The sequence below is a fragment of the Streptomyces sp. WAC03905 genome (genome assembly GCF_057371075.1).
This window is the reverse complement of the sequence record NZ_JBXYDZ010000003.1, coordinates 3,879,505-3,935,717: the sequence shown is the minus strand read 5'-3', so window position 1 is coordinate 3,935,717 and position 56,213 is coordinate 3,879,505. Positions and strand designations below refer to the sequence as shown.

The 56,213-nt window shown below is 73.3% G+C and carries 48 protein-coding genes, 1 tRNA gene and 4 pseudogenes (2 of these 53 only partly in view); 27 read left to right on the top strand and 26 right to left on the bottom strand.

Annotated elements, in window-relative coordinates; translation table 11 throughout:
* The 3 genes from AC2RP6_RS20275 to AC2RP6_RS20265 form a co-directional block, all read left to right on the top strand.
* A protein-coding gene (locus AC2RP6_RS20275) for a methyltransferase (protein ID WP_486447474.1) crosses the window boundary here: on the top strand, window positions 1–975 show its 3' portion. The gene continues 129 nt to the left of window position 1, outside the view; 975 of the gene's 1,104 nt are visible here — the last part of the coding sequence; its start codon lies beyond the left edge, outside the window; its stop codon occupies window positions 973–975.
* 27 nt (window positions 976–1,002) lie between these two features.
* Window positions 1,003–2,442, top strand: coding sequence for an FAD-dependent monooxygenase (locus AC2RP6_RS20270; protein ID WP_486447473.1), 1,440 nt, complete (start codon window positions 1,003–1,005; stop codon window positions 2,440–2,442).
* A 140-nt stretch (window positions 2,443–2,582) separates the two neighbouring features.
* Entirely contained in the window at window positions 2,583–3,674 is a 1,092-nt protein-coding gene (locus AC2RP6_RS20265; RefSeq protein WP_486447472.1) for an NAD(P)/FAD-dependent oxidoreductase, read from the top strand.
* Here the strand turns inward: AC2RP6_RS20265 and AC2RP6_RS20260 are convergent.
* The gene (locus tag AC2RP6_RS20260) at window positions 3,671–5,113 is read right to left on the bottom strand and encodes an NB-ARC domain-containing protein (RefSeq protein WP_486447471.1); all 1,443 of its coding nucleotides are present in this window, start codon (window positions 5,111–5,113) and stop codon (window positions 3,671–3,673) included. The genes AC2RP6_RS20265 and AC2RP6_RS20260 overlap by 4 nt on opposite strands.
* 169 nt (window positions 5,114–5,282) lie before the next feature.
* On the opposite strand from AC2RP6_RS20260, the gene AC2RP6_RS20255 reads away from it, so the two are divergent.
* A complete protein-coding gene (locus AC2RP6_RS20255; RefSeq protein WP_486447470.1) occupies window positions 5,283–8,570 on the top strand; it encodes an AfsR/SARP family transcriptional regulator in 3,288 nt (1,095 codons plus the stop codon).
* Between the two features lie 85 nt (window positions 8,571–8,655).
* Here the strand turns inward: AC2RP6_RS20255 and AC2RP6_RS20250 are convergent, their stop codons facing one another.
* On the bottom strand, window positions 8,656–8,817 hold the full coding sequence (locus AC2RP6_RS20250; protein WP_486447469.1) for a hypothetical protein: 162 nt from the start codon (window positions 8,815–8,817) through the stop codon (window positions 8,656–8,658).
* A gap of 86 nt (window positions 8,818–8,903) precedes the next feature.
* Window positions 8,904–9,809: an ATP-grasp domain-containing protein gene (locus AC2RP6_RS20245; RefSeq protein WP_486447468.1), complete on the bottom strand. Its 906-nt coding sequence runs from the start codon at window positions 9,807–9,809 to the stop codon at window positions 8,904–8,906.
* Window positions 9,810–9,995: 186 nt separating this feature from the next.
* Here AC2RP6_RS20245 and AC2RP6_RS20240 point away from each other — a divergent pair, with 186 nt between their 5' ends.
* A complete protein-coding gene (locus tag AC2RP6_RS20240) occupies window positions 9,996–10,520 on the top strand; it encodes a LysM peptidoglycan-binding domain-containing protein (RefSeq protein WP_486447467.1) in 525 nt (174 codons plus the stop codon).
* Between the two features lie 246 nt (window positions 10,521–10,766).
* On the opposite strand, the gene AC2RP6_RS20235 is transcribed toward AC2RP6_RS20240, so the two are convergent.
* A complete protein-coding gene (locus tag AC2RP6_RS20235; protein WP_486447466.1) occupies window positions 10,767–11,492 on the bottom strand; it encodes a DUF5324 family protein in 726 nt (241 codons plus the stop codon).
* A gap of 147 nt (window positions 11,493–11,639) precedes the next feature.
* Here AC2RP6_RS20235 and AC2RP6_RS20230 point away from each other — a divergent pair, with 147 nt between their 5' ends.
* Together AC2RP6_RS20230 and AC2RP6_RS20225 are read left to right on the top strand one after the other, a co-directional pair.
* Window positions 11,640–12,167 (top strand): peptidylprolyl isomerase, encoded by a 528-nt coding sequence (locus AC2RP6_RS20230; protein WP_403221653.1) that lies wholly within the window; start codon window positions 11,640–11,642, stop codon window positions 12,165–12,167.
* Between the two features lie 197 nt (window positions 12,168–12,364).
* Window positions 12,365–13,240, top strand: a complete 876-nt coding sequence (locus AC2RP6_RS20225) for a rhomboid family intramembrane serine protease (protein WP_486447465.1) — start codon at window positions 12,365–12,367, stop codon at window positions 13,238–13,240.
* Window positions 13,241–13,355: 115 nt separating this feature from the next.
* On the opposite strand, the gene crgA is transcribed toward AC2RP6_RS20225, so the two are convergent.
* Window positions 13,356–13,610, bottom strand: coding sequence for a cell division protein CrgA (gene crgA / locus AC2RP6_RS20220; protein WP_030956751.1), 255 nt, complete (start codon window positions 13,608–13,610; stop codon window positions 13,356–13,358).
* Window positions 13,611–13,701: 91 nt separating this feature from the next.
* Here crgA and AC2RP6_RS20215 point away from each other — a divergent pair, with 91 nt between their 5' ends.
* The 6 genes and pseudogenes from AC2RP6_RS20215 (at window position 13,702) to AC2RP6_RS20190 (ending at window position 17,660) form a co-directional block, all read left to right on the top strand.
* Window positions 13,702–14,475, top strand: coding sequence for a DUF881 domain-containing protein (locus AC2RP6_RS20215; protein WP_486447464.1), 774 nt, complete (start codon window positions 13,702–13,704; stop codon window positions 14,473–14,475).
* On the top strand, window positions 14,447–15,199 hold the full coding sequence (locus AC2RP6_RS20210) for a class E sortase (protein ID WP_486447463.1): 753 nt from the start codon (window positions 14,447–14,449) through the stop codon (window positions 15,197–15,199). The genes AC2RP6_RS20215 and AC2RP6_RS20210 overlap by 29 nt, the downstream gene beginning before the upstream one ends.
* An 88-nt stretch (window positions 15,200–15,287) precedes the next feature.
* Window positions 15,288–15,464 (top strand): hypothetical protein, encoded by a 177-nt coding sequence (locus tag AC2RP6_RS20205; RefSeq protein ID WP_030011120.1) that lies wholly within the window; start codon window positions 15,288–15,290, stop codon window positions 15,462–15,464.
* Complete coding sequence (locus AC2RP6_RS20200) at window positions 15,461–16,099, top strand: aminodeoxychorismate/anthranilate synthase component II (protein WP_451671153.1); 639 nt, start codon at window positions 15,461–15,463, stop codon at window positions 16,097–16,099. Before AC2RP6_RS20205 ends, AC2RP6_RS20200 begins: the two co-directional genes overlap by 4 nt.
* Window positions 16,081–16,920: pseudogene (locus tag AC2RP6_RS20195) on the top strand (class E sortase); the annotation flags it as partial. The gene AC2RP6_RS20200 and the pseudogene AC2RP6_RS20195, both read left to right, overlap by 19 nt.
* Before the next feature lie 14 nt (window positions 16,921–16,934).
* Window positions 16,935–17,660 carry a class E sortase gene (locus AC2RP6_RS20190; RefSeq protein WP_486447462.1) on the top strand — a complete coding sequence of 242 codons (726 nt, stop codon included), beginning with the start codon at window positions 16,935–16,937 and terminating at the stop codon, window positions 17,658–17,660.
* A gap of 225 nt (window positions 17,661–17,885) precedes the next feature.
* On the opposite strand, the gene pknB is transcribed toward AC2RP6_RS20190, so the two are convergent.
* The 6 genes from pknB to AC2RP6_RS20160 all read right to left on the bottom strand — a co-directional run bounded on the left by pknB (window position 17,886) and on the right by AC2RP6_RS20160 (window position 25,971).
* A complete protein-coding gene (pknB, locus tag AC2RP6_RS20185; protein ID WP_486447461.1) occupies window positions 17,886–19,922 on the bottom strand; it encodes a Stk1 family PASTA domain-containing Ser/Thr kinase in 2,037 nt (678 codons plus the stop codon).
* A gap of 195 nt (window positions 19,923–20,117) precedes the next feature.
* Window positions 20,118–21,584, bottom strand: coding sequence for a peptidoglycan D,D-transpeptidase FtsI family protein (locus tag AC2RP6_RS20180; protein WP_486447460.1), 1,467 nt, complete (start codon window positions 21,582–21,584; stop codon window positions 20,118–20,120).
* Window positions 21,581–23,005, bottom strand: a complete 1,425-nt coding sequence (locus AC2RP6_RS20175; protein WP_486447459.1) for an FtsW/RodA/SpoVE family cell cycle protein — start codon at window positions 23,003–23,005, stop codon at window positions 21,581–21,583. Before AC2RP6_RS20175 ends, AC2RP6_RS20180 begins: the two co-directional genes overlap by 4 nt.
* Before the next feature lie 28 nt (window positions 23,006–23,033).
* Window positions 23,034–24,548: a PP2C family protein-serine/threonine phosphatase gene (locus AC2RP6_RS20170; protein ID WP_486447458.1), complete on the bottom strand. Its 1,515-nt coding sequence runs from the start codon at window positions 24,546–24,548 to the stop codon at window positions 23,034–23,036.
* A 93-nt stretch (window positions 24,549–24,641) separates the two neighbouring features.
* The gene (locus AC2RP6_RS20165) at window positions 24,642–25,142 is read right to left on the bottom strand and encodes an FHA domain-containing protein FhaB/FipA (protein WP_486447457.1); all 501 of its coding nucleotides are present in this window, start codon (window positions 25,140–25,142) and stop codon (window positions 24,642–24,644) included.
* A gap of 10 nt (window positions 25,143–25,152) precedes the next feature.
* Entirely contained in the window at window positions 25,153–25,971 is an 819-nt protein-coding gene (locus AC2RP6_RS20160; RefSeq protein ID WP_486447456.1) for an FHA domain-containing protein, read from the bottom strand.
* 292 nt (window positions 25,972–26,263) lie between these two features.
* Between AC2RP6_RS20160 and AC2RP6_RS20155 the strand changes: the two genes are divergently transcribed.
* The 6 genes from AC2RP6_RS20155 to AC2RP6_RS20130 all read left to right on the top strand — a co-directional run bounded on the left by AC2RP6_RS20155 (window position 26,264) and on the right by AC2RP6_RS20130 (window position 31,804).
* Window positions 26,264–26,346, top strand: a tRNA-Leu gene (locus AC2RP6_RS20155).
* Window positions 26,347–26,616: 270 nt separating this feature from the next.
* Window positions 26,617–28,317 carry a sensor histidine kinase gene (locus AC2RP6_RS20150; RefSeq protein ID WP_486447455.1) on the top strand — a complete coding sequence of 567 codons (1,701 nt, stop codon included), beginning with the start codon at window positions 26,617–26,619 and terminating at the stop codon, window positions 28,315–28,317.
* A 9-nt stretch (window positions 28,318–28,326) separates the two neighbouring features.
* Window positions 28,327–28,986 carry a response regulator gene (locus AC2RP6_RS20145; protein WP_486447454.1) on the top strand — a complete coding sequence of 220 codons (660 nt, stop codon included), beginning with the start codon at window positions 28,327–28,329 and terminating at the stop codon, window positions 28,984–28,986.
* A gap of 53 nt (window positions 28,987–29,039) precedes the next feature.
* A complete protein-coding gene (locus AC2RP6_RS20140) occupies window positions 29,040–30,440 on the top strand; it encodes a DUF2252 domain-containing protein (protein ID WP_486447453.1) in 1,401 nt (466 codons plus the stop codon).
* Between the two features lie 174 nt (window positions 30,441–30,614).
* Window positions 30,615–31,376: a hypothetical protein gene (locus tag AC2RP6_RS20135; protein ID WP_486450388.1), complete on the top strand. Its 762-nt coding sequence runs from the start codon at window positions 30,615–30,617 to the stop codon at window positions 31,374–31,376.
* Between the two features lie 83 nt (window positions 31,377–31,459).
* Complete coding sequence (locus AC2RP6_RS20130) at window positions 31,460–31,804, top strand: rhodanese-like domain-containing protein (RefSeq protein ID WP_078094686.1); 345 nt, start codon at window positions 31,460–31,462, stop codon at window positions 31,802–31,804.
* Between the two features lie 53 nt (window positions 31,805–31,857).
* Here the strand turns inward: AC2RP6_RS20130 and AC2RP6_RS20125 are convergent, their stop codons facing one another.
* The 6 genes and pseudogenes from AC2RP6_RS20125 to paaA form a co-directional block, all read right to left on the bottom strand.
* Window positions 31,858–33,000, bottom strand: coding sequence for an acyl-CoA dehydrogenase family protein (locus tag AC2RP6_RS20125; protein ID WP_486447452.1), 1,143 nt, complete (start codon window positions 32,998–33,000; stop codon window positions 31,858–31,860).
* An 86-nt stretch (window positions 33,001–33,086) separates the two neighbouring features.
* Complete coding sequence (gene paaE / locus AC2RP6_RS20120; protein ID WP_486447451.1) at window positions 33,087–34,193, bottom strand: 1,2-phenylacetyl-CoA epoxidase subunit PaaE; 1,107 nt, start codon at window positions 34,191–34,193, stop codon at window positions 33,087–33,089.
* The gene (gene paaD, locus AC2RP6_RS20115) at window positions 34,194–34,703 is read right to left on the bottom strand and encodes a 1,2-phenylacetyl-CoA epoxidase subunit PaaD (RefSeq protein ID WP_486447450.1); all 510 of its coding nucleotides are present in this window, start codon (window positions 34,701–34,703) and stop codon (window positions 34,194–34,196) included.
* A pseudogene (gene paaC, locus AC2RP6_RS20110) lies at window positions 34,697–35,435 on the bottom strand (1,2-phenylacetyl-CoA epoxidase subunit PaaC). The gene paaD and the pseudogene paaC overlap by 7 nt, the downstream one beginning before the upstream one ends.
* A complete protein-coding gene (gene paaB, locus AC2RP6_RS20105) occupies window positions 35,432–35,716 on the bottom strand; it encodes a 1,2-phenylacetyl-CoA epoxidase subunit PaaB (protein WP_030026914.1) in 285 nt (94 codons plus the stop codon). Before paaB ends, paaC begins: the two are co-directional and overlap by 4 nt.
* Window positions 35,713–36,694 (bottom strand): annotated as a pseudogene (gene paaA / locus AC2RP6_RS20100) (1,2-phenylacetyl-CoA epoxidase subunit PaaA). Before paaA ends, paaB begins: the two are co-directional and overlap by 4 nt.
* 211 nt (window positions 36,695–36,905) lie before the next feature.
* Between paaA and AC2RP6_RS20095 the strand changes: the two are divergent.
* The 3 genes from AC2RP6_RS20095 (at window position 36,906) to AC2RP6_RS20085 (ending at window position 39,685) form a co-directional block, all read left to right on the top strand.
* Entirely contained in the window at window positions 36,906–37,568 is a 663-nt protein-coding gene (locus tag AC2RP6_RS20095; protein ID WP_486447449.1) for a DUF5819 family protein, read from the top strand.
* A complete protein-coding gene (locus tag AC2RP6_RS20090; RefSeq protein WP_486447448.1) occupies window positions 37,553–38,794 on the top strand; it encodes an HTTM domain-containing protein in 1,242 nt (413 codons plus the stop codon). Before AC2RP6_RS20095 ends, AC2RP6_RS20090 begins: the two co-directional genes overlap by 16 nt.
* A gap of 120 nt (window positions 38,795–38,914) precedes the next feature.
* Window positions 38,915–39,685: a TrmH family RNA methyltransferase gene (locus AC2RP6_RS20085; RefSeq protein ID WP_486447447.1), complete on the top strand. Its 771-nt coding sequence runs from the start codon at window positions 38,915–38,917 to the stop codon at window positions 39,683–39,685.
* Window positions 39,686–39,700: 15 nt separating this feature from the next.
* Here AC2RP6_RS20085 and paaN read toward each other — a convergent pair whose 3' ends face one another.
* On the bottom strand, window positions 39,701–41,383 hold the full coding sequence (paaN, locus tag AC2RP6_RS20080) for a phenylacetic acid degradation protein PaaN (protein WP_486447446.1): 1,683 nt from the start codon (window positions 41,381–41,383) through the stop codon (window positions 39,701–39,703).
* 124 nt (window positions 41,384–41,507) lie between these two features.
* Here paaN and AC2RP6_RS20075 point away from each other — a divergent pair, with 124 nt between their 5' ends.
* On the top strand, window positions 41,508–43,019 hold the full coding sequence (locus AC2RP6_RS20075) for a 3-hydroxyacyl-CoA dehydrogenase (protein ID WP_486447445.1): 1,512 nt from the start codon (window positions 41,508–41,510) through the stop codon (window positions 43,017–43,019).
* On the top strand, window positions 43,016–43,603 hold the full coding sequence (locus AC2RP6_RS20070; protein ID WP_486447444.1) for a TetR/AcrR family transcriptional regulator: 588 nt from the start codon (window positions 43,016–43,018) through the stop codon (window positions 43,601–43,603). Before AC2RP6_RS20075 ends, AC2RP6_RS20070 begins: the two co-directional genes overlap by 4 nt.
* An 83-nt stretch (window positions 43,604–43,686) precedes the next feature.
* Here the strand turns inward: AC2RP6_RS20070 and AC2RP6_RS20065 are convergent, their stop codons facing one another.
* Entirely contained in the window at window positions 43,687–44,259 is a 573-nt protein-coding gene (locus AC2RP6_RS20065; RefSeq protein WP_486447443.1) for an Lrp/AsnC family transcriptional regulator, read from the bottom strand.
* Window positions 44,260–44,437: 178 nt separating this feature from the next.
* Here AC2RP6_RS20065 and pdhA point away from each other — a divergent pair, with 178 nt between their 5' ends.
* The 3 genes from pdhA to AC2RP6_RS20050 are packed head-to-tail and all read left to right on the top strand — an operon-like array spanning window position 44,438 to window position 47,927.
* Complete coding sequence (gene pdhA / locus AC2RP6_RS20060) at window positions 44,438–45,574, top strand: pyruvate dehydrogenase (acetyl-transferring) E1 component subunit alpha (protein WP_486447442.1); 1,137 nt, start codon at window positions 44,438–44,440, stop codon at window positions 45,572–45,574.
* Between the two features lie 47 nt (window positions 45,575–45,621).
* Complete coding sequence (locus AC2RP6_RS20055; RefSeq protein ID WP_387125319.1) at window positions 45,622–46,590, top strand: alpha-ketoacid dehydrogenase subunit beta; 969 nt, start codon at window positions 45,622–45,624, stop codon at window positions 46,588–46,590.
* Complete coding sequence (locus AC2RP6_RS20050) at window positions 46,590–47,927, top strand: dihydrolipoamide acetyltransferase family protein (protein ID WP_486447441.1); 1,338 nt, start codon at window positions 46,590–46,592, stop codon at window positions 47,925–47,927. The genes AC2RP6_RS20055 and AC2RP6_RS20050 overlap by 1 nt, the downstream gene beginning before the upstream one ends.
* A gap of 118 nt (window positions 47,928–48,045) precedes the next feature.
* Here AC2RP6_RS20050 and AC2RP6_RS20045 read toward each other — a convergent pair whose 3' ends face one another.
* The 7 genes and pseudogenes from AC2RP6_RS20045 to AC2RP6_RS20015 all read right to left on the bottom strand — a co-directional run.
* Window positions 48,046–49,023 carry an NAD(P)H-quinone oxidoreductase gene (locus AC2RP6_RS20045; protein ID WP_486447440.1) on the bottom strand — a complete coding sequence of 326 codons (978 nt, stop codon included), beginning with the start codon at window positions 49,021–49,023 and terminating at the stop codon, window positions 48,046–48,048.
* 26 nt (window positions 49,024–49,049) lie between these two features.
* Window positions 49,050–50,118: pseudogene (locus AC2RP6_RS20040) on the bottom strand (potassium channel family protein).
* 20 nt (window positions 50,119–50,138) lie between these two features.
* Window positions 50,139–51,434: a molybdopterin molybdotransferase MoeA gene (locus AC2RP6_RS20035; protein ID WP_486447439.1), complete on the bottom strand. Its 1,296-nt coding sequence runs from the start codon at window positions 51,432–51,434 to the stop codon at window positions 50,139–50,141.
* The gene (locus AC2RP6_RS20030) at window positions 51,431–52,306 is read right to left on the bottom strand and encodes an NTP transferase domain-containing protein (RefSeq protein ID WP_486447438.1); all 876 of its coding nucleotides are present in this window, start codon (window positions 52,304–52,306) and stop codon (window positions 51,431–51,433) included. Before AC2RP6_RS20030 ends, AC2RP6_RS20035 begins: the two co-directional genes overlap by 4 nt.
* Window positions 52,307–52,476: 170 nt before the next feature.
* Entirely contained in the window at window positions 52,477–53,016 is a 540-nt protein-coding gene (locus AC2RP6_RS20025) for a bacterial proteasome activator family protein (RefSeq protein WP_391698102.1), read from the bottom strand.
* 82 nt (window positions 53,017–53,098) lie between these two features.
* A complete protein-coding gene (locus AC2RP6_RS20020; protein ID WP_486450387.1) occupies window positions 53,099–55,852 on the bottom strand; it encodes an FtsX-like permease family protein in 2,754 nt (917 codons plus the stop codon).
* A gap of 101 nt (window positions 55,853–55,953) precedes the next feature.
* A protein-coding gene (locus tag AC2RP6_RS20015) for an ABC transporter ATP-binding protein (protein WP_486447437.1) crosses the window boundary here: on the bottom strand, window positions 55,954–56,213 show its final stretch. The gene runs 487 nt beyond the window's last position; 260 of the gene's 747 nt are visible here — the last part of the coding sequence; its start codon lies off the right edge, out of view; its stop codon occupies window positions 55,954–55,956.

Genomic DNA, 56,213 nt, shown 5'->3' with positions numbered 1-56,213 from the left:
CTGAGCGCCAGTTGCGCCGCCTCACTGCGCGCGGCCGTGAAGCTCGGCCTCGCCGACGCCGTCGCCGGCGCCCCCGCGACGGCGGAGGAACTCGCCGCGGAGGTGGGCGCCGACCCGGACGCACTGCGCCGCCTGCTGCGCTCGCTCACCTGCTACGGGGTCTTCGCCGAGGAGGCCGGCGACCGCTTCGTCCACACCGACGTCTCACGGCTGCTCCGCACGGACGCCCCGGACGCCCTCGACCAGCTCGTGCTGTGGATGACCGAACCGTGGACCTGGGAGCTGTGGGGCCGGCTCGACGAGTCGGTCCGCTCCGGGAAGGACGTCTTCGTCGACCTGCACGGCCGGGAGTTCTTCGAGCAGGTGCACGTCGCCTGGCCCGAGTCCGCCGCCGTCTTCGACCGGGCGATGACCCAGGCGAGCCGCCAGTCCGCCGCGGCCGTCGCCGCGGCCCTGCCGCTCTCCGGCGCACGGACCGTCGCCGACATCGGCGGCGGGCAGGGCTTCCTGCTGGCCTCGCTCCTGGAGCACCACCCCGAGGTGCGCGGGATCCTGTTCGACCGGCCGGACGTGGTCGCGGGCGCGGACGCCCGCCTGCGCGCGGGCGGGGCGCTCGCCGACCGGGTCCGGCTGGTGGCCGGCGACTGCCGCGAGGAGATCCCGGCCGACGTCGACGCGTACGTCTTCAAGAACATCCTGGGCATGAACGACGAGGACGCGGTCGTGGTCCTGGCCAACCTCGTGAGGACGGCCCCCGCGGGGGCCGGCGTGATCATCGTCGAGAACTTCGTCGACGACGGCCCCGGCCGGCGTTTCAGCACCGCGATGGATCTGCGGATGCTGCTCACCGTCGGCGGCAGGAAGCACACCCGGCAGGGGCTGCTGGGGCTCGTGGAAGGGGCGGGACTCGTCGTCCACGACGTGCGCCCGGTCAACTCGTACCAGCACATGATCGTGGCAGCGACCCCCGCGTAGCGGCGGACGGCGAGAGGAGGACGGACCATGACCGGAACCGCCGACGTACTGGTGGTGGGGGCGGGCCCCACCGGCCTGCTGCTGGCCGGGGACCTGGCCGCCGCCGGCGTACGGGTCACCCTGCTGGAGCGGCGGGCGGACGCCGACGCCCGGGCCGCGCGCGGGATGACCCGCTCCTTCGCGGTGCACGCCCGCACCCTGGAGGTGCTGGACGCGCGGGGGATCGCCGACGATCTGGTCGCGCGCGGCCGGACGGCGCCCGTGGTGGGGGTGTTCGGCAAGCTCGAACTGCACCTGCACCGGCTGCGCACCCGTTTCCCGTTCGCGCTGATCACCCCCCAGTACCACCTGGAGGAACTGCTGGAGGCGCGCGCCGTCGCCGCCGGAGCGCGGATCCTGCGGGGCGCCGAGGTGGTGGCCCTGCGTCAGAGGCACGACGGCGTGGAGGTGGAGACGGCCGGCGCCGGCGGCTTCGACGCGCGCTACGTGGTGGGCTGTGACGGGGTGCGCAGCACGGTACGGCGGCTGACCGGCATCGACTTCCCCGGCCGGTCGGTGGTGCGCTCGGTGATGCTGGCCGACGTCCGGCTCCGGGAGGTGCCCGTGGACGCCGTCACCACCAACTCCAACGAGCACGGCTTCGCCTCCCTGGTCCCCTTCGGCGACGGCTGGTACCGGGCCATCGGCCGCATCGCCGGCGACGACAGGCCCGACGACGCACCGCTGGCGGTGGAGGAGCTGTCCGGGCTGCTGCGCCGCGTGCTCGGCACCGACTACGGCCTGCACGACCCGCGGTGGATCTCGCGCTTCCACAGCGACGAGCGGCAGGCCGTGCGCTACCGCGAGGGCCGGGTACTGCTGGCGGGCGACGCCGCGCACGTGCACTCGCCGGCCGGCGGCATGGGCATGAACACCGGCCTGCAGGACGCCGCCAACCTCAGCTGGAAGCTGGCGGCGGTGGCCCGCGGCCGCGCCGGGGAGGCGCTGCTCGACTCCTACGAACTGGAGCGCCACCCCGTCGGGAAACAGGCGCTGCGCGTCTCCGGAGCGATCACCCGGGGCGTGCTCAACGCTCCGCGCGGCGGCCCCGCACGCGCCCTGCGCGCCCTGGCCCTGCCGGTCGTCTCCCGGCTCGGCTCGGTCACCGCCGTGGGGGAGCGCCTGCTGTCCGGCATCGGCATCGCCTACCCGGCGCCGCGCGGGAGCCACCCGCTCACCGGCCGCCGGGTGCCCGACCTGCGGCTCACGGGCGGCGGACGGCTGTACGAGGCGCTGCGCGGCGGCGGTTTCGTGCTGGTCACCCGGGGCAGGCCGGTGCCGGCGGGCGAGTGGCTGCGGTGCGTCGCCCCCGCCGGACCGCTGCGCACCACGCTGCTGGTCCGCCCGGACGGCCACGTCGCCTGGGCCGCCGACGGCCCGGACCCGGACGGGCTGCGCGCGGCGCTGGAGCGCTGGCCGGTGCGCTGACGCCGCCCCCGCACGAGCGGGCCTTGATTGTCCGGGACCCGGCATCGTTGCGGACAACCGGGGCGTGCCGTGCACTGGGACCGGTCGGCGGTCGGAGAACCGGAAGTTCCCGACGGATGAAGGCCACTTGGGGGTCCGGGATGGCGGCCAGGGTGACGGTCGTGGGCGGCGGGGCGGTCGCCCTGCTCACGGCGGTTGAGTGCGTGCTCGACGGGCACCGGGTCACGGTCGTGGGCCGGGGCTCGGTCCCGGACCGCGGGGCCGCCTCGCCGGGCCGGCGCCGGATCCTGCGGGCCCTGCACCCCGCGGACCCGCGGACCACCGGGGCGGCGCTGCGCGCGCACCGCCGCTGGGGCGAACTGGAAGAGCTGTTCCTGACCCGGTTCTACGAGCGGACCGGCGCCCTCACCCTGCTGCCGCCCGCGGCGGCGGCGGACGGCGCGGCCCTGGTCGAGAACGCCGGGGGCACCGCCCGGGAGCTGACCGCGGCCGACCTGTCCGACCGCTACCCGCACCTGCACCCGGACGGGCGCCTCGGCGCGGTCCTGGAGGAGCGGGCGGGCGTCCTGGTCACCGGTCGGGTGCTCGCCGCCTGCGCCGGCTGGCTGAAGTGGCAGCGGGGCGTCGAGCTGGTCGAGCACCGCGCCGTGACCGCCGTCGACGGCGCGAGCGGCACCGTACGCCTCGTCGACGGGCGGGAACTGCACGGCGACGCGGTGCTCGTGGCGGCGGGCGCCCGTTCCCGCGGCCTGCTGCCGGAGGGCGTCGCCGAGCGGCTGACCCTCTACCGGCAGTCCTTCCTGCACTGCCGGGTCCCACCGCACCAGGCGCGGGCGTGGGCCGCCACCCCGGCCGTCGCCTCCCTCGGCACCTCCGGCGGGGCCCGGCTGGTCCCGCCGGTGGCCGGCGCGGGCCTCAGGCTCACCTCGGCCGCGGTCCGCCGGGTGGTGGACGAGGTCACCGACCACGCCACCGACCCGTACTGGCAGCACGCCCTGGAGCGGGAGTTCGGCGACGTCCTGCCCGGCTTCGGCTCGGCCTGGGTGACCGCCGCCGAGGACACCTACTCCACGGCCTTCGCACCGGACGGCGGCCCGCCGGTGGTCGCGCTGGGCGGCGCGGGACACGCGTACGCGGCCTGCGGCGGGACGTCCTTCGAGTTCGCGCCGCTGGTCGCGCGGTCGCTCGCGGACCGGCTGACCGGCCGACGCTCCTTCGACGTCACTCCCTAGACCCGGACGGGCACGGGGCTCCCGGCGCGGGGTGCGGCGGGCGGGGCGCCTTCCGTAGGGTCCGGCCGGGTCAGGGCGAACGCGCGTGCCATCGGCGTCAGTCCGTACTGTCCGGGCAGGTCCGCGTGGTCGAGGAGCCCGGCGTCCAGGAGCCGTTCGAGGAGGTCCTCGACCGACTGGGCGGAGCGTTCGACCAGGGCGGCGAGCGCCTCGGTGGAGTCGTACAGGACGTCGTCCACCGAGGGAGGCTCCTCGGAGCCGGCGAACTGCCGCAGCAGCAGGCGGGCCCACGGGGTCAGTTGCCGGTAGGCGTCGTCGAGCCGGTCGGCCAGCGCTTCGTCGCCGACCCGCAGCCGCGCCAGGAAGCGGACGGGGTCGCGCCGCCGGTCGCCGATCAGGTCGGTCACCGCGTGCTGGAGCATCCACTCCGGGCGGGCCGCGATGCGCCGACCTGCCAGGTTGAGCGCAAGCGGCAGGTCACCGCAGGCATCGGCGAGGAGCAGGCAGGCACGCGGTTCGGCGCCGACCCGGTCGCCGCCGAGCAGCCGGGCGAGCAGTTCCACGGACTCGTGCCGCTGCAGGGCGGGCACCCGGATCCGGCGCACCCCGTCCAGGCCGAGCAGCCGTGAGCGGCTGGTGATGAGGATGCGGCTCTCGGGCGCGGCCGTCAGCAGCTCCCGTACCTGGTGCTCGTGCCGTACGCCGTCGAGGACGACGAGCAGGCGGCGGCGGTTGAGCAGGGAGCGGTACAAGCCGATGCGCTGCCCCGGATCGGCGGGGACGCGGTCGGCGGGGATGCCCAGTGCCCGGAGGAACCCGCCCGCGATGCCGGCGGCGTCGGCGGGTCCGCCGCCGGCCGGGTCCAGGTTCGCCCAGAGCTGCCCGTCGGGCAGGCCCGCCGCCAGCTCGTGGGCCAGGCGCAGCGCGAAGGCCGACGATCCGGCGCCGACCTGACCGCTGATCACCAGCGGTGCCACGGGCAGCTCCCCGCCGGGGCTCCGGGCGGTCAGGGACCGGGCCCGCCCGAGCAGGGCGTCCCGTCCCACCAGGGCGTGCGGCTCCATCGGGAGCTGCGCGGGCGGGGGGAGCAGGGCCCGCACGTCGGCGGCGCGCAGTTCGTTCTCCTGGTGCGCCTGGACGGTCCTGGCCGCCGGGCGGGGCGCGCCGTCGTCGCCGCCGGTGCGGGCCGCCTCGTGCCAGCGCCGTTCCCAGCCGGCGCGGTCGCCGCCGCACGCTTCGGCGAAGGCGAGGGCCACCTGGAGGGTCGGGAGGCGGTATCCGGCGGCCGCCTCGGAGAGCACCGAGGCGGAGAACATGGCCCGGGTCGCCATCTCGCGGTAGCCGGGGCTGCCCGCGGCGGTCCGCAGCATGCGCAGTTCCCGGGCGAACGCGGTGACGGGTCCGGCGTCGGGGGCCAGTGGCCGCTCCTGTCTTCCCACACTCGTCTCCTTCGGCATGCGCACGGTCCACCGCCTGGTCAGGCTGCTCGTGAACTGTCCGCGCGGGCCTTCCTGATCCGCTCCCGGATGCTTACCGCGTGCTGGAGGGACGCCCTATGATCCTTTGACACGGGCCTGGTCAGGGCCTGTGCTGACGGGGGGATGTCCGATGGCGGGGGCGGATTCGGGGACCTGGGAGAGAAGCACGGGGGGTCTTGAGGGGGACCTTCCGCGCTTCAACGTGCTCGGCTCGCTGGAGGGCTGGGCGGGCGGGGCACGGCTCCGGCTGGGGGGATCGATCCAGGAACGCGTCCTGTGCATGCTGCTGCTCGAATCGGGCCGGGTGGTGCCCGTGGCCCGGCTGGTGGAGGCGACCTGGGAGAAGGACCCGCCGGCCACCGCCGCGCACCAGGTCCGCAAGGCCGTCGCCGACCTGCGCCGGCGCATCCCCACCGGAACGGCGGTGATCGCCACCGACGGCCCGGGCTACCGGGTCGTGGTGACCGACGGACAGGTCGACCTGCTGGAGTTCGACGCGCTGTCCCGCGCGGCGGCGCAGGCCCTGCGGGAGGGCGACCGCCCGGCGGCCGCCGAGCACCTGCGGTCCGCGCTGGCCCTCTGGCGGGGATCGGTCCTGTCCGGCACGGGCGGGCCGGTGATCGAGGCCGCCGCCACGGCGTTGGAGGAGCGCCGGCTGGCCGCGGCCGAGCAGTTCTTCGACCTCTCCCTCGGGCTCGGGGAGAGCGGGGAGCTGGTCTCCGCCCTGCGCGCGCTGATCATCCAGCACCCCCTGCGGGAAACGCTGCGCGGGCAGCTGATGCTGGCCCTGTACCGCTCCGGACGGCAGGCCGAGGCGCTCAAGGAGTACGGGGAGGTCCGCGACCTGCTCGTCGACGAACTCGGGATCGACCCCGGGCCCCGGCTGGCCAGACTGTACGAGGCGATCCTGCGGGACGCACCGGAGCTGGCCGCGCCGGAACGCCCCGCCGCGCCGGAACGCCCCGCCCCCGGGGCCCGCCGACCCGTACCGGAGGAGTCCGCACCGGAGGGGTCCGAACCGGTGCGCACCGCAAGCCCGTTGCCCGGGGGACCGGTCTCCACCGAACCGGTCTCCGAGCAGCCGCAGGCGCTGCCGCGGCCGCAGGCACTGCCGCATCCTCAGGCGCCGTCGCAGCTGCCGTCGCAACCGCCCTCGCAGCAGGAGCGGTTGCCGCCCGCTCCGGGCGGGGCCGCGCCGGACGAGGCTCCCTGCACCCTGCCGTACGACCTGCCCGACTTCACCGGCCGTGCCCGCGAGCTGGGCCGGCTCCTCGACTACGCGCGGGCCGCCTGCCGCGGCGGTGAGCGGTACTCCCGGATCGTGGCCATCGACGGCATGGGCGGCATGGGGAAGACCACCCTCGCCGTGCACGCCGCCCACCGCCTGGCCGGTCACTACCCGGACGGGCAGCTCCACGTCGACCTGCGCGGCTTCACCCCGGGCGGCAGCCCCGTCTCGCCCGCCGCCGCGCTCGACGGCCTGCTGCGCGCCCTCGGCACACCCGGCGACCGCATCCCGGAGGACCTGGAGGGCCGCACCGCCCTGTGGCGGGCGAAGCTGGACGGCCGGCGCGTGCTGCTGCTGCTCGACAACGCGGTCGACGCCCCGCAGATCCGGCCGCTGCTGCCCGCCTCGCCCGGCTGCCTGGTCCTGATCACGAGCCGTGGCCGGCTCCTCGACCTCGACGGCGTCGAGTGGGTGTCCGTCGGGATGATGGAGCCCGGGGACAGCGCCAGCCTGATGACCGAGACGCTCGGCGCGGCCCGGGTGACCGCGGAACCGGAGGCCTCCGCCGAACTGGCCGCACTGTGCGGACACCTGCCGCTCGCGCTGCGGATCGCGACGGCGAGGCTGCGCAACAGGCCCCGCTGGACCGTGCGTTACCTCGTCGAGCGGCTGCGCGACGAGACCCGCAGGATGGACGAGCTGAGCTCGGGCGAGCGCAGCGTCGCGGCGACCCTGCGCCTGTCGTACCTGGCGATGGACGAGGAGTACCGCACCGCGTTCCGCATCCTCAGCCTGTACCCGTGTGCCGGTACCGACGTGCACTCGGCGGCTGCGCTGCTCGGCACGACGGTCCGGGACGCCGAGGACGCCCTGGAGTTCCTGCTGGACGTCCATCTCGTACAGCAACCGGACATCGGGCTCTACGCCTTCCACGACCTGGTGCGCACCTTCGCGCAGAGCCTGCGGGGTCCGGCGACGGCGCAGGACGACGCGGTGGCCGTCGAGCGGCTCCTCGGCTACTACATGACGACCTCCGACGCCGCCTGCGAGGTGCTCTTCCCCGGCCGTGAGCAGCGGCCCACCGGGATCCCGCCCTACGGGGGCGAGCGGCCGTCCTTCCGGACCGCCGAGGAGGCCGTGAGCTGGTTCGACCGGGAACAGGCGGGACTGCTCGCGGCGGTGTCCCTCGCCGAACGGTCCGGCCACGACCGGTACGCGGCCTGTCTGAGCCGAAACCTCGGCTTCCACCTGCACGCGCAGGGACAGCTCGACGAGTTCTGGAGCGTCGGGCACCTGGCCGTCGCCTCGGCCCGCCGGCTCGGCGATCCCGCCCTGCTGGGCATCAGCCTGGCCAATCTGGGGGCCGCCTGCTGGAAGCTGGGCCGCTTCGAGGAGGGCCTGGAGGTGGCCACGGAGGCGCGTGACACCGCGGTGCGCGCCGGAGACCGGCACACCGAGGCGAACAGCGACTCCACCATCGGGCTGCTGATGTCGATGCTCGGCAGGTACGCGGAGGCGCTGCCGCTGCTGGAGCGGTCGGTGGCGATGGCCCGGGACCTGGGCAACCCGCGCGCCGAGGCCGAGACCCTGAGCACGCTCAGCACGCTGTACGAGCGGTGGGGCCGCTACGGGGAGGCGGCTGCCGCCGCCCGCCGGGCGATCGGGGTCGGGCGCGGGCTCGGCTACCGGAGCAACGTGATCGCGGCCCTGACCGACCTGGCCTTCGCGCAGGTGGGCGTGGAGGAGTACACGGACGCGGACGCCACCTTGAAGCGGGCCCGGGACCTGTGCGACGAGACCAGGTCGCCGGGGGACGTCGCCCTGGTGCTCGCGCTGTCCGCCCGGGTCGCCCAGGAGCGCGAGGACGGCGTGGCGGCGCGGGCCTTCGCCGAGCGGGCCCTGCTCCTCGGCCGTACGAGCGGGGCCCCGATCCGGCTCGCCAAGGTCGAGAACGTCCTGGGCCGGCTCCACGCGGCGTGGGGCGAACCCGCGACGGCCCGGGCCCTGCACGCCCACGCCCACAAGATCGCGTCACCGATGCGCTTCCGGGCCGAGGAGGCGGCGGCCCTGGTGGGTCTCGCGCACGCGGCCGAGGCGCTCGGGGACCCTTCGCAGGCGGCCGGACACCGCACGGCGGCGGAGGCGCTGTTCGAGGCCATGGACCTGCCGGCGCACCGCCGGGCCTACTGATCCCGCACGTGGAAGTGCCCCGTACCGGATCCGCGGTACGGGGCACTTCCACGGCCTGTGCGGCGGCCGGCCGGGGAGGGCCCGGTCAGGGGGCGGGCCGCGGGGAGGGGGCGCCCGGGCCCTTGTCGTCCGCGAGCACCTCGTACCGGGTGGGCTGACCGGCCTCCGCCGTCGGGCCCGTCACGCCGGCTCCGGTCACCAGGGCCACGGTGAAGATCCCGATCAGTCCGACCAGCTTGCTGCGCATGTGCTGAACCCCCTGGTGGTGGTGCCCGGTGCGCGGCTCCCGCGGGGCGGGGCCGCTTTCGACAGGACACAGACTGGCCCACGGTCTTACCGGTCCGTTCCCCTCTCGCTACCGGCCGCGGCGGCGGCGCGGGAAGGGCCGTCGCGGTGGCGTTCCCGGTCCGGCTCCACGGCCGCGGCGATGCGGGATCCCCGTGCTCCGACCAGCACGTCCGTCCGCGTGGTGCCGCATTCGTAGCCGACCAGGTCCAGCAGGGCCCGGACGGTCGCACGGATCCCGGCGAGCTCCGCCTCGGGCAGCGGGGACGCGTTCCCGTCGGGAGTGATCCCCGCGACCAGGTGCATGCCGTCGACGGTGAGGGTCTCGACGTGGAACTTCGGACCCGTGAGGAGTTCCTCGACGAGGAAGGGCGCGCCGTGGCGGGCACCGCGCGCCCGCTCGGCCCACCGGTCGAGTCCGGTGCGGTCGTGCACCGGTACGGTCCACCACCGGCCGGACGCGTCCGCGGACTTGATGACCACGGGCAGCGGGAAGTCCTCGGCGAGGGCGCGGGCCCCGGCCACGGTCCGCGCCTCCTCGGCGCGGACGGCCGAGGTCCGGCTCTGGTTCAGCACGCGGCGGACCGCGACCGCGTCCGGCAGCCCGCCCCCGGGACCCGGGCGGGGTACGGCGAGGTCCCGCAGCACTTCCTCGGCGGCGGCCGCCGCACCGGCACCGAGTCCCCGGGCGAGATCGCTCGCGAGGTACAGGACGCGGCCGATGCCGTGCCGCCGGACGGTGTCGGTCACCAGGGTCCGCAGCGCGGCGGCGTCGTCGAAGTCCGCCCGCAGGATCCGCTCCGGCGCCGGCCCGGAGGGGGAGGACACGCCCGCGGGCCATGCCGCCGGGTCCGTCACCACCCGGACGTCCAGGCCCGCCACGACCGCGGCGTGCAGGAGCCCCGGACCCGGCCCGACCAGAAGCACGCGCTCCGCGGCCTGTCTGATGATCACAGTCTTCTCCTCGATCGTGTCCCACGATGCTCGGGGCACGTCTTCCCGGTCCTTTCCCGGCGCGTTCCCGCGGCCGCGCGTCCCCCGGCCGGCCCCGTCACCGGGCCGCCCGCCGCCAGGTGGCGGACAGTGGGGAAAGGGCATCGACAACACCAGGGGGGACCCTCACGCCGGAGGCGTACAGACATGGGAATCTTCGACTTCCTCAAGTCCGACAAGAAGCAGGCGCAGGAACAGGTCCGGCAGCGGGCGGACAAGGGGGCGGGCCCCTCCAGGAGCGCCGCGGCCGACGCCGCCTCGGCGACCAGGGCCGCTGCCGAGCGGATGGCGGCCGCAGCGCCGCCCGGGCCCGGGCCCGCCCCCGCGACCCCGACGCCCGGCTCGGCCGCGCACAAGGCCGTGCCCGCGCCGCCCAGGCCCGCCGCCATGCCGAAGCCCGCGCCGACGCCCACCCGGCCGGGGGCGGCGCACACGCCGACGCCCGGCTCGGCCGCGCACAAGGCGGTGCCGGCGGCCCCCCTGGGCAAGCGCCGGCCCGCGGCCGCACCGCGCACCTACACCGTCAAGCAGGGCGACACGCTCGCCGCGATCGCAGGCCGCGAACTCGGCAACGAGGCACGCTGGCGCGAGCTCTACGCCATGAACCGGTCAGTCATCGGCGACCATCCCGAGCTCGTGCCGCCCGGCGCGGTGCTGACCCTCCCGAGCTGACGCCGCAGGCGGACGCGGTGGGGCCCGGACCCCTCAGGGGTCCGGGCCCCACCGCGTCCCAACGTGCCCGGAGGGAAGGCGCCTGGGTCCTGTCGTCAAAGTGGCGCCGGTCAGGCCCGCGGTGTCCGGTGCCGTGCATCGCAAGGCGGAGGGGCGCCCGAGTACTGGACGTACGTGGGCGCCCCGACAACGCGGCGAGGTGCGGTGCCGGGCGCCGCGGGCCAGGTGCAACTTTGACGACAGGGCCTAGAGGCCGGAGCCGGCCTCCGGTCCCGGAGAACCGGCCTCGCGCTCCTTCTCCGCCAGCTCGTCGTCGAAGTTCGCCGGAGCGGCGTCGCGGTCCGACAACTCGGTGGCCGCCGGCGGTTCCACGAGCCAGTCGGGGTTCGACTGCTGGTCCCACCAGCGCCACGCCACGTAGGCGCCGGCCGCGAGCAGACCGATCAGCGCGGCGCCCTTCAGGACCCGGCCGCGGCGCTGCGCCCGCTCGTGCTTGCGCACGAGCTTCTGCACTTCCTTCGCCGTCACCTGGCCGCGCAGCGCCGCCAGGGCCGCGGTCGACCGCGCCGCGGCCTCCTCGGCCACGGGCGTCGCGGCCGCGAGGGCGCTCTCGATCTTCGGCTGTGTGTAGTCGGCCGCCTGACGGGCCGCCAGACGCGTCTGGTGCACCGCCTTCGTCGCAGCCCGGTCGACGGGTGGCGGCACGTGCGCCCGCGCCGCCTTCAGGCGTGGGTGCAGATGGCAGTCGTAGGTCATCCGGGCTTGGCGCGCGGCGCCGGTGGCAGCCTGGGACACCATCGGCGACAGCCGTTCGTTGGCCTCGTGTGCGTAGTGCACCGCAGCGTCCCTGGCGGATTCCGCGTACGGCGCCACCATTTCAGCCGCGTACCGCACGCTCTCCCTGGCGCTCTCGGCTGCCAGGCGCGCGCTGTCCTTGCCGGTCACGGGATCCTCCTCCTCGGTGGCGGACACAGTTCACCTTTCCACCCTTTGACGGATCATGCCTGCCATAGCCGCGACAGGCATGCGTGACAGGGCATACGGGTGGAGGATTTCAGTGCTGCGGAGCGCTCCGTGCGACCATCTGGACCGACAGTGATGACTATGGAAGGCAGATCCGTGGCCGAGAAGCTCTACGCCACCCTGAAGACCACCCACGGCGACATCGAGATCGAGCTGCTGGAGAACTTCGCGCCGAAGACCGTCCGCAACTTCGTCGAGCTCGCCACGGGCGCCCGCGAGTGGACCCGTCCCACGGACGGTCAGAAGACCACGGACCCCCTCTACGACGGCACCGTCTTCCACCGCGTCATCAGCGGCTTCATGATCCAGGGCGGCGACCCGCTCGGCAACGGCACCGGCGGTCCCGGTTACGCGTTCGCGGACGAGTTCCACCCCGACCTGGCCTTCACCAAGCCGTACCTGCTCGCCATGGCCAACGCCGGCCCGGGCACCAACGGCTCGCAGTTCTTCATCACCGTCGCCCCCACCGCCTGGCTGACGCGCAAGCACACCATCTTCGGCGAGGTCACCGACCCGGCGAGCCGGAAGGTCGTGGACGCCATCGCCGCCGGCGCCACCAACTCGCGCACCGAGCGCCCGCTCGAAGACGTGATCATCAAGTCCGTCGTCGTCGAGAAGCGCTGACGGGCCGGAGCGGTACCCCGCTCCACCGCTCCACCGCTCCACCGCACCGCCCGGCACCGGGCCGGGCGCGCCGAGCCGCCCCGACCCGTCCGCTCCGTCCCGGTCCGCCCCGGGAACCTTTCCGCCCCGCCCGTCCGTACTGGATACGTACCGCACCGGCGGGGCGCACCCCCTGCCGCCGCCGACCGAGGGGACCGATGGACACCGACCGTCTGCCCGGCTGCTACCGCCACCCGGACCGCGACACGGGGATCACCTGCACGCGCTGCGAGCGCCCCATCTGCCCGGAGTGCATGATCAGCGCCTCGGTCGGCTTCCAGTGCCCCGAGTGCGTCCGACAGGGCTCCGGGACCGGTCACCGTCCCGCCGCCAACGCGGCGCGCACCATCGCGGGCGGTGTGGTCGCCGAGGATCCCCAGCTGGTCACCAAGATCCTCATCGGGATCAACGTCGCGGTCTTCTTCGCCGGCCTGCTGGCGCCGGACCTGGTCGTACGGCTGGGGCTGCTCGGCCGCTACGTCGAGTACTTCGGCGGCCCCGTCCACGGCGTGTCCACGGGCGAGTACCACCGGCTGCTGACCTCGGTGTTCCTGCACGTCGAGTGGTGGCACATCATCAGCAACATGATCGCCCTGTGGGTGATCGGCGGTCCGCTGGAGGCGGCACTCGGCCGGACCCGCTACCTCGCCGTCTACCTGCTCTCGGGCCTCGGTGCGAGCGCTCTCGTCTATCTCCTCACCGCGCCGAACGCCCCGACCGTGGGCGCCTCCGGGGCGATCTTCGGCCTGCTCGGGGCGACGGTCGTGCTCGCCCGGCGGCTGCGGTACGAGATGCGGCCGGTGATCATCATGGTCGTCCTGATGCTGGTGCTGACCTTCGTGCCGTTCGGCGGCGCCGTGCGCGTGTCGTGGCAGGCGCACGTCGGCGGTCTGATCACCGGCGCGCTGGTGGGGCTGGGCATGCTCACGCCGACGGCCGGAAAGCATCGCGCACTCGTCCAGTGGGGCACCTGTGCGGCGGTGTTCCTGCTGGCAGCAGCGCTGGTCATGCTCCGTACGGCGGAACTCACCTGATCACACCGGCGTCAACTCTCCACAGAGTTATCCACAGATCTTCTGTCTTTTCCTCAGGTGTGGATGACGCTGTGGATAACTCATGGGGAGAGCTTCCGTCAGGGCCTGCGGGGTGCTACTTCCACTGGGTGGAAACGCCGAATCCCGCCGCGATGAAGCCGAAGCCGACCACGATGTTCCAGTTGCCCAGGGCCTCGACCGGCAGCTGGGTCTCGGTCACGTAGAAGACGACGATCCACGCGAGGCCGATCAGGAAGAACGCCAGCATGACCGGGGCGACCCAGCTGCGGTTCGTCAGCCGGATGTTCTGCGGCTGCCGCGTGGGCGGCGGCGTGTAGTCGTCCTTCTTGCGGATACGTGACTTCGGCACGAGGGGCTCTCCTGTCGATGCGCTGGGGACCTTGCCTGCCCCGGGCGTCCGTTAGCGTAGTGGACCTGTGGCGTTGAAGGAGAAGGGTACGTTGAGCAATTCAGACGACTCCTCCGCGGGTCCCCGTCGCCGGGCCAGGCCGATCGGGTTGCTGACGGCCGCCGTCTTCGCCCTGGCCGGGCTGCTCTTCGTCACCAGTTTCAACACCTCCAAGGGTACGAACATCCGGACGGACGCCTCCCTCCTCAAGCTCTCGGACCTGATCAAGGAACGCAGCCAGGACAACGCCGCGCTGGAGGAGAGCACCGCGCTGGCCCGCGGCCGCGTGGACGCCCTCGCCGACCGCGACGACGGCAGCACCACGGCGGAGGACGCGAAGCTGGCCGCCCTGCGCGCCGCCTCCGGTACCGAGGAGCTCTCCGGCAAGGGCCTGACCGTCACGCTCAACGACGCCCCGCCGAACGCGACCGCCCGCATCCCCAACGTGCCCGAGCCGCAGCCCAACGACCTGGTCATCCACCAGCAGGACCTCCAGGCCGTGGTGAACGCCCTGTGGCGGGGCGGCGCCGAGGGCATCCAGGTCATGGACCAGCGGCTCATCTCCACCAGCGCCGTGCGCTGCGTGGGCAACACCCTGATCCTCCAGGGCCGCGTCTACTCGCCCCCGTACAAGATCTCCGCGGTCGGCGACCCGGCGGCGCTGAAGAAGGCCCTCGCCGCCTCCCCCGCCCTGCAGAACTACCAGCTGTACGTGAACGCCTACGGCCTGGGCTGGAAAGTGGACGAGCACAAGGCACTGACACTTCCCGCCTACTCCGGCACAGTGGACCTCCACTATGCGAAGCCGGTGGCCACCACCCCGTGACCGGGTCCGTCCCGACGCCCTGCTGCGCCTGGCCGTACGGACCTTCAGCGAGCTGTGCCTGACGGCCGGCACGCTGATCGTGCTCTTCGTCGTCTACGTCCTGCTGTGGACCGGGGTCAAGGCGGACCGGGCCGCGGACGGTGAGATCGCCCGGCTGCGCGACCGCTGGGCAGCGGCGGAGGCCCCGCCGGCCGCCCCGCCGGCCGCCGCCCTGCCGACCGCCCCGGCCACCGCCCCCGAGGAGCCGCCGTACGCCCCCGGCCGGGCCTTCGCCGAAATGTACGTACCGCGCTTCGGCCCGGACTGGGTCCGGCCCGTCCTGGAGGGCACGGATGCCGAGCTGCTGAAGAAGGGCCTCGGCCACTACGCCTCCACCGCCCGGCTCGGGGCGGTCGGGAACTTCTCCGTGGCCGGACACCGCCGCACCTACGGAGATCCCTTCAAGGACTTCCCCGAGCTGCGCCCGGGGGACGAGGTGATCCTGAAGGACGCGGCCACCCGGTACACGTACACGATCCGCGGCGGGCCCCTGCGCACCCTGCCCACCGACGTCGCGGTGGTCGATCCGGTCCCGCCGAAGTCCCCCTTCACCGCCCCCGGCCGCTACCTGACGCTGACCACCTGCGACCCCGAGTGGGGCCACAGCCACCGGCTGGTGGTGTGGGCGGAACTGACCGGGACGCGCCCCGCCGGACAGGGCGGACCGGGGGCTTCGTTCAGGTGACCCCTCCGCCGGGCCGCTGGCTTTAGTCTGTTCGCGTACCGCCCCCGCGGTGCGGTGAACGAATGTGGACGAAAAGGAATCAGGCGGTATGTACGGCTGGATCTGGCGGCATCTGCCGGGCAACGCGTGGGTCCGCGCGCTGATCTCTCTCGTACTGGTCCTCGCCGTGGTCTTCGTGCTGTTCCAGTACGTCTTCCCGTGGGCCGAGCCCCTCCTTCCGTTCAACGACGTGACGGTGGACGAGGGATCGGGAGCCACTCCGTGAGCGCACGCATTCTGGTGGTCGACAACTACGACAGCTTCGTCTTCAACCTGGTCCAGTACCTGTACCAGCTCGGGGCCGAGTGCGAAGTGCTGCGCAACGACGAGGTCGCCCTCGCCCACGCGCAGGACGGCTTCGACGGCGTCCTGCTCTCCCCGGGGCCGGGCACGCCGGAGGAGGCGGGCGTCTGCGTCGACATGGTCCGGCACTGCGCCGACACCGGGGTCCCCGTCTTCGGCGTGTGCCTCGGCATGCAGTCGATGGCCGTCGCCTACGGAGGCGTCGTGGGCCGGGCCCCCGAGCTGCTGCACGGCAAGACCTCGCCCGTGGAGCACGAGGGCCTGGGCGTGTTCGCGGGACTGCCCTCGCCGTTCACCGCGACCCGGTACCACTCCCTCGCCGCGGAGCCCGGCACCCTGCCCGACGTGCTGGAGGTCACGGCCCGGACCGAGGACGGGATCATCATGGGCCTGCGCCACCGGGAGCACGACGTCGAGGGCGTGCAGTTCCACCCCGAGTCGGTGCTGACCGAGTGGGGCCACCGGATGCTTGCGAACTGGCTGGTGCGCTGCGGTGACGCGGGCGCGGTGGAGCGCTCGGTGGGGCTGGCCCCGGTGGTGGGCAAGGCCGTCGCGTGACGACGGTCGCGCCGTCCGCGCCCCCCACGGAGGGCCGGGCCGCGCGGCGCAGGGCAGCTCAGGAGGCCGCGAAACGGGCCGCCAGGAACACCCGGAGGCGGGGCGGGCGGCGGCGCAAGCGGCCGGCGTCCGGCGGCCCGGCGGTCATCGCGAGCCGGCTGGGCGGGGAACTCCTCATCACGGTGGGCCTGGTGATGCTGCTGTTCGTCGCCTACCAGCTCTGGTACACGAACCTGCTGGCCCAGCGGACGGCGAACGGCGCCGCCGGCTCCCTGCTGCAGACCTGGGAGCGGGCGCCGGACGGCGGCGCCGCCGCCCCGCCCGTGACGGCCTTCGAGCCGGGCCAGGGCTTCGCCATCCTGCACATCCCCAAGCTCGACGTGAAGGTCCCCGTCGCCGAGGGCGTCAGCAAGCCGAAGGTGCTGGACAAGGGCATGGTCGGGCACTACGCCGAGGGCGCGCTGAAGACCGCGATGCCCGCCGACGAACCGGGCAACTTCGCGGTGGCCGGACACCGCAACACCCACGGGGAGCCGTTCCGCTACATCAACCGGCTGGTCCCCGGGGACCCCGTCGTGGTCGAGACCCGGGACGCCTATTACACGTACGAGACGACCTCGTCGCTGGCGCAGACGCCGCCGACGAACGTCGGGGTGATCAAACCCGTGCCGGAGGGCTCGGGGTTCACCTCTCCGGGCCGCTACATCACGCTGACCACCTGCACCCCTGAGTTCACCAGCACCTACCGGATGATCGTATGGGGCAGGATGACCGAGGAACGCCCCCGCAGCCAGGGCCCGCCGCCCGCGCTGACCAGCTAAGGACGAATCAAGCCGTGTCTCGTGCCAGCCGCCGCGCCGCGGCCCCGACCGCCGGCAGCCGCAGCGTGCTCGCCGGGTTCCTGAGCCTGCTGGGCGAGGTCCTGATCACGGTGGGCCTGGTGCTGGGCCTGTTCGTGGCCTATTCGCTGTGGTGGACGAACGTGCTCGCCGACCGGCAGGCCGCCGCGCGGGGCGACGAGGTCCGCCGCCAGTGGCAGGACCCGGCCCCCCGGCAGGCCGGGCCCGGGGCGCTCGACACCCGGGGCGGGGTCGGCTTCCTGCACGTCCCGGCGATGAAGAACGGCGAGGTGCTCGTCAAGGCGGGCACGGCGCCGGACGTCCTCGACGACGGCGTCGCCGGCTATTACACGGAGCCCGTGAAGTCGGCGCTGCCGTGGGACGAGCAGGGGAACTTCTCGCTCGCCGCGCACCGGGACGGCCACGGGGCGAAGTTCCACAACATCGACAAGGTGAAGAACGGCGACGCCGTCGTCTTCGAGACCCGGGACACCTGGTACGTCTACAAGGTCTTCGCGGAGCTGCGCCAGACCTCGAAGTACAACACCGACGTGATCAACGCGGTGCCCAAGGAGTCCGGCAGGACCGCCCCCGGCCGCTACATCACGCTCACCACGTGCACGCCGGTCTACACCTCGAAGTACCGGTACATCGTGTGGGGCGAGCTGGTCCGCACCGAGAAGGTGGACGCGAAGCGCACGCCCCCGGCGGAGCTGCGCTGAGGGCAGGCCCGAGGCGTCCTCCAGGGGCCCTGGGAGCGGCCGTGAGGGACCAGGGGTCACAGGATCCCCGGACGCACCCGGGAGGGCCGCAGCCGCCCGCCCAGAGCCGCCCGGCCCCGGGCCGCCTCAACGGGCGGTCGCGAGGGGCGTCGTACGCAAAGAGGTCCGGCCCCCCTCGGGCGAGGGGAGCCGGACCTCTTTGCGTCGTGCCGTACCGCGTCGGCGCTAGCGGCGGCCGCCGCCACCGGTCAGGCCCCCGAAGAGACCGCCGTTGTTGTTCCCGCCGTCCTGCTGTCCGGCGATCGTGGCCACGTTCACGGCCTGCCCCGAGGTGCCCGGGGTACCGGGCTGCGGGTCGGTGTTCACCACGAGCGCGTTGTCGTCCGACGGGCCGGCGACGATGCCGATCCGCAGGTTGGCGCGCTGCAGGTCGTTCTTGTACTGGCCCAGCGTCCGGCCGGCGAAGTTCGGGACGACCGTCGCCTGAGCGGCCTTGGCGATGGTGATGCCCACCGCCTTGTTCTGCTCCAGCTGCTGGCCCGGCGCGATCTGCTGGGAGATCACGGTGCCCGGAGCGGCACCCGGCTGCTCGGACTCCGTGACGCTGCCGAGCCGGAGGTTGACGGCCTTGAGGGCCTTCTCCGCCTCGTCCTTGGTCTTGCCCTTGAGGTCGGGGACCTCGGACTTGGACTGCTCCTTGGCGACCGTCAGCGTGATCACGCTGTTCTTCTCCGCCTCGGTCCCCGGCTTCGGGGTCTGCTCCAGGACGGTCCCCGGCGTGCGGTCGGCTTCCTGGGACTTGCGTTCGACCTGGAAGCCCTTGTCCTTGAGCGCCTTCTCCGCGTCCTCGAACTTCATGTTGAGCACGTCGAGGACGGAGACCTTCGGGGCGCCCGAGGAAACGAACAGCGTGACCGTGGTGCCCTTGTCGACCTTGGTGTCGGCTGCAGGTTCCTGCTTGCAGACGTTGCCCTTGGGCTGGTCCTCGCAGGGCGCGTCGGCGCCCTTGGCCACCTGGAGCTTGGAGTTGATGATCCTCTTGCTCGCCTCTTCGAAGGTCTGGCCGACGACCTTCGGGACGTTGGGCCGGTTGTCGGCCGTGTCCCCGAACAGGGAGCGGCCGATCAGGATCGCGCCGACGAGGACGAGGATGCCCGCCGCCACGAGCAGCACGGTCGACGCCCTGCTCTTCTTCTGGTTCTGACGGCGGTTCTGGCCCTGGTCGTAGCCGCCGTGGCCCTGGTCGCCGTAGCCGTAGCCGCCGTCGCCCGGGGGCATGGGCGGCATCATCGACGTCTGGGCGCCCGCGTCGGTCGTGCGCAGGGCGGTGGTGGGCTGGTCGTAGCCCTGGGGGCCGTAGCCGTGCCCCTGGTCCGGGTAGCCGTAGCCGGCCGCGCCCATGGCGGCGGTGGCGGCGACGGGCTGGCCGTCGAGGCAGGCCTCGATGTCGGCGCGCATCTCGTCCGCGGACTGGTAGCGGTAGTCGGGGTCCTTGACCAGTGCCTTGAGGACGATGGCGTCCATCTCGGGCGTGATCTCGGGGTCGAAGTTCGACGGTGGCTGCGGCTCTTCCCGTACGTGCTGGTAGGCCACGGCGACCGGGGAATCGCCGACGAACGGGGGCCGCACGCAGAGGAGCTCGTAGAGCAGGCAGCCCGCGGAGTAGAGGTCGGAGCGCGCGTCGACCTGCTCGCCCTTGGCCTGCTCCGGGGAGAGGTACTGGGCGGTGCCGATCACGGCGGCCGTCTGCGTCATGGTCATGCCGGAGTCGCCCATGGCGCGCGCGATGCCGAAGTCCATGACCTTGACCTGACCGGTGCGGGTCAGCATCACGTTGGCGGGCTTGATGTCGCGGTGCACGATGCCGGCGCGGTGCGAGTACTCGAGGGCCTGGAGGATGCCGATGCACATCTCCAGCGTCCGCTCGGGCAGCAGCTTGCGGCCCGAGTGCAGCAGCTCGCGCAGGGTGGAGCCGTCGACGTACTCCATCACGATGTACGGGATGGAGATGTTGTCGACGTAGTCCTCGCCGGTGTCGTAGACGGCGACGATCGCGGGGTGGTTCAGCGACGCGGCCGACTGGGCCTCGCGCCGGAACCGGGCCTGGAAGGACGGGTCGCGGGCGAGGTCGGCGCGCAGGGTCTTGACGGCGACGGTACGGCCGAGCCGGGTGTCGTGGGCGAGGTAGACCTCGGCCATGCCACCGCGGCCGAGCACGTGGCTCAGCTCGTACCGGCCGCCGAGGCGACGCGGCTCTTCCATAACGTTGCAGCCCTCTCCGTCAGTCCCGACCGCACCTGTGTGTGGTCCGGCGGTGTGCTGTTCGCGCAAAGGCTACCGGCCGATCGTCCGTGATCGGTTCGTGGCCACAGGCTGATACTGGACCGGTACCGTACGCTCGGATCCGGGCCGGAATCAGTGACCTGCGTCACGTATTCCGGTCCGTGACCCCCGTGTTCACCCCTGGCTTCCCAGCACCGCTTCCATGACCGCCTTGGCGACCGGAGCGGCGAGACCGCCACCGCTGATGTCGTCGCGGGCGGTGCCCTCGCTGTCCTCGATCACGACGGCGACGGCGACCGGCGAGGTCCCGTCCGCGTTCTCGGCGTAGGAGATGAACCAGGCGTACGGACGCTTCTTGTTGCCCTCGCCGTGCTGGGCGGTACCGGTCTTGCCGCCCACCGTCACGCCCTTGATCCTGGCCTTCTCGCCGGTGCCCTTCTCGACGACGTTGACCATCATCTGCTGGACCTTCTGCGCGTTGCCCGCGGACAGCGGCCGGCTCATCTCCTGCGGCTCGTGCTTCTCGATGATGTCCAGGTTGGGGGCCGTGAGGTTGTCCACCATGTAGGGCTTCATCAGCTTGCCGTCGTTGGCGATCGCCGCCGTGACCATGGCCATCTGCAGCGGCGTGGCTGCCGTGTTGAACTGCCCGATCGCGCTCTGGGCGTTGCCGTCCTTGCCCATCTTCTTGTCGTAGACGCTGGCGAAGGCGCGGACCGGAGTGTCGATCTTGTCGTTGTTGAAGCCGAACTTCTCCGCCGTCTCCACCATCTTGTCGCGGGTGACCTTGTCACCGAGGTTCGCGAAGACGGAGTTGCAGGAGATGCGCAGCGCCTCGTTGAGGCTGGCCTTCTCGCACCCGGTGTGGGAGTTGGGCAGCTGGGTCTTGGTGCCCGGGAGGATGTACGGCTCGGGGGTGTCCGTCGGGTCGTCGATCCCCTGGACCACGCCGTGCTCCAGGGCGGCCGCGGCGGTGACCACCTTGAAGGTGGAACCGGGCGGGTAGGTCTCGCGCAGGGCGCGGTTGACCAGCTTCTTGTCCTCGCTGTCCTTCAGCTCGACCCAGGCCTTCTCGTCCGCCTTGGAGTTGCCGGCGAAGGTGGACGGGTCGTACGAGGGGGTGGAGACCAGCGCGAGGATGGCACCGGTGCGCGGGTCGATCGCGGCGACGGCGCCCTTCTTGGTGCCGAGCTTCTCGAAGGCGGCCTGCTGCGCGGCGCGGTTGAGCGTGGTGACGACGTTGCCGCCCTGCTTCTTCTCGCCGGTGAACATGCCGATGGTGCGGTCGAAGAACAGCCGGTCGTCGTTGCCGGTGAGGATGCCGTCTTCCAGCGATTCGAGCTGGGTGGCGCCGAAGGCCTGCGAGGCGTACCCGGTGACCGGGGACCACAGGGCCCCGTTCGTGTAGGTGCGCTTGTACTTGTAGTCGCTGCCGTCGGTCACCGCGGACCCGGTGATCGGCTCGCCCTGGACGATGATGTTGCCGCGTTCGGTGGCGTACTGGGCGATCTGGACCCGTCGGTTCTCCTTGCGCGTGCTGAGTTCCTCGGCCTGGACGTACTGCAGCCAGTTGGTCCGGATCAGCAGCGCGAGGACGAGCAGCCCGCAGAACAGCGAGATGCGGCGCAGGGGCTTGTTCATGACGGGCGGACCACCTGGGTCATCTCGGAGTCGGGGGACGGGGCGGGAGCCGGTGCCGGGCGGCGGGCGGTGTCGCTGATCCGGATGAGGACGGCGATGAGGATCCAGTTCGCGAGGACGGAGGAACCGCCGGACGCGAGGAAGGGCATCGTCATGCCGGTGAGGGGGATGAGCCCCATGACTCCGCCGGCGACGACGAAGATCTGGAGCGCGAAGGCGCCGGAGAGGCCGATGGCGAAGAGCTTGCCGAAGGGGTCGCGGGCGGCGAGGGCGGTGCGCACGCCCCGCTCGATGATGAGCCCGTAGACCAGCAGGAAGGCCATCACGCCGGAGAGACCGAGCTCTTCGCCGACGGTGGAGAAGATGAAGTCGGAGTTGGCGGCGAAGCCGATGAGGTCGGAGTTGCCCTGGCCCCATCCGGCGCCGAGGACGCCGCCGGAGCCGAAGCTCATGATCGACTGGCCGACCTGCTCACAGGCGCCCGAGGTGGTGTAGCAGCCGAAGGGGTCGAGCCAGGCGTTGACGCGGGCCTGGACGTGGCTGGCGAAGGAGGCCACCACGACGGCGCCGCCGACCGACATCAGCAGACCGATGACGATCCAGCTGGTGCGCTCGGTGGCCACGTACAGCATGATCACGAACATGCCGAAGAAGAGGAGCGAGGTACCGAGGTCGTTCTCGAAGACCAGGACCAGCAGGCTCATCGCCCAGATCATCAGGATCGGGCCGAGGTCGCGGCCGCGCGGCAGGTAGAGGCCCATGAAGCGGCGGCTGGCCAGCGCGAGCGCGTCGCGCTTCACCATGAGGTAGCCGGCGAAGAAGATCGCGATCACGATCTTGGCGAACTCACCGGGCTGGATGGAGAAGCCGCCGACGCTGATCCAGATCTTGGCACCGAAGACGTCGGCGCCCAGGCCCGGGACGACGGGCAGGATCAGCAGCACGAGCGCGCCGGCCATGGAGATGTACGTGAACCGCTGCAGGACGCGGTGGTCCTTGAGGATCAGCAGCACGGCGGCGAACAGGGCGATCGCCAGCGCGGTGTACATCATCTGGCGGGGCGCGGAGGGCGAGAAGTCGCCGAAGCTGCGCTTGGCGAGGTTCTGCAGCCGCTCCGACTGGTCAAGGCGCCAGATCAGGACGACGCCGAGGCCGTTGAGCAGGGTGGCGAGCGGCAGCAGCAGCGGGTCGGCGTACTTCGCGTACCGGCGCACGACGAAGTGCGCTATGCCGGCGAGGACGGCGAAACCGGCCCCGTAGGCGAACATGCCGGGGGGCAGCTCGCCGTGGATCGCCAGACCCACGTTGGCGTAGGCGAAGATCGGGATGACCACGGCGAAGGCGAGCAGCACGAGCTCTGTGTTCCGCCGGCTCGGCAGCTCGATGGCGCCGATGGTGGTCGTATTGGTGACAACGCTCATGGTGTGGCAGGCCCCCTGCGCCCGCGGGCTACTTTCCGCACAGGCCGACCAGCTGCTGCTCCTCGGGAGTCAGGCTGGGGCCGGGTGTCTGGCTGTTCTGCGCCTCGGCGCCTCTGCGCTCTTCGTCCTTCTTGCAGGCTGAGACCTGGACGCCGAGGTCGTCCAGCTTCTTGCGGGCACCGTCGAGGCTGCCCTCGCTGATGGTGGCCTCGACCAGCTTGCGCTTGAAGGGCGGCAGGTACTTCAGTTCGATGTCGGGGCGGTCGGTCTCCACCTTGGAGAGCTCCAGCGGTCCGAGCTTCGGGCTGATGCCGCGGAAGAGTGCGACGTGCTCGCCCTTCACGCCGACGTAGAACTGGGTCTGGGTCCAGCGCCAGCCGGCGTAGAGGCCGCCGCCGATGACACCGGCGACGACGAGCAGGGTCAGTGTGCGGGTGGTCCACTTGCGCCCTTTGCTGCGGCGCCTGCGGGGGTGGTTGTACGAGTCGTCGTAGCCGGAGTCGCCGTCGTAGCCGTCGGCCTCGCCGAAGGAGCCGTAGGCGCCACCGCCCTGGCCCTGGTCGCCGTACCCGTAGCCGGGGGCGTCACCGCTGCCGGGCGGGCCGAAGGAGCCTGCGGGCGGGGGGGCCTGGCGGCCGAGGCCGGCGGCGCGGCCGGCGGCGGACTGCATGGCGTTGCCGCCGTCGAAGAGCTGGTGCTGGTTCTCCGCGACCGCTCCGACGACCACCGGGGTGTCGCTGACCTGGGCGGCGAGGGTGTCGCCGCTGTCGGTGTCGAGGACGTCGGCGACGATGCAGGTGATGTTGTCCGGTCCGCCGCCGCGCAGCGCGAGCTGGATCAGGGACTGCACGGTCTCGCGGGGGCCGTGGTAGTCGGCGAGGGTCTCCTCCAGGGTCTGGTGGGAGACGACGCCGGAGAGCCCGTCGGAGCAGATCAGGTAGCGGTCGCCGGCGCGGACCTCGCGGATGGAGAGGTCGGGCTCGACGATGTCGCCGCTGCCCAGCGCGCGCATCAGCAGGGAGCGCTGCGGGTGGGTCGTCGCCTCCTCCTCCGTGATGCGGCCCTCGTCGACCAGGCGCTGCACCCAGGTGTGGTCCTGGGTGATCTGCGTGAGGACGCCGTCGCGGAGCAGGTAGGCGCGGGAGTCGCCGACGTGGACGAGGCCGAGGCGCTGGCCGGTCCAGAGCAGGGCGGTGAGGGTGGTGCCCATGCCCTCGAGCTGGGGGTCCTCCTCGACCATGACGCGCAGCTGGTCGTTGGCGCGCTGCACGGCGGTGGCGAGGGAGGTGAGGAGGTCGGAGCCCGGGACGTCGTCGTCGAGCTGCACGAGGGTGGAGATCACCTCGGAACTCGCGACCTCGCCGGCGGCCTGGCCGCCCATGCCGTCGGCGATCGCCAGGAGACGCGGGCCGGCGTAGCCGGAGTCCTCGTTCCCCTCGCGGATCATGCCCTTGTGGGATCCGGCGGCGAACCGCAGGGACAGACTCATGCGCACCTGCCCTGTCGACGAAGCTTCCTCCGGGTACAACCGGTCTCGAGCCACACTGCCCACCCTCCGGTCGGGAGCGCGCTCGTGTCCGTGTCCTCGGTGGCACGGATCACCGCCGCGCGCTCGCTCCGCTCGCTCATTCTCGTACTACTTCCGCAGCTCGATGACGGTCTTGCCGATGCGGATCGGTGCGCCCGGCGGAATGGGCGTCGGGGTGGTCAGCCGGGTCCGGTCGAGATACGTGCCGTTGGTGGACCCGAGATCCTCGACGATCCACTGGCCGTCACGGTCGGGGTAGATCCTGGCATGGCGGCTGGACGCGTAGTCGTCGTCCAGCACGATCGTGGAGTCGTGGGCGCGGCCCAGGGTGATCGTCTGTCCCGCGAGGGCCACGGTGGTTCCCGTGAGGATGCCCTCGGAGACGACGAGCTTGGTCGGCGCACCGCGGCGCTGGCGCTGCTGCGGGGGCGAGGCCTGGCGGCCGCCCTGCTGCGGGGTCCCGGAGGCGCCGCCGCGGCGTGAGGAGCCGCGCTGGGTCACCCTCGTTCCGAAGAGGTCGCTGCGGATGACCTGGACGGCCACGATGACGAACAGCCACAGAACGGCCAGGAAACCCAACCGCATGACCGTCAGGGTCAGCTCTGACATTGCCCCCGCTTCACCCTTCGGCTTGCCGGTAAATGATGGTGGTGCTGCCCACGACGATCCGCGAGCCGTCGCGGAGCGTAGCGCGGGTGGTGTGCTGCCCGTCCACCACGATGCCGTTGGTGGACCCGAGATCCTGGATCGTCGAGGGCGTTCCGGTCCGGATCTCACAGTGCCGGCGCGATACGCCGGGGTCGTCGATCCGCACGTCGGCTTCGGTGCTTCGGCCGAGTACGAGCGTGGCGCGCGAGATCTGGTGGCGGGTGCCGTTGATCTCGATCCAGTGCCGCCGCGGGCCGCCGGATCCCGCCGGGGCCGCGGGCCCCGGGCCGCCGGGGGCGGGCCTGCGGGCGCCGGGCCCGCCCGGGGGCGGGCCGGCGGGCATGGGAGGTGCGGCCACCGGCGGGTAGCCGTAGCCGCTGGCGGGGGACGGCGGCGCCCCCTGCGGCTGGGAGGTGCTGGAGGCCAGGGTGCGGCTGCGGACCCGGTAGAGCCCGGTGTCGAGGTCCTCGGCCTTCTCCAGGTGGACCTTGATGGGGCCCATGAAGCTGTACCGCTGCTGCTTGGCGTAGTCGCGGACGAGGCCCGCGAGCTCGTCGCCGAGCTGCCCGGAGTAGGGGCTCAGGCGGTCGTAGTCGCCGGCGCTGAGTTCCACGATGAAGTCGTTGGGGACGACGGTCCGCTCGCGGTTCCAGATGGTGGCGTTGTTGTCGCACTCCCGCTGGAGGGCTCCGGCGATCTCCACCGGCTGGACCTCGGACTTGAACACCTTGGCGAAGGTGCCGTTCACCAGACCTTCGAGTCGCTGCTCGAACCGCTTCAGAACTCCCATGGGGCACCTCCTCCGTCGTTGTCGCCCTGTACTGCTTACTGATCGTATCCACGCGTGGCGGATTCGGGTGGTTCCCCATCGCTCCTGTGAGGACGAGTGTTGGTCCTCACAAGCGATCGTAGGGGCGCTCCGGGAACAGTGTCCCGCACCGGGAGCGGAGTGCGGGAGGGGCAGTCCGCACCAGGGCGTATGCCCCCGGGGAAAGCGATGTGAATCCACCCCGTTCTACGTGCTAATGTTTCGACGTCGCCAGGGGAACGGCCCGAAAGGGAAGACCACTGGGACGCTGCTCGGGCGAGTGGCGGAACGGCAGACGCGCTGGCTTCAGGTGCCAGTGTCCTTCGGGACGTGGGGGTTCAAATCCCCCCTCGCCCACATCGACGAGACGGTCGTCACTGCGAAAGCAGTGGCGGCCGTTTCGCTTTGCCCCGGCAACGTGGCCCCGCCACCGGGTGCGCGTGACGCGGGACATGGGGGCGGACGCCGCCCGGTGTGCGGGGTGTGGCGTCGGTCACGACGGGACCGGCCCGGGGGCGCGCACGGCTCCGACTGCTCCCGCCAGGTCCGACTTTCGTCGCGGCGGGTGAGACGAAAGAGGGCGGCCGGGCGCCGGCGCGGGTGTCTAGGGTCGGGCGCGTGGATGTGATGGCGAAGACACGTGCGGGCCTGGACTGGCTCAGGGGCCCCGAACCGTGGACGCGGCGGATGCTGGCCGGGGACCTCGCGCTCGCCGGAGTGCTGGCCATCCTCGGGCTGGGCGTCGAGGAACTCGACGGGGGCAGCGGGCGGCGGATGCTGCTGGGCTCCGTGGTCGTGGTGGCGCTGACGCTGCTGCGCAGGCGGTTGCCGGCGACGACGCTCGTGGCCGGTTCGGCGCTGAGCACGGCCCTGCCGGGGCTGTTCTTCGTCCTGCCGCTGCTGGGCTGGTCCTCCGGGCGGCGGATCGTCGGCGTGGGCCGGGCGCTGGGAGCGTTCACGCTGGCCTTCGTGGCGTCGATCGCCTTCAGCGTCCTGGACCAGTGGTCGCTGATGCGACCGCTGCTGGTGGTGGTGTTCTCCACGCTGATGTTCCTGGCGGTCACCGTGATGCCGGGGCTGGCCAGCCGGTACTGGTCGCAGCGCCGCACCCTGCTCGCCGCGCTGCACGAGCGCAACGGCCAGCTGCTGCGCGAGCGGACCATGGTCGCCGGGCAGGCGCGGCTGCGCGAGCGCCAGCGCATCGCCCAGGACATGCACGACAGCCTCGGCCACCAGCTGGCGCTGATCTCCGTGCACACCGGTGCGCTGGAGGTGGATCCCGAGCTCACCGACCGTCAGCGGGAGGCCGTGGGCGTCCTGCGCCAGGCCTCGGTCTCCGCCATGCACGAACTGCGCGAGGTCGTCGGCATCCTGCGCGACGGCGTGGAGGCGCCCCAGCCGGTGGAGGAGGCCCAGCCCGCGGCGCGCGGCGTGGCCGGGATCGCCGGGGTGGTGGAGGCGGCCCGGGGCGCCGGGACCGAGGTGCGGATGACCACCTCGGGGCGGCCCAGGCCGCTGGTGGCGGCCTGTGACCACGCCGCGTACAGGATCGTGCAGGAGGCCCTGACGAACGCCTACAAGCACGCTCCCGGGGCGCCCATCACGGTCGAGCTGCGCTATGAGGACGACTCGCTGGTGGTGGAGATCGCCAACGGGCCGTCGACGGGCCCCGGCGAGGACGTGGTGTCGGGCGGGCAGGGACTGACCGGGCTGCGCGAGCGCGCCCGGCTGGTCGGCGGCATGGTGCACGCGGGTCCCGCCGAGGGCGGCGGGTTCCGGGTGGCCGGGGTGCTCCCGTACGGAGCGGAGCAGGCCGGCGCCCAGGACGTGGCCGACGACTTCGGCCAGCGGGCGCAGGCGCAGAAGCTCACGCAGCCCCGGGCGCGCGGGCGCCGCGGAGAGCAGCAGCCGATGGACTGGGCGGCGGTCGACCGGGAGCTGGCCGTACGGGTGCCCAGCCGCACCGGCGGCATCGCGATGGGCTGCGGGATCGCCTTCGCGGCGGTGGTGGTGCTGGTGATCGTGATGGTCGCCGCGGCGGTGATGCTGCTGGACTCGGCGGGCGACTCGATGATCGGCCGGGACGAGTACGACGCCGTGCACGTGGGCGAGAGCGAGACGGCGGTGCGCGAGCGGCTGCCGAGCGGCGAGAGCTTCCTGACCGCGGGCGCCGACCGGAAGGGGCCGCCGCGGCCGCAGGGCGCGCAGTGCCTGGTGCTGCTGGCCGACGACCAGAGCGGCAACTCCCTGTCCACGGAGCTGGTTTTCCGGTTCTGCTTCAAGGACGGCAAGCTCGTGGACAAGCAGGCGTACGAGGTCAAGCAGTAGGAGCAGGGGGTGACAGCCGAAGTGATCAGAGTGGTGATCGCCGACGACGAGCCGCTGATCAGGGCCGGGATCAGGATGATCCTGACCTCGGCGCCGGACATCGAGGTGGTCGCGGAGGCGGCGAACGGCCGGGAGGCGGTGGATCTGGCCCTCTCCCACGCCCCCGCGGTGATGCTGCTCGACATCCAGATGCCCGTGATGGACGGGCTGACCGCGCTGGGCGAGCTGCGGCGGACCGCGCCGGAGGTGCGCGCCCTGATCCTCACCACCTTCGGCGAGAAGGAGAACGTGCTGCGGGCGCTGGGCCAGGGCGGTGCCGGGTTCCTGCTGAAGGACTCGGCGCCGGGCGAGCTGATCGGGGCGGTCCGGGCGGCCGCGGCCGGGGACGCCTACCTGTCGCCGGGGGCCACCCGGCACGTGGTGGACCAGCTGGCGTCCGGGAGGGCCGCCGGGCGGGGTGAGGAGGCCCGCCGCCGGGTCGCCGAGCTGAGCGAGCGGGAACGGGGCGTCCTGGCGCTGCTCGGGGAGGGCCTGTCCAACGCGGACGCGGGCCGGCGCCTGCACATGAGCGAGGCGACCGTGAAGACGTACGTCAGCCGGATCCTGGCCAAGCTGGGCTGCGAGAACCGGGTTCAGGCGGCACTGCTGGCCAGGGACGCCGGGCTGTAGATACGGTCAGCCCGTTCTCGAAGCGATCACATGAACGGGTGGGGGCGACGCCGATGGCGGCGACAGCGGGACAGCGGATTCCGGACGTGGCGGGGTTCGCACCGCGCGTGGCGGCGGACTCGCCGAAGGAGGCGGGCAAAGCGCTGCGCGCCCGCCTGCCGAGGGCGGCCCACGCAGGCTTCACGGTGCCGGCCGGGCGGCCGGACGCGGTGCGGGCGGTGAAGGAGTCCAACGCCGGGCGGGTGGCGGACCTGACGCCGATACGGGTCGGCCGGATGGCCGCCAACCCCTTCGCGTTCCTGCGCGGGGCCGCCGGGCTGATGGCGCACGACCTGTCGGGCGGTCCGGTGACCGGCGTCGGCGCACAGATCTGCGGCGACGCACACGCGGCGAACTTCGGCCTGTACGGGGACGCGCGGGGCCGGCTCGTCATCGACCTGAACGACTTCGACGAGACCGTGTTCGGTCCGTGGGAGTGGGACGTGAAGCGGCTGGCGGCCTCGCTGGTGCTGGCCGGCCGGGTCGCCGGAGCGGACGAGGACACCTGCCGGGCGGCCGCGTTCGACGCCGTGGGCGCCTACCGGCGGACCATGAGGCTGCTGGCCAAGCTGCCCGCGCTCGACGCGTGGAACGCCATCGCCGACGAGGAACTGGTCTCGCACGCCGACGCCCGCGATCTGCTGGGCACCCTGGAGCGGGTCTCGGAGAAGGCCCGCAACAACACCTCGGCGCGGTTCGCCACCAAGTCCACCGAGATCGCGCCGGACGGCGGCCGCCGCTTCGTCGACGCGCTGCCCGTGCTGCGCCGTGTCACGGACGCGGAGGCGGCGGCGGTGGCGGCCTCGCTCGGCCCCTACCTGCACACCCTGCAGGGCGACCGGCTGCCGCTGCTGGCCCGGTACGCGATCCACGACGTGGCCTTCCGCGTGGTGGGCACCGGGAGCGTCGGTACCCGCTCCTACGTGGTCCTGCTGCTCGACCACCGGGGCGAGCCGCTCGTGCTGCAGGTGAAGGAGGCACGGCCCTCGGTGCTGCTGCCGCACCTGCCGGGGCTGGGCTTCACCCCGGCTCCCGAGGAACACGAGGGCCGCCGGGTGGTGGCCGGGCAGAAGCGGATGCAGGTGGTCTCCGACATCATGCTCGGCTGGACCACGGTGGAGGGGCGGCCGTACCAGGTCCGCCAGTTCCGCAACCGCAAGGGCAGCGTGGATCCGGCGGCGCTGACCCCCGACCAGATCGACGACTACGGGCGGATGACCGGGGCCCTGTTGGCCCGCGCGCACGCGCACAGCGTCGACCCCCGGCTGCTCGCCGGGTACTGCGGCAAGAACGAGGAGCTGGACGAGGCGGTGGCGGCCTTCGCCGTGGCCTACGCCGACCGGACCGAGGCCGACCACGCCGACCTGGTGGCCGCGGTACGGGCCGGCCGGATCGCCGCGGAAGCCGGAGTGTAGGGCGCCCGGTGGCACGGGCCGCTGCGCGGCGGGCGATGTTTCACGTGAAACATCGCCCGCGCGGGCGGGCCGTACCCTGGCCGGGTGAGCGAGCAGACCGAGCACCCTGAGCAGACAGTCCCCGGTGGGTCCGGCGACTCCTCCGTCACCGGCGAGGAGCGCCCCGAGGCGCGCCTGGAGCGGGCCGTACGGGCCGCCGAACAGGCGCTGATCGAGTTCGAGATCGCGGTGGAGACCTTCCGCGTGGAGGTGGAGAACTTCTCCCGCCTGCACCACCAGAAGCTCGGCCCCATGTACACGCGGCTCGACGAGCTCGACGCGCTGATCGCCGAGGCGAAGGCGGCGCGCACCGGGGATGCCGAGGACCTGCGGCGGGCCCGCGACGCCCGCTCGCTGGTCATGCCGATGCCCGGGGTGGACGAGCTGTTCCACGACTGGCTGGGATCCGAGGGCATCTCCGACGACGCCGCCGCGATGCTCACCGACCGGCCCGTGCGGCCGCCGGAGCGGGTCCGGCCCTCGGAGGAGGTCCGCCGCCTCTATCGCGAGCTGGTCCGCCAGGCCCACCCCGACCTGGCCCAGGAGGAGGGCGAGCGGGAGCGCCGCGACGCCTTCATCGCGCGGGTCAACGCCGCCTACGGGCGGGGCGACGAGGGTCTGCTGCGCGAGCTGGCCGAGGAGTGGGCGGCCGGGCCGGCGCCCGAGGCTTCCGCACCCGGCGAGAGCGACGAGCTGTACGCCCGGCTGGAGTGGCTGGCCCGCCGCAAGGAGCTGCTGGCGCTCGTGGCGAAGGAGCTGGAGGAGAGCGCCATCGGGTCGATGCTGCGGATGGCTCCCGACGACCCGGACAGGCTGCTGGAGGAGATCGCGGAGCAGCTGCTGGCGCAAGTCTCCGAGCGCGAGGCACTGCTGGCGGCCGAGCTCGCCGCCGAGTGACTGCGGGCGTCCCTTACGGACGTGGCCGGGCCGGCGGGTCGGATAGGTTGGCGGCAGACCTGTGAAGAGAGAAGGCGACAGTTATGAACTTCGGACCGCTTCCCTCGGTGGACGCCGCCGCGGTGCCCTCCGAAGGCTTTGTCCTCGACGTCCGTGAGGACGACGAATGGGCGGCCGGGCACGTCGAGGGTGCTCTGCACATCCCGATGAGCGACTTCGTGGCCCGCTTCGGCGAGCTGACGGAGGCCGTCGAGGACGGTCGCCGCGTGTACGTGATGTGCCGGGTCGGCGGGCGCTCCGCGCAGGTCACCCAGTACCTGGTGCGCCAGGACATCGACGCCGTGAACGTCGACGGCGGGATGCAGGCCTGGGACGGTGCCGGGCGGCCGATGGTGACCGACAACGGAAACCCGGCCTTCGTCCTCTGAAGCCTTGCCCCGGGCCCCGCGGGGCCCGGCGGCTCGGACCGGCTCGGGCCGGCTCAGGCGAGGGGGTGGGCGGCCAGCAGGTCGCCCAGGGCCTCCTCGTGCGCGGCGGCCGGACCCAGCTGGAGCTCCAGCTGTTTGGCCCAGGCGTGGTAGCGGTGCAGCGGGTAGTCGGTGTCGGCGCCGAAGCCTCCGTGCAGGTGCTGGGCGGTCTGCACGACCCTGCGGACGCCCTCCGAGGCCCAGATCTTCGCGACCGCCACGTCACCGGCGGTGGGCAGCGGACCGCCGGCGCCGCGCGTGGCGGCGTCGAGCCGCCAGGCGGCCTGCCACAGGGTGACCTCCATGGCGCGCAGGTCGATGTAGCGGTCGGCGGCCTGGACGGCGACCGCCTGGAAGGTGGCCACCGGGAAGCCGAACTGCTCGCGCTTGCTGGTGTACTGGCTCGTCATGCCGAGGACGCCCTCGCCCAGACCGAGCGCCAGCGCGCAGGTCCCGGTGGTGAGGACCTGGTGGAGCCGCTCCCAGGCTCCCGGGGTGTCGATCAGGTGGCTCGGCTCCACCCGTACGCCGTCCAGGGCGAGTTCGGCGAACCGTTCCCCGCTGGTGGAGACCTGCTCGGCGAGGGCGAGCCCGTCCGCGGTGCGCGGGACCAGGGCGAGGACGGCGTCGCCCTGGCCGGTGTGGGCCGGTACGGCGATCCAGTCGGCCGTGTGCGCCCAGGGGACGGCGGTCTGGGTGCCTTCCAGGATCCACGCGTCGCCGTCGAGCCGTGCGGTGACGGCGAGTTCGGCCGGGTCGTGGCCGGAGCGGCCGTGCGCGGCGGCGGTCAGGACCAGCGTGCCGCGGCAGGCGCCGGGCAGCAGGGCGGCGGCCAGTTCGGGACTGCCGTGTGCCTGGACGGCCATGGCGGTCGCGCAGTGCTCCAGCAGCGGGACCCGGGCCAGCACCCGGGCGGCCTCGCGCAGGACGAGGCACAGGGCGATGGTGTCCAGGCCCGCGCCGCCGTGCTCCTCGGCCAGGACGAGGCCGAGCAGGTCGGACGCGGCGAGCCTGGCCCACAGCGGGCGGTCGAAGTCGTCGGCGACGGCACCCGGGGTGAGGGCGGGGCTGGGCACGCCGTCGGGCGCGACGTCCGCGAACACGGCCCGGGCCGCCTCGACGGCCGCCCGCTGCTCCTCGGTGAAGGTGAAGTCCACTGCCTGTCCTCCCGTTCTGACCTGACGGTGCGTCAAGATAGAACACGTTCCTGAAAATGGACAGGGGAGGACAGCCGGGACACCCCCTAGCGGTCGAAGTCGATCTCCACTTCCTCGGTGACCGGGTGGGACTGGCAGGCCAGGACGAAGCCCGCGTCCGTCTCCTCGGCCTCCAGGGCGAAGTTCCGGTCCATCCGGACCTCGCCGGACACCACGAAGGCACGGCAGGTTCCGCAGACGCCGCCCTTGCAGGCGTACGGCGCGTCCGCGCGGTTGCGGAGCACCGCGTCCAGCAGCGACTCCCCCTCCTGCACGGGCCAGGTGCCCGAGCGGCCGTCGAGACGTGCGGTGACCCGGGCGGCCGCGGCGGCCGCGGACGCCGCCGCGCGGACCGGCGCGGGGGTGGTGTCCTCGACGTGGAAGATCTCCTCGTGCACCCGGCTGCGGGCGACGCCGAGCCCGTGCAGGGCCCGCTCCGCACCCTGCACCAGGCCGTAGGGCCCGCACAGGAACCAGCCGGTGACCTCCGCCACCGGCAGCAGCGCGGGCAGCAGGGCCGCCAGCCGCTCCTCGTCCAGCCGGCCGGAGGGCAGCCCGGACTCCTGCTCCTCCCGTGAGAGGACCGTGACCAGCTGGAACCGCGACGGATAGCGGTCCTTGAGGTCGGCGACCTCCTCCAGGAACATCGTCGAAGCGGCCGTGCGGTCGCTGCGCACGAGGCAGAAGCGGGCGTCGGGCCGCGCGGCCAGCAGGCTCGCCGCGATCGACAGCACGGGCGTGATCCCGCTGCCGCCGACGATCGCGGCGTAGTGCCCGCAGGCCGGGGCCGCGACGGGGTCCAGCACGAAGCGCCCGGCCGGGACCATGACGTCCAGCACGTCGCCGGCGGTGATCTCCTTGTGCGCGAACGTGGAGAACTCACCGCCCTCGACGAGCCGCACCCCGACGCGCAGGTGCGCGGGACCCGGGCCGTCGGCCGCCGGGGCGGCCGAGCAGATCGAGTAGGTGCGGCGGACCTCGGCGCCGCCCTCGGGCGCGGTGCGGCGCAGCGTCAGGTGCTGACCGGGGGCGTGCCGGTAGTCCTCGCGGAGTTCCGCGGGGACCCGGAGGGTCAGCGCCACCGAGTCGTCGGTGAGCCGGTCGACTTCCGCCACCGTCAGCGGGTGGAACGCGCCGTGGCGGGGGGCGGCCATCTACAGCTCCTTGAAGTGGTCGAACGGTTCGCGGCAGGAGGTGCAGCGGCGCAGCGCCTTGCACGCGGTGGAGGAGAAGCGGCTGAGCAGCTCGGTGTCGGTCGATCCGCAGTGCGGGCAGCGGACGGACAGGGTCACCGGGACGGGACCGCCGGCCGCGTGCGGCCGGGGCGGGGCGATGCCGAACTCGGCCAGTTTGCGGCGGCCCTCGGCGCTGATGTCGTCCGTGGACCAGGCCGGGGCCAGCACGGTGGTCACCCGCACGGCGGGGATGCCGTGGTCGGTCAGGATCCGCTCGATGTCGGCCGACATGGCCTCGATGGCCGGGCAGCCGGTGTAGGTGGGGGTGAGGGTGACCTCGGCGTGGCCGTCGTCGTGCATCCGCACCCCGCGCACCACGCCCAGCTCGCCGAGGGTGAGCACCGGCAGCTCGGGGTCCGGGACGGAGCCCGCCAGCGCGGCCAGCTCGGCCTCCAGGCGGGTCGTCGTGGCGTCGGCGGTGGTCACCATGACGCCCCCGGGTGGCTGCGGTGCAAGTGCTGCATCTCGGCCAGCATCCGGCCGAAGGACTCGGTGTGCAGACCCTGGCGGCCCGCCCCCGCCGCCCAGGCGCCGGTGCGCGGACCCTCGGGCAGGGTGAGCCCGGCCCGGTCCACGACGTCGGTCAGCGCGGCCAGCCACCGCTCTTCGAGAGCGGCCCAGTCCACGCCGTCGAGGCCCTCCACCGGCTGGAAGAGCTCCCCGGTGAACTTCCACAGGGCCTTCAGCGCCGCCTGCATGCGCGTCCGGCTCTCCTCGGTGCCGTCGCCGAGCCGCAGCGTCCACTGCTCGGCGTGGTCGCGGTGGTACGCCGTCTCCTTGACGGCCTTGGCCGCGAGCGGCGCGAACGGGCCGTCGCCCCGGGCGAAGCTCCGTGTAGAGCTCGTGCTGGTGGACGGAGAAGTAGAGCTGCCGGGCGATGGTGTGGGCGAAGTCGCCGTTGGGCTGCTCGACCAGCTGCAGGTTGCGGAAGGACCGCTCCTCGCGCAGGAACGCCAGCTCGTCCTCGTCGCCGACCATGGACAGCAGGATGCGGGCCTGGCCCAGCAGGTCGAGGGCGATGTTGGCGAGGGCGACCTCCTCCTCCAGGACCGGCGCGTGGCCCGCCCACTCGCCGAGGCGGTGGGAGAGGATCAGCGCGTCGTCCCCGAGGGCGAGGGCCGCCGCGGTGGTGGTGTCGGCGTTGGTGTCGAGGCCGGTCACAGGTGGCTCACCCCCTCCGGGATGTCGTAGAAGGTGGGGTGCCGGTACGGCTTGTCGGCGGACGGGGCGAAGAAGGGGTCCCGCTCGTCCGGCGAGGAGGCGGTGATCGCGGTGGAGGGGACCACCCAGATCGAGATGCCCTCGTTGCGCCGGGTGTAGAGGTCGCGGGCGTTGCGCAGGGCCATCTCCGCGTCGGGGGCGTGCAGGCTTCCCGCGTGCGTGTGCGAGAGGCCGCGGCGCGAGCGCACGAACACCTCCCACAGGGGCCAGTTCTGCGTCATACCCGTGCCTCCTCGTTCTGTCCGGCGGGCTTCGCCGGCTGCTGTGCCGCCTGCTTCTGCGCGTACGCGGCGGCCGCGTCGCGCACCCAGGCGCCTTCCTCGTGGGCCTTGCGGCGCTGGCTGATCCGCTGCTCGTTGCAGGGGCCGTTCCCCTTGAGCACGTCCCAGAACTCGGCCCAGTCGATGGCGCCGAAGTCGTGGTGGCCGCGCTCCTCGTTCCACTTCAGGTCGGGGTCGGGCAGGGTCAGGCCGAGGGCCTCGGCCTGGGGGACGGCGATGTCCACGAACCGCTGGCGCAGCTCGTCGTTCGAGTGCCGCTTGATGCGCCAGGCCATCGACTGCGCCGAGTGCGCCGACTCGTCGTCCGGCGGGCCGAACATCATCAGCGAGGGCCACCACCAGCGGTCCACCGCGTCCTGCGCCATGGCGTGCTGCTCCTCGGTGCCCTTGGACAGGGCCATGAGGAAGCTCGAAGCCCTGGCGCTGGTGGAAGGACTCCTCCTTGCAGATCCGGACCATGGCGCGGGCGTAGGGGCCGTAGGAGCAGCGGCAGATCGGCACCTGGTTGGTGATCGCCGCGCCGTCCACGAGCCAGCCGATCGCACCGACGTCCGCCCAGGTCAGGGTGGGGTAGTTGAAGATCGAGGAGTACTTCTGCTTCCCCGAGTGGAGCTTGTCGAGGAGCTCGTCGCGGCTGGTGCCGAGGGTCTCGGCCGCGCTGTAGAGGTAGAGGCCGTGGCCCGCCTCGTCCTGGACCTTGGCCATGAGGATGGCCTTGCGGCGCAGCGAGGGCGCCCGGGTGATCCAGTTGGCCTCGGGCTGCATGCCGATGATCTCGGAATGGGCGTGTTGCGCCATCTGCCGGACCAGGGAGGCGCGGTACTGCTCGGGCATCCAGTCGCGCGGCTCCACGCGCTCGTCCGCCGCCACGGCGGCGTCGAACGCCGCTGCGAGCTGTGCGCCCAGGTCAGCCGTCATGCCCGTCCCGTCCGTCGCGTCTGTCCCCAGGGCCGCGTCCGGGCCCGTTTCCGGGGTCACTGCCACCATTCCGGCCCCTTGTCAGTGTTTGTCGGTCGTCGCCCACCCGACCGACCGATCGTTCGGTTCATTCGCTTCAATGGTGAGACGGCGGCCCGTAGGGTGTCAACCTCTGTGGTCAACCCTGTGGACGCCGGACGATCGGGGCGGGATGGATTCGAACGGGCACGAGCTCGCCGAACGGCCCGCTCCGCCACCCCCGCGGGCGCCCGGAATCGCCGGCCTGTCGACCCCGTACCGGGTCGTGACTGCCCTGGCCCTGGGCGCCGTCGGGCTGGCCGCGTGCACGCACCTTGCCCTGGTCTTCCTGCACGTGGCTCCGTCCAACACGCTGAGCAGGCAGCACGCGGGGACGATCGACGCCTGGGTCTATCCGGAGTTCGAACAGAACTGGAAGCTCTTCGCGCCCAACCCCCTCCAGCAGAACATCGCCGTCGAGGTGCGCGCCGAGGTGCGGACGGCCGCCGGCGAGCTGGTCACCACCGGCTGGCGAGACCTGAGCGCCGAGGACGCGGCGGCGATCCGGCACAGCCTGCTGCCCAGCCACACCGAGCAGAACGAGCTGCGCCGGGCCTGGGACTTCTACACCGGCTCCCACGACGAGGACGAGAAGCCCGTCGGGGAGCGCGGCGAGCTGTCCGAGGAGTACCTGCGGCGCATCGCGATGAACCGGCTCGCTGCGGAGCACCGGGGCGGGCACGTCCTGCGGATCCAGTTGCGCTCGGCGACGACGGCCGTGCCCGCCCCGCGCTGGAGCACCGACACCACCGACACCCAGACCTACTACCGGGAGCTGCCGTGGTGGAAGGTGTGAGACGGGCCCGCGCCACCCTGGCCCGGGCCGTCGCCGAGGTCAGCGGGCGGGCGCTCGGCCCGTACCAGAGCGCCGTCGTACGCATCGGCTTCGCCGCCACCTGGCTCTTCTTCCTGCTGCGGGAGTTCCCCCACCGGGCCGAGCTGTACGGCCCCGACGGACCGTGGAGCCAGGACCTCGCGGAGCGGCTGCTCGCCACCAACGGCGCGTTCACGATCGTCACCTGGTCCGGTTCGACCCTGTGGTTCGAGACCGTCTACGCGGTGGCCGTGCTGGCGAGCGCGGGCCTGCTGCTGGGCTGGCGGACGCGGGCGACGTCCGTGGTCTTCATGGTCGGCGTGCTCTCCCTGCAGAACCGCAGCGTGTTCATGGGCGACGGCGGCGACAACGTCATCCACCTCGTGGCGATCTACCTGGTGCTGACCCGGTGCGCGCAGGTGTGGTCGCTGGACGCGCGCAGGGCGCGCGTGCGGGGCTCCAGGACGGCGGGGGCGGCCGGGCCGTTGCTGTGGGGGGTACTCGGTGCGGTCCTCGCGTACGGGGCGGCCACCGGGCGGTTCAGTCACGGCTGGCTGGCGGCGTTCGCGGCGGTCTGGGTGCTCAGCGGGCTGTGGTGGCTGGTCGAGCGCCACGACCCGGAGGGCGAGGGGCGGGCCGCCCTGGACGTCCTGGCGAACCTGGTGCACAACGCGGGCATGCTGGTGATCATGGCGGAGGTCTGCCTGATCTACGCGACGGCCGGCTGGTACAAGATCCAGGGCTCGCGGTGGCAGGACGGCACGGCGCTGTACTACCCCCTGGGGCTGGACTACTTCACGCCGTGGCCCGCGCTGTCCGCGCTGGTGGCGGGCAGCGGGACCCTGGTGATGCTGCTGTCGTACGGGACGGTGGTGGTGCAGGTGGCCTTCCCGTTCACGCTCTTCAACCGGCGGATCAAGAACGTCCTGCTGGTGCTGATGATGCTGGAGCATGCGGGGATCGCGGTGCTGCTGGGGCTGCCGTTCTTCTCGCTGGCGATGATCGCCGCCGATGCGGTGTTCCTGCCGACCGTCTTCCTGGTGTGGCTCGGGGCCCGGGCCGCCGCGCTGCGGGCCCGGTGGGGTCCGGCGGGGCCTTCCCCCGCCCCGCCCCCTCCCGCAACCGGGCTCCGCCCGGACCCTGACCAGGATCCGGACCTCGACGCCGATCCCGATGCCGGTCCGGTGCTCGAACGCCGGCCGGGCTGAAGCACCGGGGGCTCCGCCCCCGGACCCCGCGCCCCAAACGCCGGGGGGGGGGACTGCGTGAGTCGGTGCCTCGGGCGGCGGCGGGGTCGGGGGCGGTGGGGCGCGGCGTAGGGTCGGGGGATGGATGAGCGGGCGGGCGGGGACGAGACGGTGCGGCAGTGGCGGGAGGACGCCGGGCGCGCGGACCTCGTGCTCCTCGACGGGTTCCACGCGCTGAAGCACGCCCTGCGCTTCGGGGCCGACGTCCGCCGGATCGTCGCCGACGATCCCGCCGCCGTACGGGCACTGGCCCGGGAGCTGGCACCGGACGTCGAGGGTGACGTGGCCCGCATGGTGCGGCCGGCCGTGCTCAAGGAGCTGCTGCCCCGCGTCCACCCCACCGGGGTCGCGGCCCTCGCCGTCCGGCCCGACCGCGCCGCGGGCCTGGCGGGGCTGGCGCGGACGCCCCGGCCCGCGCCGGTCGTCGTCCTCGACAACCCCCGCAACCTCGGCAACGTCGGAGCCGTCGTCCGCCTGGCCGCCGGTTTCGGGGCCACCGGCGTGGTGACCCGCGGCGACCTGGACCCCTGGCACCCGAACGTGGTCCGGGCCGGCGCCGGGCTGCACTACGCCACCACCGTCGAACGCCTCACCCTGGAGGAGCTGCCGCCCGGGCCGCTCTACGCGCTCGACCCGGAGGGCGAGGACATCCGCGGCCTCACCCTCCCGGACGACGCCCTGCTGGCCTTCGGGTCGGAACGGCACGGGATCTCCCCCGAGCTGCGTGCGCGGGCCGACCACCTGGTGTCACTGCCGATGCGCCCGCAGGTCTCCAGCTACAACCTGGCCACCAGCGTGGCCATGACGCTCTTCCACTGGGGCGGACCCCCGCCCGGCGCGTCCGACGCCTGAGCGGGGGCGCACCGGCTACGCCTGGCGGCGGACCTCCACCACGCGGAAGCGGTTCGCCACGAAGGCGCCGTCGCAGAGCGCGGCGTTCGCCGCGGGGTTGCCGCCGGAGCCGTGGAAGTCCGAGAAGGCCGCCGTCTGGTTGACGTAGACCCCGCCGGTCAGGTTCAGGGAGAGCTGCGCGGACTCCTCCAGGCAGACCTCCTCGACGGCCCGCTCGGTGTCCGGGGAGGTGGTGTAGGCGCCGACCGTCATGGCGCCCTTCTCGCGCACGGTGCGGCGCAGCAGCTCCAGCGCGTCCGCCGTGGAGTCCACGGCCACCGCGAAGGAGACCGGGCCGAAGCACTCCGAGAGGTACGGAGCGGAGTCGTCCGGCTTGGCGGCGTCCAGCTTGACCATCACCGGCGTACGGACCACGGCGTCCGGGAACTCGGGGTTGGCGACCTCGCGGGAGGCCAGCGCGACCTCGCCGAGCCCGGCCGCCGCCTCCAGACGGGCCTTGACGTCCGGGTTGACCAGCGCGCCGAGCAGCGCGTTGGCCCGGGCGTCGTCGCCGAGCAGGCCGCCGACCGAGGCCGCGAGGTCGGCCACGACCTCGTCGTAGGACTTGTGGCCGGCGTCCGTCGCGATGCCCTCGCGCGGGATCAGCAGGTTCTGCGGGGTGGTGCACATCTGGCCGCTGTAGAGCGACAGGGAGAAGGCCAGGTTGGCCAGCATCCCCTTGTAGTCGTCGGTGGAGTCCAGGACGACGGTGTTGACGCCCGCCTTCTCCGTGTAGACCTGCGCCTGGCGGGCGTTGGCCTCCAGCCAGTCGCCGAACTCCGTGGAGCCGGTGTAGTCGATCAGCTTGATCTCGGGGCGGACGGCGAGGTCCTTGGCGATGCCCTCGCCCGGACGCTCGACCGCGAGCGCCACCAGGTTCGGGTCGAAGCCGGCCTCCGCGAGGACCTCGCGCGCCACCTGCACGGTCAGCGCGAGCGGCAGCACGGCCCGCGGGTGCGGCTTGACCAGCACCGGGTTGCCGGTGGCCAGCGAGGCGAACAGGCCCGGGTAGCCGTTCCAGGTCGGGAACGTGTTGCAGCCGATCATCAGGGAGATGCCGCGGGGGACCGCGGTGAAGGTCTTGCCGAGCTCCAGCGGGTCCCTCTTGCCCTGCGGCTTCGACCAGTCGGCCTGGCCCGGGACCCGGGTCTGCTCCTCGTACGCGTACGCCACGGCCTCCAGGCCGCGGTCCTGCGCGTGGGGACCACCGGCCTGGAACGCCATCATGTAGGCCTGGCCGCTGGTGTGCATGACCGCGTGCGCGAACTCGTGGGTGCGGGCCGAGATGCGGGCCAGGATCTCGATGCAGACCAGGGCGCGCGCCTCCGGTCCCGCGTCGCGCCAGGCGGCCATGCCGGCCTTCATCGCGGGCAGCAGCACGTCCACGTCCACGTGCGGGTACTCGACGCCGAGCTCCGGGCCGTACGGGGACCTCTCGGCGCCCGTCCAGCCGTCGGTGCCGGGCTGGCCGAGGTCCAGCCGGGTCCCGCGCAGCGCCTCGAAGGCGGCGAGCCCGTCGGCCGGGGCCGTCTCGCCGTACGCCTTGGGGTGTTCGGGATGCGGGGACCAGTAGGCACGGCTGCGGATCGCCGACAGGGCCTGGTCCAGGGTGGGCCGGTGCTTGGCGGACAGCTGGGGGACGGTGAGCTCGGCGGCCATCAGGGACCAACTCCTCGTTGAGCCGGGCGAAGGAGAGCAGACTGGAGTTAGAGTAACCGAACGATCGGTCGGGACAAGAGGGCCCGGCGGACCTGTGGACAAGTCGGTGCGGGAGGATCAGTACATGACAGCAATCGAGCGGTCCCGCACAGTGGCGGTCGTCGGCGCGGGAACCATGGGCCAGGGCATCGCCCAGGTCGCCCTTCTCGCAGGTCACCGCGTGCTGATCTACGACATCGACGCCGCCCTCGCCTCCGACGGCGTCGGCATCGTGCAGGACCGTGTCGAGCGCATGGCCGCGAAGGGCCGTCTGGACCGGACCGAGGCCGAGGAGGCGGTCGGCCGGATCGCCGCCGCCGGGGCCCTCGCCGACCTCGCCGGGGCCGCCCTCGTCATCGAGGCGGTCGTCGAGAACGTCGGGATCAAGCAGGCGCTCTTCGCGGCCCTCGAAGAGGTGCTGGAGCCGGACGCGCTGCTCGCCACGAACACCTCCTCGCTCTCCGTCACCGAGCTGGCCGCTCCTCTCGCGCACCCGGGCCGCTTCGTCGGCCTGCACTTCTTCAACCCGGCCCCGCTGCTCCCGCTCGTCGAGGTGGTCAGCGGCTCCGCGACCGACCCGGACGCCGCCGAGCGCGCGTACCGCACGGTCCTCGGCTGGGGGAAGACGCCGGTCCGCTGCGCCGACACCCCCGGCTTCATCGTCAACCGGATCGCCCGCCCCTTCTACGCCGAGGCCTTCGCGGTGTACGAGGAGCAGGGCGCCGACCCGGCCACCATCGACGCCGTGCTCCGCGAGAGCGGCGGCTTCAAGATGGGCCCCTTCGCGCTGACCGACCTGATCGGGCAGGACGTCAACGAGGCCGTGACCCGCTCGGTGTGGGAGTCCTTCTTCCGCAGCCCCAAGTTCACCCCGTCCCTCGCGCAGCGCCGGCTGGTCCAGTCGGGCCGCCTGGGCCGCAAGTCGGGGCACGGCTGGTTCCCGTACGGTCCGGAGGCGGTCGCCGCGCAGCCGCACACCGCCGGGCCCGAGGAGGCCCCGGAAAAGGTGACCGTCGTCGGTGACCTCGGCCCCGCCGCCGAACTGACCGACCTGCTCCAGGAGGCCGGGATCGCGGTCACGGCCACCGAGCAGGGCGGCCCGTACATCCAGCTTCCCGGCGAGGGACAGCTGGTCCTCGCGGACGGCAAGACCTCCGTCGAGTTCGCCGACGTCGTCTACTTCGACCTCGCCCTCGACTACCGGGGCGCCACCCGGATCGCGCTCTCCGCCAGCGAGGACACCAGCGAGCGCACCCTCTCCGAGGCGATCGGCCTCTTCCAGAAGCTCGGCAAGCAGGTCTCCGTCATCGGCGACGTCCCCGGCATGATCGTCGCCCGGACCGTCGCGATGCTGATCGATCTGACCGCCGACGCCGTCGCCCGCGGCGTGGCCTCCGCCGAGGACATCGACACCGCGATGCGGCTCGGCGTCAACTACCCGCTGGGCCCCTCCGCCTGGCACGAGCGACTGGGCCGGGACTGGGCCTACGACCTGCTGCACCACCTCGACGAGCGCTGCCCCGGCGGCCGGTACGCGCCCTCGCTGGCGCTGTTCAAGCTGGGCTACGCGGCCGACGACGAGGAGGGCACGCGGTGACCACGGTCAAGCGCGACACCTACACCCCCGAGACGCTGCTGTCCGTGGCCGTCCAGGTCTTCAACGAGCGCGGCTACGACGGCACCTCGATGGAGCACCTGTCCAAGGCCGCGGGCATCTCGAAGTCCTCGATCTACCACCACGTCACCGGTAAGGAGGAACTGCTGCGGCGGGCCGTCAGCCGCGCCCTCGACGGGCTCTTCGCGGTGCTGGAGGAGCCCCGTGCCGTCCGCGGCCGGGCCGTCGAGCGCGTCGAGTACGTCACGCGCCGCACCGTCGAGGTGCTGGTGGGCGAGCTGCCCTACGTGACGCTGCTGCTGCGGGTACGGGGCAACACCCGGACCGAGCGGTGGGCGCTGGAGCGCCGCCGGGAATTCGACCACCAGGTCGCGGACCTGCTCAAGGCCGCCGCCGCGGACGGCGACCTGCGGGCGGACGTGGACATCCGGCTCGCCACCCGCCTCCTGTTCGGCATGGTGAACTCCCTGGTCGAGTGGTACCGCCCGCACCCGGGCACCGGCCCGGAGCAGCTCGCGGACGCGGTCGTCCACATGGCCTTCGACGGCCTGCGCACCACCCGTTGACCTCCGTCTCCGCGCCACCCCGCACCGCCCCCGAGCACGGCCGGAAACAGCCGCGCCGGGGGCTTCGTCATCACCCGGACGGGCTACTCCTCGGTGATCGGCGAAGGGGGGCCGGGCGGGACGGGACCGGTGTCCAGGAGGTCCGTCTCCTCGAAGACCAGCAGGGTGCGCGTCGAGAGCACCTCCGGGATGGACTGCAGACGGGTCAGGACCAGCTCGCGCAGGGTCCGGTTGTCCGGGGTGTGCACCAGGAGCAGGACGTCGAAGTCGCCGCTGACCAGGGCGATGTGCGCGGCGCCCGGGAGTTCGCGCAGCTGTTCGCGGACCGTGCGCCAGGAGTTCTGGACGATCTTCAGGGTGATGTAGGCGGAGGCGCCCTGGCCCGCGCGCTCGTGGTTCACGCGGGCCGTGAACCCACGGATCACCCCGTCGTCGATCAGACGGTTGATCCGCGCGTACGCGTTCGCGCGCGAGACGTGCACCTGCTCGGCCACGGAGCGTATGGAGGCCCGGCCGTCCGCCTGCAGCAGTCGCATGATCGACCGGTCGATCGGGTCCAGGGGCCGGGGTGCGACGGGCGGGACCACGGAGGCTCCCGGTGCGGCCCCCGGCGGGGCCGGTGCGGAACCCGCTGCGGCCATTTGTTCATCCGGCATGGCCCGATGCCTCCCTCTCCTGGACGTCCTGCGTCCATCCCAGAGCCCCGGCGCCCGTTTGTCCACAGCCTGGAGCCGCCTGTAGCCAAATTGCGCGGGCAACCGAACAATCGGTAGGTGAGGGGCCTCACACCCGGGGCCACCCCTGCCCGCTTCCCACGAGGAGGTGTACGCCGCCATGACGGTCCAAGAGCTGCCCGGTGCCGGTGCGTCCCACCGATCCACCCCGCCGCCCGCCTGGAGGCCCCGTACGGACGCCGCCCCGCTGCTCCCGGACGCCGAGCCCCACCGGGTGCTGGGCACCGAGGCGGCCGACCGCCTCGACCCCGCGCTGATGCGCCGCTGCTACGCCGAACTGGTGCGCGGCCGTCGCTACAACGCCCAGGCCACGGCGCTCACCAAGCAGGGCCGGCTCGCCGTGTACCCCTCGACCGTCGGCCAGGAGGCCTGCGAGATCGCTGCCGCGATGGTCCTGGAGGAGCAGGACTGGCTCTTCCCGAGCTACCGCGACACCCTGGCGGCCGTGGCGCGCGGGCTGGACCCCGTACAGGCGCTGACCCTGCTGCGCGGCGACTGGCACACCGGCTACGACCCGCGTGAGCACCGCATAGCCCCGCTCTCGACCCCGCTCGCCACCCAGCTGCCGCACGCGGTGGGCCTGGCGCACGCGGCGCGGCTGCGCGGCGACGACGTCGTCGCCCTCGCCATGGTCGGCGACGGCGGCACCAGCGAGGGCGACTTCCACGAGGCGCTGAACTTCGCGGCCGTCTGGCAGGCCCCGGTGGTCTTCCTCGTGCAGAACAACGGCTTCGCCATCTCCGTCCCCCTCGCCAAGCAGACCGCGGCCCCGACGCTCGCCCACAAGGCCGTCGGCTACGGCATGCCGGGACGGCTGGTCGACGGCAACGACATCGCGGCGATGCACGAGGTGCTGACCGAGGCCGTCCGGCGGGCCCGGGCCGGCGGCGGCCCCACCCTGATCGAGGCCGTCACGTACCGCATGGAGGCGCACACCAACGCCGACGACGCGACCCGCTACCGCGGTGACGCCGAGGTCGAGGCGTGGAAGGCGCACGACCCGATCGACCTGCTGGAGCGCGAGCTGACCGCCCGCGGGATCCTCGACGAGGCGGGCATCACGGCCGCGCGCGACGAGGCCGAGGCGATGGCGGCGTCCCTGCGCGACGGGATGAACGCCGATCCGGTGGTGGACCCCATGGACCTGTTCGCGCACGTCTACGCGGAGCAGACCGACCGCCTGCGCGAGCAGGCGGCCATGCTCCGTGCCGAGCTGGAAGCCGAGGACCAGGCGTGACGACGGTGGCGGCGAAGTCCGCGAAGACGGGGGCCAAGCCCGCGACGATGGCGCAGGCCCTGACGCGGGCGATGCGCGACGCGATGGCCGAGGACCCCACCGTCCACGTGATGGGCGAGGACGTCGGGACGCTGGGCGGGGTCTTCCGCATCACGGACGGGCTGGCGAAGGAATTCGGCGAGGACCGCTGCACGGACACCCCCCTCGCCGAGGCCGGGATCCTCGGCACGGCGGTCGGCATGGCCATGTACGGGCTGCGGCCCGTGGTGGAGATGCAGTTCGACGCGTTCGCCTACCCGGCCTTCGAGCAGCTGATCTCGCACGTCGCGAAGATGCGCAACCGCACCCGCGGCGCCATGCCGCTGCCGATCACCATCCGCGTGCCCTACGGCGGCGGCATCGGCGGCGTCGAGCACCACTGCGACTCCTCCGAGGCGTACTACGTGGCCACCCCCGGCCTGACCGTGGTCACCCCGGCGACCGTCGAGGACGCCTACGGGCTGCTGCGCGCGTCGATCGCGAGCGACGACCCGGTGGTCTTCCTGGAGCCCAAGCGGCTGTACTGGTCGAAGGCCGACTGGTCGCCCCAGGCGCCGGCCGCCGTCCCGGGCATCGGCAAGGCGCTCGTCCGGCGCACGGGCACCAGCGCCACCCTGATCACCTACGGCCCGTCGCTGCCGGTCTGCCTGGAGGCGGCCGAGGCGGCCCGCGAGGAGGGCTGGGACCTGGAGGTCGTCGACCTGCGCTCCCTGGTCCCCTTCGACGAGGAGACCGTCGTGGAGTCCGTACGCCGCACCGGGCGCGCGGTCGTCGTCCACGAGGCGGGCGGCTTCGGCGGCCCGGGCGCGGAGATCGCCGCCCGCGTCACGGAGCGGTGCTTCCACCACCTGGAGGCCCCGGTGCTGCGGGTGACGGGCTTCGACATCCCGTACCCGCCGCCGATGCTGGAGAAGTACCACCTGCCCGGCGTCGAGCGGATCCTTGACGCCGTGGCCCGCCTGCAGTGGGAGAACTGATGCCGCAGGTCATGGAATTCAAGCTGCCCGACCTCGGCGAGGGCCTGACCGAGGCCGAGATCGTGCGGTGGCTGGTGGCGGTCGGCGACGTCGTCGCCATCGACCAGCCGGTCGTCGAGGTCGAGACGGCCAAGGCGATGGTGGAGGTGCCCTGCCCGTACGGCGGCGTGGTCACCGCCCGCTTCGGCGAGGAGGGCGAGGAGCTGCCCGTCGGCGCCCCGCTGATCACCGTGGCGGTGGGTGCGCAGTCGGTGCCCGCCGGGGCCGCGGAGGCCACCGGTGGCGAAGCCTCCGGCGAGGCTCCCCGGCCGCTGATCGGCTACGGCTCGGACCACTCGCGCCCGGCGCGTCGGCGACGGGTGCGACCCGTCACCGCCGCGGTGTCGGCGCCCCTGGCCGCGCCGGCCCCCGTCGCGGCGGCCCCGGCCGCTCCCGCCGCTCCGCCCGCTCCGCCCGTTCACCCCGGGCCCGTGCCCGTCATCTCGCCGCTGGTGCGCAAGCTCGCCAAGGACCACGGGGTGGACCTGCGCGCGCTGCACGGCTCCGGGCCGGAGGGCCTGATCCTGCGCGCCGACGTCGAGGCGGCCCTGACCGCGCTGCGGGAGCCGGCCCCGGCCGTCGCCCCGGCGCCGGTCGCGGCGGCACCGCAGGGCGAGCGGGTCCCGCTCAAGGGACTGCGCGGAGCGGTCGCCGAGAAGCTGTCGCGCAGCCGCCGGGAGATTCCGGACGCGACCTGCTGGGTCGACGCGGACGCCACCGAGCTGATGGCGGCCCGGGCCGCGATGAACGCCGTGGGCGGGCCCAAGATCTCGGTGCTCGCGCTGCTGGCCCGGATCTGCACGGCCGCGCTGGCCAAGTACCCGGAGCTGAACTCCACCGTGGACCTCGCGGCCAAGGAGATCGTCCGGCTCCCGTCGGTGCACCTGGGCTTCGCCGCGCAGACCGAGCGGGGCCTGGTGGTCCCCGTCGTACGGGACGCGCAGGGCCGCAACCCGGAATCCCTGACGGCGGAGTTCGCGCGGCTGACCGAGCTGGCCCGTGCCGGAAGGCTGGCCCCGGCCGATCTGACGGGCGGCACCTTCACCCTGAACAACTACGGGGTGTTCGGGGTCGACGGCTCCACGCCGATCATCAACCACCCGGAAGCGGCCATGCTCGGCGTCGGCCGGATCATCGACAAGCCGTGGGTCCACGAGGGGCAGCTGGCGGTGCGCAAGGTCGTCCAGTTGTCGCTCACCTTCGACCACCGCGTCTGCGACGGCGGCACGGCGGGCGGCTTCCTGCGCCACGTCGCGGACTGCGTGGAGTCCCCGGCGGTCCTCCTGCGCACCCTGTAGCCGGTCCGGGCCGGGCCGGAGCCCGGCCCCGGACCCCGCGCCGCGAACGCCGACGCGCGGGGCCCGGAGCCGGAGCCGCTGCCGAAGCCGGAGCCGGGTCCGGAGCCCCGAGGACCGCTCACACCGTGAGCAGCAGCTTGCCCACGTGGGTGCTCGACTCCATGACCCGGTGCGCCTCGGCGGCGTCCCGCATCGGGAACGCCGCGTGGACCACCGGCCGCACCCGGCCGGCGGCCACCAGCGGCCACACGTGTTCCCGTACGGCGGCGACGATCGCCGCCTTCTCCTCCAGCGGCCGCGCCCGCAGCGACGTGGCCGTGATCGCCGCCCGCTTGGCCAGCAGCGCACTCAGGTTCAGCTCGGCCTTCACCCCGCCCTGCAGCCCGATGACCGCGAGACGGCCGTTCACGGCCAGCGCGTCCACGTTCCGGGAGAGGTACTTGGCTCCCATGATGTCCAGGATCACGTCCGCCCCGGCCCCGCCCGTCGCCTCCCGCACCGCGGCCACGAAGTCCTGCTCGCGGTAGTCGATGAGGACGTCCGCCCCCAGCTCCTTGCAGCGGGCCAGCTTCTCCGGGCCGCCCGCCGTGACCGCGACCGTCGCGCCCACCGCCTTGCCGAGCTGGATCGCCATCGTCCCGATGCCGCTGGCCCCGCCGTGCACGAGCAGGGTCTCGCCGGGGCGCAGTCCGGCCACCATGAACACGTTGGACCACACCGTCGTGACGACCTCGGGCAGCGCCGCCGCCGTGACCAGGTCCACCCCCGCCGGGACCGGCAGAAGTTGCCCGGCCGGCACGGCGACCCGCTGGGCGTAGCCGCCGCCGGCCAGCAGGGCGCAGACCTCGTCGCCCACCGACCAGCCGGACACCCCCGCCCCGATCGCGGCGATCCGCCCGGAGCACTCCAGCCCCGGATGGCGCGAGGCGCCGGGCGGCGGATCGTAGAACCCCTGCCGCTGGAGGACGTCGGCGCGGTTCACGGCGCTCGCCGCGACCTCGACGAGGACCTCGCCCTCGCCCGGCACCGGATCGGGTACGTCGGCCCAGACGAGGGCCTCGGGGCCGCCGGGCTGCTCGATGGTGATCGCATGCATGGCCCGGAGGCTACGCCACGGCGCGGCTACTCGGCAGGACCCAGCGTCGTCCGCGGAGCCGTGGACGACGCCGCCCGCACGATGGTGATGAGACGGTCCGTCAGCTGGAGGGGGCTCGCGTGCGGGTCGTCGTACGGGAGCAGCCGGTGGCCGCGGAGCACGTTCACGACCAGGTCCTCGGTGTCGCGCACCGACTTGCCGACCTCCGACTTGCGGACGGGGCGCTCGATGAGGTCCAGACCGCTGCCCTGCTGGATCAGGTCCTCCATCACGGTGCCGGCGCTCGGGCTGAGCACCGACAGACCCAGCAGGCGGCCGGCCGCGCTCGCGCTCGTGATGACCGCGTCGGCCCCGGACTGGCGCAGCAGTGGGGCGTTCTCCTCCTCGCGCACCGCGGCGACGATCTTCGCGCCGCGGTTGAGCTGCCGGGCCGTCAGCGTGACCAGGACCGCCGTGTCGTCGCGCTGGGTGGCGATGACGACCTGACGGGCCTTCTGGAAGCTCGGCGCGCAGCAGGACGTCCGACCGGGTGGCGTCGCCGACCACGCCCGTGAACCCCTCGGCGTTGGCCATGTCGATGACCTTGGCGCTGGGGTCGACGACGACGACCTGTTCCTTGGAGAGGCCGGTGGCCAGCAGCGTCTGCAGGGCCGAACGGCCCTTCGTGCCGAAGCCGACGACGACCGTGTGCTCGCGCAAGTTCTTCCTCCAGCGCTTCAGCCGCCACTCTTCCCTCGTCCGTTCCGTCAGGACTTCGAGGGTGGTACCGACGAGGATGATCAGGAACAGCACGCGCAGCGGTGTGATCAGCATGATGTTGATCAGCCGTGCGCTGTCGCTGTAGGGGACGATGTCGCCGTATCCGGTCGTCGACAGCGTCACCGTGGCGTAGTAGAAGCAGTCGAGCAGATCGACCGTCTCGTTGGCGTTGTCGTGATAGCCGTCCCGGTCCAGCCACACGATGAAGACCGTGAGGAAGAGGACGAACAAGGCCATCAGCAGGCGCTTGGCGACCTGCCGCAGCGGATGCTCGACGATGCGCTTGGGCAGCTTGATGCGCCGCGAGACGAGCTTCTCGTCGGCTCCGCGGGCCATGGCGTCCTGTCCGGGCAGTTTCACGTGAAACATCCTCCCGAAGCCCACGGCAGGTCGAGGACTTCCAGCTCCTGCCCGGCACGGGCGCCCTTGGGCGGTACGACGGCCAGCGCGTCCGCGGCGGCCACGCCTCGCAGCATCGCGGGGCCGTGGTAGCGCAGCGGTACGGCGTGCTCCTCGTCGAGCCGGACCGGGACCAGCCGGGTGTCGTACGGGTGGCCCGGCACGTCGCCCCGCACGGGTGCCGTGTACCGCGGACGAGGGCGGCGGCCCGCGAGGGCGCGCAGCAGCGGCTCGGCGAGGGTCAGCAGGCCGGAGACGGCGGCGAGGGGATTGCCCGGGAGGCCGACCACGTGCCGCCCGTCGGCCGCGTCGCCGACCCGCGCGAGCAGCATCGGGTGCCCCGGCCGGACCGCCACCCCGTCGACGAGCAGCCGGGCACCGGCCTTCTCCAGGACGGGGTGGACGTGGTCGACGGGGCCGGAGGCGGTGCCCCCGGTGGTGATCACGACGTCGGCGGTGGACGTGGTGACGGCTTCCAGCAGGGCCGCGGCCCCGTCCGGGTCGTCGCCGAGCGTCCGGGTGCCGGTGACCTCGGCGCCCAGCCGCGTGAGCCACGGGTCCAGCATGGGGCTGAGGGCGTCGCGGATCAGCCCGTCGTGCGGGCGGCCCTCGGTGAGCAGCTCGTCGCCCAGTACCAGGACTTCCACGCGGGGGCGGGGCCTGGTGGTCAGCGCGTCGTAGCCCGCGGCCGCGGCGAGGCCGAGGACGGCGGGGGTGACCAGCGAACCGGCGGGCAGCAGCAGGTCCCCCGAACGGCACTCCTGGCCGCGCGGGCGGATGTCCTGGCCGGTGACGACGGTCCGGCCGGCGAAGAGCTGGCCACCTGCCTCGTTGCAGTGCTCGCTGCGGATGACGGCGGTGGTGTCGGCGGGGATCCGGGCGCCGGTGGCGATCCGGACGGCCTCGCCGTCGGCGAGCGGCTCCGGCCGGCCGGAGCCGGCCAGGACGCCACCGCCGGCGCGGACGTGCCACGGGCCGGGGCCGGCCACGGCCCAGCCGTCCATGGCGGAGGTGTCGAAGGACGGCAGGTCGGTCAGCGCGTCCAGGGAGACGGCCAGGACCTCGCCGAGGGCGCCCGCGAGGGGCACGTCATGGGTACGGGCCCGCACCCCGGCCCCGGCGTGGGCGGCGACGTCCCGGGCCCGCGGCCAGGCGGCGGCCCGGTGGCCGCCCGCGCCGCCGGCCGCGGGGGTACGGCTGACCAGGGCCAGGGCCTCGTCGAGGTCCTGCTCGGCGGAGTCGGTGGGGGTCATCCCGAGCCGTTCTCTCCGGCGGCGGCGTCGGCCTCCGCCTCGGCGGCCCAGCGCAGTGCCAGGTCGGCGGCCTTGCGGGAGGCCTCGGCCACGGCCCGGGCGGGGTCGGCTCCGGTGGCGGCGGCCTGGGCGGCCGCGTATCCGACCAGGAAGGTGGTCAGCGGGGCGGCGGGCCGGGCGACGCCGTGGGCGGCGTCGCGTGCGAGGTCGAGCAGGGTCTTGGTGTCGACGGCGAGGTCGATGCCCAGCTCGTTCTTGACGGCGGTGATCCATTGGTCCAGCACGGTTCCATGCTCCCTGATCCGGGCGCGGGCGATGGCGAGATCGTCCCAGGTGTCGCAGTCGAAGGCGGCGAGGGGCTGCGCGGCGACGGGAACGAGCGCCAGCTCCGCGGTGAGCGCGCGCAGCGGGAGCCCGCCGAGGCCGCCGTGCTCGGCGGCGAGCAGCGCGATCTCGCGGCGCAGGGGCTCGGCCCGGTAGGCGGCGACCAGCGGCTGGTCGCGGCCGCCGGGGTCGCGCAGCACGGCTCCGTCCGTGCCGTGCGCGTCGGGCGCGGCCAGCAGGGCCCGTACGGTGTCCCGGTCCAGGAACGGCAGGTCCGCGGAGAGCACGAGGACGAGCGCGGCGGTGGTGTCGCGCAGCCCTGCGTCCAGCGCGGCGAGGGGGCCGCCGCCGGGCGGGTCCTCACGGGTCCACCGCACGGGGCGCGCGGTGGACCGTCGGCCGCCGACCACGACGGTGCGGCCGGCGTCCGGGCAGGCGTCGAGGACGCGGTCGAGGAGCGCCCGGCCGCCGACGCTCAGCGCGGGCTTGTCCGCCCCGCCGAGTCGCCGGGCGGCGCCGCCGGCCAGCACGATCGCGTCATAGCTCATGTCCCGAGTATGGGGGGGCCCATCTGCGCCGTGCGGCACCCCACTTACCGGCGGCTTGTCCCCCGTGCGCGCCGGCGGGCCGGACCCGGCGGGGCCGGACACGGGGGCGGGCCCGGTGCGCGCCCCGGGGGGCGCGGGCCGGGCCCGCTGGTCCTGCTGGTCGCCGGAGGCTAGAGGTACGGGCCGGAGCGGATCGCGCCGTGGCCGCCGTCTTCCTCGTCGTCGTGGGGTCCGCCGGGCGGGAGTGCGCGGCGCATCTGCTCCAACTGGGCCCGCGCAGCCATCTGCTGTGCGAACAGTGCGGTCTGGATGCCGTGGAAGAGGCCTTCCAGCCAGCCCACCAACTGGGCCTGCGCGATCCGCAGTTCCGCCTCGGAGGGGATGGCCTCCTCGGTGAACGGGAGGGACAGGCGCTCCAGTTCCTCCACCAGCTCGGGGGCCAGTCCGTCCTCCAGCTCCTTCACGGAGGCGGCGTGGATGTCCTTGAGCCTGACCCGGCTCGCCTCGTCGAGGGGCGCGGCGCGTACCTCTTCCAGGAGTTGCTTGATCATGCTGCCGATCCGCATGACCTTGGCGGGCTGTTCGACCATTTCCGTCACCGGGACCTCGCGCGACTCGTCATCGGCGTCGCCGACCGCCGTCCCGTCCTGTCCCACGATCAGGACGTGCGGGGGACTGTCCTGCGACCGTTCACTCCTCGGCATCTCCATGCCGTCATTCTCTCGCACACCTTCGCTCTCACTCGGTGTGCCCCCGTACAGGCGTGATCCACCCTGTACGGGGGCACCGGACTCAGCCCGCGGCCCGGCGCGCCAGCGCACCGCTGGAGCGGGTGACCAGCGCCGCCAGCAGGGCCGCGCCGAGCGGGACCACGACGAGCAGCTGGGCGAGGGTCTCCCACGGCACGGCGATCGGTACGAACGGAACGGACTCGCCCGCCAGGGAGAAGCCGTCGTCGACGGCGCGCTGGGCGAACGCCTCCAGTTCCCGCCGCTGCGTCAGGCGCAGGCCGACCGCGGGCAGGATCCCGGCCGCCGAGCCCAGGACGACGCCCATGAGGGCCACCACCCCGCACTGGAAGCCGCTCAGCGTCCGCCGCACCCGCGGCGCGGCCCCCACCGCGGCCAGCGTCTTCAGGTCGGCCTCGGCGTCGGCCTGGGAGAGGCCGGTGGCGATGCCGGCCGCGCCGATGGTCACCAGACCGGCGAAGACGGTCAGAGCCAGCAGGACCAGGCTGTCGTCGCCCTCGTAGCCCGCCTCGATCTGCAGGGAGGCGTCCACGCCCATCCGGTCGATGTCCCCGTTGATCCGCTGGCGCTGCTCGGAGGATGCCGCTCCGTCGAGGGAGAAGTACGAGCCGATCGGCGCCGTGGTCAGCCCCGCGGCCCGCACCGCCGCGGGCGGCAGGACCAGTTCCAGACCCCACCCCTCGGTGCCGTCCGGGACCAGGTGCACGGGGACGGTCCTGTCCACGCCGGCCGGTTCCCTCGCCGGACCCGAGAAGGATTCGTCCGGCCCGGTGATGATCCGCAGGGTCAGTTTGCCGTCCTTGACCTGGCGCTTGTCGAAGGCGACGGCACGGCCCTGCTGGAGGGCGGACACCGCGCCCGGGTCGGTGACCGCGAGCACGTTCAGCAGCTTCTCGTCGGCGACCACCGTGGAGTACCGCGTGCCCCGCGTCGCCCCCTTGCAGCGCCAGTCCTGGCGCAGCCGGCGGGCCTCCTCCGCGCTGAAGTCGGCGGAGCCCCCGGTGCCCTCGTAGAGCGGGCACCGCTGGTCCTTGGGCGTGATGATCTGGGCACGGCCGCATTCGGGGTCCCGGGTGTACTCCTCACAGCCCGGCTTGCCCACGACCAGCCGGTCCACGTCCGCCCGCCGGGCCAGCGGAAGCTGTTTGGCCAGGGACTCGCGCAGGGCGGGGACCTCCTTGTAGGCGCCGTTCTCGGAGGTCAGCAGGCGGCCGGTGCCGTGCGGCAGGTCGGCGCGGTACTCGTGGCGGCTCTGGATGTCGCTGCTGTGCTGGAACGTGGCCACCGCGACGGTGCCGGCGACGGCGGCCAGGACCGCGGCCACGGCGGGGGCCGTACGCCCCCGGTTGCGCACGGCGTCGCGCAGCGCGAGCCGCGGTGACAGGGGCAGCCAGCGGCCGAGCCGCCCGAAGAGGCCGACCAGGACCGGGGTGAGGGCGACGATGCCCAGCTCGGCCAGCGCGCTGCCGCCCGCCACGACGGCGGAGCCCAGGTCCGCGGCGCTGCCGTAGAGGGCGGTCCCGGCGCCGAGGGCGACGGCGATCAGGCCGATGACCGGCAGCACCCGGTTGGAGCGGCGCACTCCGCGGCGCCCGGTGAGCGACGCCAGAACCGTCTGCCGCGAAGCGGTGACCGCGGGGACGATGGCGGACAGCAGCCCGGTCACGACCGCCAGCACGGCGATGCCGGCCAGTTCCAGCGGGCGGAAGTCGAGACCGCCGAAGCGGTTGCCGAGCTGCTCCTCCAGCAGCGGCTGGAGCGCCACCGTCAGGCCGATGCCGATCGCGGTGCCAGAGACGGCGGCCGCGGCGCCGATGACCAGGCCGCCGGAGAGCACGATGGAACGGATGTGGCGCCGGTCGCCGCCGTTGGCGCCGACCAGGCCGAGCTGGCGGCGCGAGCGGCGGGCGCCGACCGCGAAGGCCGGTCCGGCGAGCAGGCAGATCTCCAGCATGGCGAGGCCCACGATGGTGGCCAGGACGGCCATCTCGGTGGCGTCGCCGCCGTTGCGCCGGAACTGCTCCTTGGGCTCCTGCCGGTAGAGGGGGACGTCGGCGTCGGCGGGCGGGTCGTTGGCGACGGCGCGGGAGACGACGAGCAGGGACTTGGCGTTGGCCGCCTGGACCATGTTCCACGTGAAACCGTCGCCGCCCACCTTGACCAGGTAGGAGTTCTCCCAGATCACCCCGGTGCCACCGGAGGTCCGGAGCGCCTCGTCGAGGGGGGCGACCAGACTCCCGGGCGCGGCGGTGATCTGGATCTTCTTGAGGTCGTCCGGCAGCTCGTACGCACCGACGATCTTGTACGCGGAGGTGCTGCCGCGCGGGGTGACCGAGGAGCCGACGAACAGGCCGGAGTTCTCCAGGAAGGCGTTGGTCGCGACGACCTCCCCCGCCCGCTCGGGCAGCCGGCCGCGGTCGAGCGTGAACAGCCCCTCGGCCAGCGGGTCGCGCAGATCGGTCTCGCGCAGGTCGGTCTCCAGCATCCCGTGCCGGGTGCGGACCTTGCCGTAGCCGCTGGAGTCCTTCAGCAGCCGGCTCCCGGGCGGAAGCGCGGCGGCCACCTGCTCCGGGGTCTCCTCCTCCACCCGCGCCGGGGCGTCGGCGCTGTCGGAGCCGGTGACGGGCACGAAGTTCGATCCGTCGGGCACCTGGTGGATCGGCCCGCCCACGTACGAGGTGGTGACCCGGGCGTCGGCGGCCCCGACCACGCGGGTGACGGCCTGGTCGGGGGTGAGTTCCGCGCTGCGCAGGGTGAGGTCGGCGGCGCTCACGCCCACGATCGGCAGGGCGATCATCGCGAGGACCAGGGAGCTGCGGCCCTTGGCGCGCCAGGCGTCGCGGCGCGCGATCCGGAGGGCCGCGACCCAGGAGTGGTACCAGCCTTGGGGCGAGGAGGTCACTGGCCGCCCGCCTGCCCGGAGAGGAGGGAGTCCGCGTGGCTGCGCAGGGTCTCGTCGACCACGCTGCCGTCGCGGAGGAAGACCACGCGGTCGGCCCAGGCGGCGAACCGCGGCTCGTGGGTGACGAGGACCCCGGCAGCGCCCGCGTCGCAGCGGGAGCGCAGCAGGCCGAGGACGGACTCGCCGGTCTCGGAGTCGAGGGCGCCGGTGGGTTCGTCGGCAAGGACGAGGCGCCGGTCGCCGACGAGGGCGCGGG

Excerpts from the sequence above, each read along its gene's own strand:
- AC2RP6_RS20270 (WP_486447473.1), top strand. The coding sequence starts at position 1,003 with ATGACCGGAACCGCCGACGTACTGGTGGTGGGGGCGGGCCCCACCGGC.
- AC2RP6_RS20265 (WP_486447472.1), top strand. The coding sequence starts at position 2,583 with ATGGCGGCCAGGGTGACGGTCGTGGGCGGCGGGGCGGTCGCCCTGCTC.
- AC2RP6_RS20255 (WP_486447470.1), top strand. The coding sequence starts at position 5,283 with ATGGCGGGGGCGGATTCGGGGACCTGGGAGAGAAGCACGGGGGGTCTT.
- AC2RP6_RS20250 (WP_486447469.1), bottom strand. The coding sequence starts at position 8,817 with ATGCGCAGCAAGCTGGTCGGACTGATCGGGATCTTCACCGTGGCCCTG.
- AC2RP6_RS20240 (WP_486447467.1), top strand. The coding sequence starts at position 9,996 with ATGGGAATCTTCGACTTCCTCAAGTCCGACAAGAAGCAGGCGCAGGAA.
- AC2RP6_RS20225 (WP_486447465.1), top strand. The coding sequence starts at position 12,365 with ATGGACACCGACCGTCTGCCCGGCTGCTACCGCCACCCGGACCGCGAC.
- AC2RP6_RS20210 (WP_486447463.1), top strand. The coding sequence starts at position 14,447 with ATGCGAAGCCGGTGGCCACCACCCCGTGACCGGGTCCGTCCCGACGCC.
- AC2RP6_RS20205 (WP_030011120.1), top strand. The coding sequence starts at position 15,288 with ATGTACGGCTGGATCTGGCGGCATCTGCCGGGCAACGCGTGGGTCCGC.
- pknB (WP_486447461.1), bottom strand. The coding sequence starts at position 19,922 with ATGGAAGAGCCGCGTCGCCTCGGCGGCCGGTACGAGCTGAGCCACGTG.
- AC2RP6_RS20180 (WP_486447460.1), bottom strand. The coding sequence starts at position 21,584 with ATGAACAAGCCCCTGCGCCGCATCTCGCTGTTCTGCGGGCTGCTCGTC.
- AC2RP6_RS20175 (WP_486447459.1), bottom strand. The coding sequence starts at position 23,005 with ATGAGCGTTGTCACCAATACGACCACCATCGGCGCCATCGAGCTGCCG.
- AC2RP6_RS20165 (WP_486447457.1), bottom strand. The coding sequence starts at position 25,142 with ATGTCAGAGCTGACCCTGACGGTCATGCGGTTGGGTTTCCTGGCCGTT.
- AC2RP6_RS20160 (WP_486447456.1), bottom strand. The coding sequence starts at position 25,971 with ATGGGAGTTCTGAAGCGGTTCGAGCAGCGACTCGAAGGTCTGGTGAAC.
- AC2RP6_RS20150 (WP_486447455.1), top strand. The coding sequence starts at position 26,617 with ATGGCGAAGACACGTGCGGGCCTGGACTGGCTCAGGGGCCCCGAACCG.
- AC2RP6_RS20140 (WP_486447453.1), top strand. The coding sequence starts at position 29,040 with ATGGCGGCGACAGCGGGACAGCGGATTCCGGACGTGGCGGGGTTCGCA.
- AC2RP6_RS20130 (WP_078094686.1), top strand. The coding sequence starts at position 31,460 with ATGAACTTCGGACCGCTTCCCTCGGTGGACGCCGCCGCGGTGCCCTCC.
- paaE (WP_486447451.1), bottom strand. The coding sequence starts at position 34,193 with ATGGCCGCCCCCCGCCACGGCGCGTTCCACCCGCTGACGGTGGCGGAA.
- paaD (WP_486447450.1), bottom strand. The coding sequence starts at position 34,703 with ATGGTGACCACCGCCGACGCCACGACGACCCGCCTGGAGGCCGAGCTG.
- paaB (WP_030026914.1), bottom strand. The coding sequence starts at position 35,716 with ATGACGCAGAACTGGCCCCTGTGGGAGGTGTTCGTGCGCTCGCGCCGC.
- AC2RP6_RS20095 (WP_486447449.1), top strand. The coding sequence starts at position 36,906 with ATGGATTCGAACGGGCACGAGCTCGCCGAACGGCCCGCTCCGCCACCC.
- AC2RP6_RS20085 (WP_486447447.1), top strand. The coding sequence starts at position 38,915 with ATGGATGAGCGGGCGGGCGGGGACGAGACGGTGCGGCAGTGGCGGGAG.
- paaN (WP_486447446.1), bottom strand. The coding sequence starts at position 41,383 with ATGGCCGCCGAGCTCACCGTCCCCCAGCTGTCCGCCAAGCACCGGCCC.
- AC2RP6_RS20075 (WP_486447445.1), top strand. The coding sequence starts at position 41,508 with ATGACAGCAATCGAGCGGTCCCGCACAGTGGCGGTCGTCGGCGCGGGA.
- AC2RP6_RS20065 (WP_486447443.1), bottom strand. The coding sequence starts at position 44,259 with ATGCCGGATGAACAAATGGCCGCAGCGGGTTCCGCACCGGCCCCGCCG.
- pdhA (WP_486447442.1), top strand. The coding sequence starts at position 44,438 with ATGACGGTCCAAGAGCTGCCCGGTGCCGGTGCGTCCCACCGATCCACC.
- AC2RP6_RS20055 (WP_387125319.1), top strand. The coding sequence starts at position 45,622 with ATGGCGCAGGCCCTGACGCGGGCGATGCGCGACGCGATGGCCGAGGAC.
- AC2RP6_RS20050 (WP_486447441.1), top strand. The coding sequence starts at position 46,590 with ATGCCGCAGGTCATGGAATTCAAGCTGCCCGACCTCGGCGAGGGCCTG.
- AC2RP6_RS20045 (WP_486447440.1), bottom strand. The coding sequence starts at position 49,023 with ATGCATGCGATCACCATCGAGCAGCCCGGCGGCCCCGAGGCCCTCGTC.
- AC2RP6_RS20035 (WP_486447439.1), bottom strand. The coding sequence starts at position 51,434 with ATGACCCCCACCGACTCCGCCGAGCAGGACCTCGACGAGGCCCTGGCC.
- AC2RP6_RS20030 (WP_486447438.1), bottom strand. The coding sequence starts at position 52,306 with ATGAGCTATGACGCGATCGTGCTGGCCGGCGGCGCCGCCCGGCGACTC.
- AC2RP6_RS20025 (WP_391698102.1), bottom strand. The coding sequence starts at position 53,016 with ATGGAGATGCCGAGGAGTGAACGGTCGCAGGACAGTCCCCCGCACGTC.
- AC2RP6_RS20020 (WP_486450387.1), bottom strand. The coding sequence starts at position 55,852 with ATGATCGCCCTGCCGATCGTGGGCGTGAGCGCCGCCGACCTCACCCTG.